Annotated in this window: 69 protein-coding genes (2 of these 69 cut by a window edge); 15 read left to right on the top strand and 54 right to left on the bottom strand. The window is 42.9% G+C overall.

Going from position 1 to position 55,826, the window contains the following annotated elements; translation table 11 throughout:
• The 12 genes from fliO to fliF form a co-directional block, all read right to left on the bottom strand.
• Positions 1–569, bottom strand: partial view of a flagellar biosynthetic protein FliO gene (gene fliO / locus ICN15_RS09520; RefSeq protein WP_216202506.1) — the 5' portion only. It extends 1 nt beyond the left edge of the window; the window shows 569 of its 570 coding nt (coding positions 1–569); its start codon is at positions 567–569; its stop codon straddles the left edge of the window (only 2 of its three bases are visible, at positions 1–2).
• Between the two features lie 24 nt (positions 570–593).
• Entirely contained in the window at positions 594–965 is a 372-nt protein-coding gene (gene fliN / locus ICN15_RS09515) for a flagellar motor switch protein FliN (RefSeq protein ID WP_304609512.1), read from the bottom strand.
• Complete coding sequence (fliM, locus tag ICN15_RS09510) at positions 952–1,968, bottom strand: flagellar motor switch protein FliM (protein WP_216202504.1); 1,017 nt, start codon at positions 1,966–1,968, stop codon at positions 952–954. The genes fliN and fliM overlap by 14 nt, the downstream gene beginning before the upstream one ends.
• A gap of 14 nt (positions 1,969–1,982) precedes the next feature.
• Positions 1,983–2,477 carry a flagellar basal body-associated protein FliL gene (gene fliL, locus ICN15_RS09505; RefSeq protein WP_216202503.1) on the bottom strand — a complete coding sequence of 165 codons (495 nt, stop codon included), beginning with the start codon at positions 2,475–2,477 and terminating at the stop codon, positions 1,983–1,985.
• Between the two features lie 168 nt (positions 2,478–2,645).
• Complete coding sequence (locus tag ICN15_RS09500; protein WP_216202502.1) at positions 2,646–3,056, bottom strand: hypothetical protein; 411 nt, start codon at positions 3,054–3,056, stop codon at positions 2,646–2,648.
• 78 nt (positions 3,057–3,134) lie between these two features.
• Complete coding sequence (locus ICN15_RS09495) at positions 3,135–3,479, bottom strand: BLUF domain-containing protein (protein WP_216202501.1); 345 nt, start codon at positions 3,477–3,479, stop codon at positions 3,135–3,137.
• A gap of 18 nt (positions 3,480–3,497) precedes the next feature.
• Positions 3,498–4,637: a flagellar hook-length control protein FliK gene (locus ICN15_RS09490; protein WP_216202500.1), complete on the bottom strand. Its 1,140-nt coding sequence runs from the start codon at positions 4,635–4,637 to the stop codon at positions 3,498–3,500.
• A 14-nt stretch (positions 4,638–4,651) separates the two neighbouring features.
• Positions 4,652–5,104: a flagellar export protein FliJ gene (gene fliJ, locus ICN15_RS09485; protein WP_216202499.1), complete on the bottom strand. Its 453-nt coding sequence runs from the start codon at positions 5,102–5,104 to the stop codon at positions 4,652–4,654.
• Positions 5,104–6,534, bottom strand: a complete 1,431-nt coding sequence (gene fliI, locus ICN15_RS09480; RefSeq protein ID WP_255532967.1) for a flagellar protein export ATPase FliI — start codon at positions 6,532–6,534, stop codon at positions 5,104–5,106. Before fliI ends, fliJ begins: the two co-directional genes overlap by 1 nt.
• Positions 6,535–6,563: 29 nt before the next feature.
• Positions 6,564–7,220, bottom strand: coding sequence for a FliH/SctL family protein (locus ICN15_RS09475; protein WP_216202498.1), 657 nt, complete (start codon positions 7,218–7,220; stop codon positions 6,564–6,566).
• Entirely contained in the window at positions 7,213–8,214 is a 1,002-nt protein-coding gene (fliG, locus tag ICN15_RS09470; protein WP_216202497.1) for a flagellar motor switch protein FliG, read from the bottom strand. The genes ICN15_RS09475 and fliG overlap by 8 nt, the downstream gene beginning before the upstream one ends.
• Positions 8,214–9,824 (bottom strand): flagellar basal-body MS-ring/collar protein FliF, encoded by a 1,611-nt coding sequence (gene fliF / locus ICN15_RS09465; RefSeq protein WP_216202496.1) that lies wholly within the window; start codon positions 9,822–9,824, stop codon positions 8,214–8,216. Before fliF ends, fliG begins: the two co-directional genes overlap by 1 nt.
• Positions 9,825–10,078: 254 nt before the next feature.
• On the opposite strand from fliF, the gene fliE reads away from it, so the two are divergent.
• The 3 genes from fliE to ICN15_RS09450 all read left to right on the top strand — a co-directional run bounded on the left by fliE (position 10,079) and on the right by ICN15_RS09450 (position 12,038).
• Positions 10,079–10,456, top strand: a complete 378-nt coding sequence (gene fliE, locus ICN15_RS09460; RefSeq protein WP_216202495.1) for a flagellar hook-basal body complex protein FliE — start codon at positions 10,079–10,081, stop codon at positions 10,454–10,456.
• A 227-nt stretch (positions 10,457–10,683) separates the two neighbouring features.
• Complete coding sequence (locus tag ICN15_RS09455; protein WP_216202494.1) at positions 10,684–11,088, top strand: hypothetical protein; 405 nt, start codon at positions 10,684–10,686, stop codon at positions 11,086–11,088.
• An 11-nt stretch (positions 11,089–11,099) separates the two neighbouring features.
• A complete protein-coding gene (locus ICN15_RS09450) occupies positions 11,100–12,038 on the top strand; it encodes a glycosyltransferase family 9 protein (protein ID WP_216202493.1) in 939 nt (312 codons plus the stop codon).
• 1,029 nt (positions 12,039–13,067) lie between these two features.
• On the opposite strand, the gene ICN15_RS09445 is transcribed toward ICN15_RS09450, so the two are convergent.
• From ICN15_RS09445 to ICN15_RS09410, 8 genes are read right to left on the bottom strand one after another with little or no spacing between them, the layout of a single operon-like run.
• A complete protein-coding gene (locus ICN15_RS09445; protein WP_216202492.1) occupies positions 13,068–13,661 on the bottom strand; it encodes a hypothetical protein in 594 nt (197 codons plus the stop codon).
• 15 nt (positions 13,662–13,676) lie between these two features.
• A complete protein-coding gene (locus ICN15_RS09440; RefSeq protein WP_216202491.1) occupies positions 13,677–14,273 on the bottom strand; it encodes an STELLO glycosyltransferase family protein in 597 nt (198 codons plus the stop codon).
• A 30-nt stretch (positions 14,274–14,303) separates the two neighbouring features.
• Positions 14,304–14,669, bottom strand: coding sequence for a hypothetical protein (locus ICN15_RS09435; protein WP_216202490.1), 366 nt, complete (start codon positions 14,667–14,669; stop codon positions 14,304–14,306).
• Positions 14,662–15,795, bottom strand: a complete 1,134-nt coding sequence (locus tag ICN15_RS09430; protein WP_216862834.1) for an SRPBCC family protein — start codon at positions 15,793–15,795, stop codon at positions 14,662–14,664. The genes ICN15_RS09435 and ICN15_RS09430 overlap by 8 nt, the downstream gene beginning before the upstream one ends.
• A gap of 8 nt (positions 15,796–15,803) precedes the next feature.
• Positions 15,804–16,442: an acetyltransferase gene (locus ICN15_RS09425; protein ID WP_216862837.1), complete on the bottom strand. Its 639-nt coding sequence runs from the start codon at positions 16,440–16,442 to the stop codon at positions 15,804–15,806.
• A 13-nt stretch (positions 16,443–16,455) separates the two neighbouring features.
• Positions 16,456–17,226 (bottom strand): SDR family NAD(P)-dependent oxidoreductase, encoded by a 771-nt coding sequence (locus ICN15_RS09420; protein ID WP_216202488.1) that lies wholly within the window; start codon positions 17,224–17,226, stop codon positions 16,456–16,458.
• Between the two features lie 9 nt (positions 17,227–17,235).
• On the bottom strand, positions 17,236–18,279 hold the full coding sequence (locus ICN15_RS09415) for a ketoacyl-ACP synthase III (RefSeq protein ID WP_216202487.1): 1,044 nt from the start codon (positions 18,277–18,279) through the stop codon (positions 17,236–17,238).
• A gap of 4 nt (positions 18,280–18,283) precedes the next feature.
• Positions 18,284–18,601 (bottom strand): hypothetical protein, encoded by a 318-nt coding sequence (locus ICN15_RS09410; protein ID WP_255532953.1) that lies wholly within the window; start codon positions 18,599–18,601, stop codon positions 18,284–18,286.
• 188 nt (positions 18,602–18,789) lie between these two features.
• Here ICN15_RS09410 and ICN15_RS09405 point away from each other — a divergent pair, with 188 nt between their 5' ends.
• Both ICN15_RS09405 and ICN15_RS09400 read left to right on the top strand, forming a co-directional pair.
• Positions 18,790–20,370, top strand: a complete 1,581-nt coding sequence (locus ICN15_RS09405; RefSeq protein ID WP_216202486.1) for a tetratricopeptide repeat protein — start codon at positions 18,790–18,792, stop codon at positions 20,368–20,370.
• A 28-nt stretch (positions 20,371–20,398) separates the two neighbouring features.
• Positions 20,399–21,520 (top strand): DegT/DnrJ/EryC1/StrS aminotransferase family protein, encoded by a 1,122-nt coding sequence (locus ICN15_RS09400; protein WP_216202485.1) that lies wholly within the window; start codon positions 20,399–20,401, stop codon positions 21,518–21,520.
• Between the two features lie 10 nt (positions 21,521–21,530).
• On the opposite strand, the gene ICN15_RS09395 is transcribed toward ICN15_RS09400, so the two are convergent.
• From ICN15_RS09395 to ICN15_RS09335, 13 genes are all read right to left on the bottom strand, one after another.
• A complete protein-coding gene (locus tag ICN15_RS09395; RefSeq protein WP_216202484.1) occupies positions 21,531–21,794 on the bottom strand; it encodes an EscU/YscU/HrcU family type III secretion system export apparatus switch protein in 264 nt (87 codons plus the stop codon).
• Positions 21,787–22,686 (bottom strand): flagellar hook-length control protein FliK, encoded by a 900-nt coding sequence (locus tag ICN15_RS10980; protein WP_216202483.1) that lies wholly within the window; start codon positions 22,684–22,686, stop codon positions 21,787–21,789. The genes ICN15_RS09395 and ICN15_RS10980 overlap by 8 nt, the downstream gene beginning before the upstream one ends.
• 24 nt (positions 22,687–22,710) lie before the next feature.
• Positions 22,711–23,010 carry a flagellar protein FliT gene (locus tag ICN15_RS09385; protein ID WP_216202482.1) on the bottom strand — a complete coding sequence of 100 codons (300 nt, stop codon included), beginning with the start codon at positions 23,008–23,010 and terminating at the stop codon, positions 22,711–22,713.
• 162 nt (positions 23,011–23,172) lie between these two features.
• Positions 23,173–23,823, bottom strand: coding sequence for a response regulator transcription factor (locus ICN15_RS09380; RefSeq protein ID WP_216202481.1), 651 nt, complete (start codon positions 23,821–23,823; stop codon positions 23,173–23,175).
• Positions 23,824–23,912: 89 nt separating this feature from the next.
• Positions 23,913–25,187, bottom strand: a complete 1,275-nt coding sequence (locus ICN15_RS09375; RefSeq protein WP_216202480.1) for an EAL and HDOD domain-containing protein — start codon at positions 25,185–25,187, stop codon at positions 23,913–23,915.
• Positions 25,188–25,395: 208 nt separating this feature from the next.
• Positions 25,396–25,776, bottom strand: a complete 381-nt coding sequence (locus tag ICN15_RS09370; RefSeq protein WP_216202479.1) for a hypothetical protein — start codon at positions 25,774–25,776, stop codon at positions 25,396–25,398.
• Between the two features lie 162 nt (positions 25,777–25,938).
• Positions 25,939–26,145 (bottom strand): hypothetical protein, encoded by a 207-nt coding sequence (locus ICN15_RS09365; protein WP_216202478.1) that lies wholly within the window; start codon positions 26,143–26,145, stop codon positions 25,939–25,941.
• A gap of 26 nt (positions 26,146–26,171) precedes the next feature.
• Entirely contained in the window at positions 26,172–26,513 is a 342-nt protein-coding gene (locus tag ICN15_RS09360) for a hypothetical protein (RefSeq protein ID WP_216202477.1), read from the bottom strand.
• A gap of 109 nt (positions 26,514–26,622) precedes the next feature.
• On the bottom strand, positions 26,623–27,669 hold the full coding sequence (locus ICN15_RS09355) for a fumarylacetoacetate hydrolase family protein (RefSeq protein WP_255532952.1): 1,047 nt from the start codon (positions 27,667–27,669) through the stop codon (positions 26,623–26,625).
• Positions 27,670–27,749: 80 nt separating this feature from the next.
• Positions 27,750–29,378 carry an EAL and HDOD domain-containing protein gene (locus ICN15_RS09350; RefSeq protein WP_216202476.1) on the bottom strand — a complete coding sequence of 543 codons (1,629 nt, stop codon included), beginning with the start codon at positions 29,376–29,378 and terminating at the stop codon, positions 27,750–27,752.
• A gap of 55 nt (positions 29,379–29,433) precedes the next feature.
• Positions 29,434–29,886, bottom strand: coding sequence for a CBS domain-containing protein (locus tag ICN15_RS09345; protein WP_216202475.1), 453 nt, complete (start codon positions 29,884–29,886; stop codon positions 29,434–29,436).
• 249 nt (positions 29,887–30,135) lie between these two features.
• On the bottom strand, positions 30,136–31,161 hold the full coding sequence (locus tag ICN15_RS09340) for a murein L,D-transpeptidase family protein (protein WP_216202474.1): 1,026 nt from the start codon (positions 31,159–31,161) through the stop codon (positions 30,136–30,138).
• Positions 31,162–31,189: 28 nt separating this feature from the next.
• Entirely contained in the window at positions 31,190–32,299 is a 1,110-nt protein-coding gene (locus ICN15_RS09335; protein WP_216202473.1) for a tetratricopeptide repeat protein, read from the bottom strand.
• 227 nt (positions 32,300–32,526) lie between these two features.
• Here ICN15_RS09335 and ICN15_RS09330 point away from each other — a divergent pair, with 227 nt between their 5' ends.
• Together ICN15_RS09330 and ICN15_RS09325 are read left to right on the top strand one after the other, a co-directional pair.
• Entirely contained in the window at positions 32,527–33,330 is an 804-nt protein-coding gene (locus ICN15_RS09330; RefSeq protein ID WP_216202472.1) for an SPOR domain-containing protein, read from the top strand.
• 103 nt (positions 33,331–33,433) lie between these two features.
• Positions 33,434–34,399 carry a M23 family metallopeptidase gene (locus ICN15_RS09325; protein WP_216202471.1) on the top strand — a complete coding sequence of 322 codons (966 nt, stop codon included), beginning with the start codon at positions 33,434–33,436 and terminating at the stop codon, positions 34,397–34,399.
• Here ICN15_RS09325 and ICN15_RS09320 read toward each other — a convergent pair.
• The 5 genes from ICN15_RS09320 to ICN15_RS09300 all read right to left on the bottom strand — a co-directional run bounded on the left by ICN15_RS09320 (position 34,396) and on the right by ICN15_RS09300 (position 37,106).
• Positions 34,396–34,857, bottom strand: coding sequence for a polymer-forming cytoskeletal protein (locus ICN15_RS09320; protein WP_216202470.1), 462 nt, complete (start codon positions 34,855–34,857; stop codon positions 34,396–34,398). The two genes, ICN15_RS09325 and ICN15_RS09320, sit on opposite strands and share 4 nt — an antisense overlap.
• A 12-nt stretch (positions 34,858–34,869) precedes the next feature.
• On the bottom strand, positions 34,870–35,739 hold the full coding sequence (locus ICN15_RS09315) for an AAA family ATPase (protein ID WP_216202469.1): 870 nt from the start codon (positions 35,737–35,739) through the stop codon (positions 34,870–34,872).
• A gap of 288 nt (positions 35,740–36,027) precedes the next feature.
• The gene (locus ICN15_RS09310) at positions 36,028–36,417 is read right to left on the bottom strand and encodes a hypothetical protein (protein ID WP_216202468.1); all 390 of its coding nucleotides are present in this window, start codon (positions 36,415–36,417) and stop codon (positions 36,028–36,030) included.
• Positions 36,418–36,494: 77 nt separating this feature from the next.
• Positions 36,495–36,671 (bottom strand): CsbD family protein, encoded by a 177-nt coding sequence (locus ICN15_RS09305; protein WP_216202467.1) that lies wholly within the window; start codon positions 36,669–36,671, stop codon positions 36,495–36,497.
• A 99-nt stretch (positions 36,672–36,770) separates the two neighbouring features.
• Positions 36,771–37,106, bottom strand: a complete 336-nt coding sequence (locus ICN15_RS09300; RefSeq protein WP_216202466.1) for a BON domain-containing protein — start codon at positions 37,104–37,106, stop codon at positions 36,771–36,773.
• A 238-nt stretch (positions 37,107–37,344) separates the two neighbouring features.
• Between ICN15_RS09300 and ICN15_RS09295 the strand changes: the two genes are divergently transcribed.
• The 3 genes from ICN15_RS09295 to ICN15_RS09285 all read left to right on the top strand — a co-directional run bounded on the left by ICN15_RS09295 (position 37,345) and on the right by ICN15_RS09285 (position 39,320).
• Positions 37,345–37,590, top strand: a complete 246-nt coding sequence (locus tag ICN15_RS09295; RefSeq protein WP_216202465.1) for a hypothetical protein — start codon at positions 37,345–37,347, stop codon at positions 37,588–37,590.
• Between the two features lie 201 nt (positions 37,591–37,791).
• A complete protein-coding gene (locus tag ICN15_RS09290; protein ID WP_216202464.1) occupies positions 37,792–38,511 on the top strand; it encodes a Crp/Fnr family transcriptional regulator in 720 nt (239 codons plus the stop codon).
• A gap of 122 nt (positions 38,512–38,633) precedes the next feature.
• Entirely contained in the window at positions 38,634–39,320 is a 687-nt protein-coding gene (locus ICN15_RS09285) for a Crp/Fnr family transcriptional regulator (protein WP_216202463.1), read from the top strand.
• 5 nt (positions 39,321–39,325) lie between these two features.
• On the opposite strand, the gene ICN15_RS09280 is transcribed toward ICN15_RS09285, so the two are convergent.
• Together ICN15_RS09280 and ICN15_RS09275 are read right to left on the bottom strand one after the other, a co-directional pair.
• Positions 39,326–39,829, bottom strand: a complete 504-nt coding sequence (locus ICN15_RS09280; RefSeq protein ID WP_216202462.1) for a hypothetical protein — start codon at positions 39,827–39,829, stop codon at positions 39,326–39,328.
• 88 nt (positions 39,830–39,917) lie between these two features.
• Positions 39,918–40,142 carry a CsbD family protein gene (locus tag ICN15_RS09275; RefSeq protein WP_216202461.1) on the bottom strand — a complete coding sequence of 75 codons (225 nt, stop codon included), beginning with the start codon at positions 40,140–40,142 and terminating at the stop codon, positions 39,918–39,920.
• A 175-nt stretch (positions 40,143–40,317) separates the two neighbouring features.
• Here ICN15_RS09275 and ICN15_RS09270 point away from each other — a divergent pair, with 175 nt between their 5' ends.
• Both ICN15_RS09270 and ICN15_RS09265 read left to right on the top strand, forming a co-directional pair.
• Positions 40,318–40,473 (top strand): DUF3309 family protein, encoded by a 156-nt coding sequence (locus ICN15_RS09270; protein WP_216202460.1) that lies wholly within the window; start codon positions 40,318–40,320, stop codon positions 40,471–40,473.
• 22 nt (positions 40,474–40,495) lie between these two features.
• Positions 40,496–40,912 carry a BON domain-containing protein gene (locus ICN15_RS09265; protein ID WP_216202459.1) on the top strand — a complete coding sequence of 139 codons (417 nt, stop codon included), beginning with the start codon at positions 40,496–40,498 and terminating at the stop codon, positions 40,910–40,912.
• A gap of 69 nt (positions 40,913–40,981) precedes the next feature.
• On the opposite strand, the gene ICN15_RS09260 is transcribed toward ICN15_RS09265, so the two are convergent.
• The 3 genes from ICN15_RS09260 to ICN15_RS09250 form a co-directional block, all read right to left on the bottom strand.
• Entirely contained in the window at positions 40,982–41,257 is a 276-nt protein-coding gene (locus ICN15_RS09260) for a YMGG-like glycine zipper-containing protein (protein WP_216862833.1), read from the bottom strand.
• A gap of 28 nt (positions 41,258–41,285) precedes the next feature.
• A complete protein-coding gene (locus ICN15_RS09255) occupies positions 41,286–41,690 on the bottom strand; it encodes a Rap1a/Tai family immunity protein (RefSeq protein ID WP_216202458.1) in 405 nt (134 codons plus the stop codon).
• A gap of 111 nt (positions 41,691–41,801) precedes the next feature.
• Positions 41,802–42,734: a pseudouridine synthase gene (locus ICN15_RS09250; protein ID WP_255532950.1), complete on the bottom strand. Its 933-nt coding sequence runs from the start codon at positions 42,732–42,734 to the stop codon at positions 41,802–41,804.
• A gap of 90 nt (positions 42,735–42,824) precedes the next feature.
• Here ICN15_RS09250 and ICN15_RS09245 point away from each other — a divergent pair, with 90 nt between their 5' ends.
• From ICN15_RS09245 to ICN15_RS09235, 3 genes are all read left to right on the top strand, one after another.
• Positions 42,825–43,598, top strand: coding sequence for a TSUP family transporter (locus tag ICN15_RS09245; protein ID WP_216202457.1), 774 nt, complete (start codon positions 42,825–42,827; stop codon positions 43,596–43,598).
• A gap of 122 nt (positions 43,599–43,720) precedes the next feature.
• A complete protein-coding gene (locus ICN15_RS09240) occupies positions 43,721–44,146 on the top strand; it encodes a universal stress protein (RefSeq protein WP_216202456.1) in 426 nt (141 codons plus the stop codon).
• A 43-nt stretch (positions 44,147–44,189) separates the two neighbouring features.
• Entirely contained in the window at positions 44,190–44,426 is a 237-nt protein-coding gene (locus ICN15_RS09235) for a hypothetical protein (RefSeq protein WP_216202455.1), read from the top strand.
• Here ICN15_RS09235 and arsB read toward each other — a convergent pair.
• The 11 genes from arsB to rluB all read right to left on the bottom strand — a co-directional run.
• Positions 44,423–45,481 (bottom strand): ACR3 family arsenite efflux transporter, encoded by a 1,059-nt coding sequence (gene arsB, locus ICN15_RS09230; RefSeq protein ID WP_216202454.1) that lies wholly within the window; start codon positions 45,479–45,481, stop codon positions 44,423–44,425. The two genes, ICN15_RS09235 and arsB, sit on opposite strands and share 4 nt — an antisense overlap.
• A 19-nt stretch (positions 45,482–45,500) precedes the next feature.
• On the bottom strand, positions 45,501–45,980 hold the full coding sequence (locus tag ICN15_RS09225) for an arsenate reductase ArsC (RefSeq protein WP_216202453.1): 480 nt from the start codon (positions 45,978–45,980) through the stop codon (positions 45,501–45,503).
• On the bottom strand, positions 45,977–46,246 hold the full coding sequence (locus tag ICN15_RS09220; protein ID WP_370625445.1) for an ArsR/SmtB family transcription factor: 270 nt from the start codon (positions 46,244–46,246) through the stop codon (positions 45,977–45,979). Before ICN15_RS09220 ends, ICN15_RS09225 begins: the two co-directional genes overlap by 4 nt.
• A 197-nt stretch (positions 46,247–46,443) precedes the next feature.
• Positions 46,444–46,710: a hypothetical protein gene (locus ICN15_RS09215; protein WP_216202452.1), complete on the bottom strand. Its 267-nt coding sequence runs from the start codon at positions 46,708–46,710 to the stop codon at positions 46,444–46,446.
• Between the two features lie 302 nt (positions 46,711–47,012).
• Positions 47,013–48,830: a translational GTPase TypA gene (typA, locus tag ICN15_RS09210; protein WP_216202451.1), complete on the bottom strand. Its 1,818-nt coding sequence runs from the start codon at positions 48,828–48,830 to the stop codon at positions 47,013–47,015.
• A gap of 63 nt (positions 48,831–48,893) precedes the next feature.
• Complete coding sequence (gene truB, locus ICN15_RS09205; RefSeq protein WP_216202450.1) at positions 48,894–49,805, bottom strand: tRNA pseudouridine(55) synthase TruB; 912 nt, start codon at positions 49,803–49,805, stop codon at positions 48,894–48,896.
• A gap of 2 nt (positions 49,806–49,807) precedes the next feature.
• On the bottom strand, positions 49,808–50,188 hold the full coding sequence (rbfA, locus tag ICN15_RS09200) for a 30S ribosome-binding factor RbfA (protein WP_216202449.1): 381 nt from the start codon (positions 50,186–50,188) through the stop codon (positions 49,808–49,810).
• A 14-nt stretch (positions 50,189–50,202) separates the two neighbouring features.
• Positions 50,203–52,980 carry a translation initiation factor IF-2 gene (gene infB, locus ICN15_RS09195; RefSeq protein ID WP_216202448.1) on the bottom strand — a complete coding sequence of 926 codons (2,778 nt, stop codon included), beginning with the start codon at positions 52,978–52,980 and terminating at the stop codon, positions 50,203–50,205.
• Between the two features lie 13 nt (positions 52,981–52,993).
• Entirely contained in the window at positions 52,994–54,475 is a 1,482-nt protein-coding gene (nusA, locus tag ICN15_RS09190) for a transcription termination factor NusA (RefSeq protein ID WP_216202447.1), read from the bottom strand.
• Positions 54,472–54,963, bottom strand: coding sequence for a ribosome maturation factor RimP (gene rimP, locus ICN15_RS09185; protein ID WP_216202446.1), 492 nt, complete (start codon positions 54,961–54,963; stop codon positions 54,472–54,474). Before rimP ends, nusA begins: the two co-directional genes overlap by 4 nt.
• 172 nt (positions 54,964–55,135) lie before the next feature.
• A protein-coding gene (gene rluB, locus ICN15_RS09180; protein ID WP_216202445.1) for a 23S rRNA pseudouridine(2605) synthase RluB crosses the window boundary here: on the bottom strand, positions 55,136–55,826 show its final stretch. 1,073 nt of this gene lie beyond the right edge of the window; 691 of the gene's 1,764 nt are visible here — the last part of the coding sequence; its start codon lies beyond the right edge, outside the window — the gene reads right to left on this strand; it ends in the stop codon at positions 55,136–55,138.

Here is a 55,826-nt window from a genome sequence, read left to right as displayed (position 1 = left end):
TAAAGTAACTTACGCAAGATGCGCTTAATATTCTCTTTATTAAACTTACTTTCCTTAGTAGAGCTAAGGGCGCTAGTGAATACCTGCTCCTCCCGTATTTGATTCTGATCAAACTCAGATCTAAATTCAAATCGGGGTTCGGAAGCACGCTTCTCTCTAGTAGAGCGACTTACGGAGGATCCAGAGTTTTCTTCATAAAACTCAGGCTCATTTTGGGCATTCTCGCCAAAATCTAAATCGGCGATATTGAAGTTGGCAAGACTAGTCACCTGTCCAGATGCTACTCCGACAACTACCCAATGCCCCCCAATTTCAACAACAACTACACGCTCACGCGAACCAACACTCACGCCGCCCACGATTTTGGCAACCGACTGATTACCAATTTTGGCATGATTAAATTTTTTCATTACCCAGGCCAAAATGGCAATCAGAGCCAATACCAAGATCAAGCCAAGAATTACCCTAAAAGGTCCACCCTCAGCCTCTGGTACACGGGTGATCTGAGCAATAGCCATTTCCGAAAAGAAAAGGCTAATGATCAAAAAGAGGTGGCGTAAATTGAACATAAGTAATTAAAGAATCTATTTGACTTATTTATTAAGTTTGCGAATACGTTCTACCGGGGTAATAATTTCAGTTAGTCGAATGCCAAATTTTTCATTGACAATCACAACCTCACCCTTTGCAATCATCGTTCCATTTACCAGGATATCCATTAAGTCTCCAGCAGCAGCATCAAGCTCGACAATAGACCCTTGAGCTAATTGCAACAGATTTTTAATTGAAATCTTGGTTCGACCCAACTCTACTGACAACTGGACCGGAATATCGCGAATAAAATCTAAGTCTTTTTCATGCTCCTGCGTCTTAGAGCCATCATCAAGCTCACGAAAAACTTCTGATCCCGCGGCTTGCACGGCTTCTTGCTCTAGGTTGCTAGATTCAATTTCATCTGCCATCATGGGCTCCTTTGGTGTATTCAGATGCATCTGGCCTTAAAAGCTTTTCCACGCGCAGTGCATATTGGTTATTAAAAATTCCATAACGACATGACAGTACTGGGACATTATTGACTGTCACTGGAATTTCTGAAGAAAAAATTAAGGGGATCGTATCTCCTGCCTTTAAAGCAATAATCTCTTCCATTAGTAGATTTTTCTTCCCTAAACTCGCTACCAGCTCTATATCTACAAGCTCTACTTGACTGGTTAATGCGTGCGACCAAGCATCGTCAAGCTCTTGAATAGCACCTTGCATTTGAGAGGTCAAAAGATCAATGATTGGCTCGAGCATCATATATGGCAAGCACAAATCAATCTCATAGGATTTATCGCTGATAGTAAGCGTAAATGTCGTTATTGACATCAACTCACTGGACATGGCGATGTTGACAAACGTCAAATTCATTTCGGAGCCGACATGCTCACATTCAATCGGATGTATGGGTGCCCAGGCTTCTTCGTAAGAAGTAAAGAAGAGTTTCAATATACGCTCAACAATTCTGAGCTCAGTACCAGTAAATTCTCGCCCCTCAATTGTTACTGGAAAACGACTACCACCACCAAACAGATTATCGACAACATAAAGAACCAAATCAGGATCCATCACAATCAAGCCTGTGCCGCGAAGGGGCTTGAACTTCACTGTATTGATATTGGTAGGCTGACTATGTTTGGATAAGATTTCACTATATTTACATGTAGTAGTTGGACTTACCTTAATTTCTGTTAGAGCCCCTAAAAGACTCGACATAGTAATTCGAAATAAACGAATAAATCTTTCATGGATAGTTTCAATTGCAGGCATACGCCCGCGAACGATGCGCTCTTGAGCCCCTACTCTGTAAGAGTGCACTTTCTCTTCACGACCTTGCTGCTGTGTTGAAGCTTTTTGCTGTTCTTCCGTTACTTCGACGTCCTTTAACAGTTCGTTCAGTTCAGTATCGGTGAGATTGTCATCTGCCATGATTTGCTCTGGAATTACTGAATAATGAAAGAGGTGAAATAGACGCCAGTAACTTTTTGCTCAGCCTCACTACCGCTGAAGGGCTTTTGTACTTGCTCGGTGATTTCTGTAATGAGGGCGTTTTTACCTTCTATAGAGGTAATTTCGGAAGCTTTTTTATTGGTCAAGATGAATAAGATACGATTTCGTAGCTCCGGCATGCGCCCCTTTAAGGCAACTGCAGCCTCTTCAGAAGATACTTGTAAATTGATCATTGTCTGGAGATACTGCTGAGGCTCGGTGGCTTCAGGACGTAAATTGACAGTAAAGATTTCCAATGGAACAAATATCTGAACCTCAGGAACCTTTGGTTTTGAGGCTTCTGTAGATTTATCACCTGCCTTGACTACCAAAAAATAGTAGGCTGCTCCGCCGCCTAATCCCAAGGCTAGAAGTGCTCCTAAAATGATGAAGAGCATTTTTTTAGATTTAGGTTTAACCGGCCTGTCTTCTGAAGGTGCAATTGCCATTTAGGGCTCCATAGTGAAATTATGAATAATTATGGAGCCTAATTATGACCGCAGATACTCAGAAAAGAGGGGGAAACACCCCCTAAACAAGGGTTTAGATTTTTACTGCTGTATACAAAAAAAGGATTTTGATAGCCTTAAACCTCTTTTGCTAAGAGGCTTGAGCTCTTAAGCGGTAGCGAGAAACCTAGCGCCCGGGGATGAAATCAATTGATTATATTGATAGACTTGTTGGGCCATCATTCGGAGACCGGAGTCGCCACTTACTGCGTCCAAAGGGGAACCCATCTCAGAAGCGGTATTCGGTGTTTTAGAGCTCATAAACCCATTTAATAATGACACGGCAGCAGCCTCACCCAATTTCGAGACGCCCGGGATAGCTAAGGAGCCCGCAACAGAGGCTACAGTTAAGCCGCCGGAAATAGCGTTACCTAAAAAACTACTCAAATCACCCAAAAAGCTTGACTGAGAAGCCTCCGGTGTGGATTTTTTTTGGTCCTCAAGCTTACTCAAACGAACACTAGAGTCGCTTGTGACCTGGCTTGAGGCGAGAGAATGGGATAAATTACTGATACTCATCGATTGATTTTATAGGTCAGAAAGGATTTCAATTAGGGGAATAAAGGGAGATTTTGCCCCCAATTCTTACAAATGGGCTCATGAATTGTCCTTCCACTGTATTGGAGAACCAACATGTTCATATTGCTCTGTTGCAGAATTATAAAAAGTCATGGCCCAACTGGAGTATTCACGGGCACTGATATCGCCCTCTTGAATGACACTAACTAAGGTGTGCCGAGGATCAACATGGATTTTGCTAAAGAGCTCTTTGACTGCAGATTCCTCCCCTTCCAAGACTTCCATAAAATTACCATCCTTAAATACCAACATTCCAGTAATGCCAATTTTGGTATTCTGGCTGCTCATTACGAAGGCTAAATCCAAGAACTTTTCCCGGGTAAAGGTCTCTGTAGAGGAGCTGACGTAGATGAGTTGATACATGTTTATATAAATATGGGCTTAAACAAAAACGTTTACCGTTCCATCAGAAAGCAATGTTCGGGCTTCCTGACTTTGATTACTGAGAGCCTGAGCAAGCTCAACTTGATCTTCAGGTAGCAAGGTTGCTAAAACCTGCTCTTGACTTTGCTGAAAACTCTTCCCGGAGCGAACATCTGCCTGAATCAGATCAAGACCAGATTCCTTCATCGAAGCACGAAGAGTTTCTACACCGTCCCGCAATACTTGACGGACTTCTTCATTATTAGAAATAAAGGTTGAATTTACCAAATGGTCTTGCACAGAAATAACAATTTTTAAGGGGCCAAGATTCTCAGGATTCAGGTTTAAAACTGCACTATGCATATTAGCATCAATCATCAATACTAACTTTTGACTGATTTCTTCGCTCCACTGAAGCGACCCAAAAGAGGCATGAATTTGTCCTTGCATGGTATTGGTGCGTAGTTGCGCAGACCCCAGGTCTGCCTCGGGATGATCTCCATGACCTTGCCCATTCTGCTCTTGACTTTGATGCTCTATCCCAGTAACTCCTACTGCAGTGATTACTTCTGAATCAGGATTAGGAGCAATTTTAGAATGATTCGCTTCTTTTTCTGAATCCCCCAAAAGTCCTGTTTTTCCTAATACCCCCATGGTATTTGGCAAGCGAGTATGAGGCATTGAAAACTCGGCCTTTACATCAGAATTTGAACTATTGGATAAAGCATCATTGGAAAATAAACGCATATTTTTTGCTTGTGCTTGCATTTCAGCCAACTTAGCAAAAGCAAACTCAGCATGCGAGCCAGGGTGAAGATTTTGAATGTTAACTGACAGTTGAGTCCTAGCGGTAAGATTTGATCCGCCAAGATTAACCCACTCACCTAAATGATGGGCCTGTCCCGGATGATTTGCGGCATGACTTTTAGCCTTTGCTTCTGTTTTACTAGCATGCTCGAATTTAGGCGATAAGAGTTGGGCAGTATCTACGGTATTTTTTGCATCTTGCACCTGTAAAACCTTGACCTGGGTAGAAAGCATTTGACCAAATATCGGTGCATTGGCGATCCCAGTAGATTGGCTTGAAGATAGCGTAGGCTCTTGTGCAACATTCATATTGAGCAAGGATTGGGCTTGGGCTTTAACATCAATATTCATATTCATCATCCTAATTAGGATTTTGCCATTAAGAACCGGCGCTGATTACTACTAAATTCATCCATGAGTTTTTGGTCGCGCCTGTTACTCAATTTTTGGATCTGCTGTGTATTTCTGTCAATAATGACTTCATAAGATCTTTTTTTTGTTTGGCAGGCTTGCCAATGCTTGGTATGGTGTTTAGCAATTTCTATATATTGATGAATAACGCTATCTTGACCCACAATTGCTTTATCAATACCCTTTAAGAACAACTCATAATTTTTTAAATCTGTTGCTGTAATTCCCTCTAAGGAAATTGATTTACGTTGCGTAATATATTCTTCACGAAACACTTGTAATCGCTTTTGCTGCTCTTGAGCGTCGGTAACATCCTGATTTGCTTTTCCCAAGGACTCGGCAGCTCTATCGAGATTGCGCTTTGCAATCCCTAAAAGCGTGTTCATGACGTTTAGAGAATTAGACATTATTCTTTAACACCAGATATAAGCTGACTTAATTGGCTAATAGTGGATTGAGCATTCACCTGATCAGAAAAGTCTTGCTGCAAGAAGGCTTCAATTAACTGCCGCTTATTAATTGCTTCATCTAATACAGCATCAGAACCAGTTACATAGGCGCCCACATTGATGAGATCTTGATTGCGAGTATATTTTGAGCTCAACTGTTTTAACTTACGAGCAGCTTGTTGATGCTCTTGGCCAACAATACTATTCATGACGCGGCTAATAGATTGCTCAATATCAATTGCAGGATAATGTCCCGCCTCTGCCAGTGTGCGATCAAGTACAATGTGGCCGTCTAAGATTGCTCTAGCGGCATCAGCTATTGGATCTTGCTGATCGTCACCTTCTGTTAATACAGTATAAAAAGCAGTAATGGAGCCGCCGCCAACGTCACTATTGCCAGCGCGCTCTACTAATTTTGGTAATTTTGCAAAGACCGAAGGTGGGTAACCTTTTGTAGCGGGAGGCTCACCCAATGCAAGTGCGATCTCACGTTGCGCCATCGCAAAACGTGTTAACGAATCCATGATCAGCAAAACATGCTTTCCTTGTTCGCGAAAGTGCTCTGCAATGGTTGCCGAATAATTAGCGCCTTGTAAACGCATCAAAGGTGAAGCATCAGCCGGTGCAGCCACAATGACTGAGCGGGCTAATCCAACGGGGCCAAGGATGTTTTCAATAAACTCTTTCACTTCACGACCACGCTCGCCAATCAGGCCAACCACAATCACGTCGGCATCAGTATAACGAGCCATCATTCCTAAAAGGACGCTTTTACCAACTCCAGAACCAGCAAACAAACCCATGCGCTGGCCGCGCCCTACGGTCAATAATCCATTGATAGCTTTAACACCTACATCCAAAATTGTATCAATCGGAGCGCGCTTCAATGGATTGATGGGTGGAGACTGTAGGGGAGAAAAGTGCTCGGTCTGAAGAGGGCCTAGATTATCTAAAGGCACTCCACTGGCATCTAGAACTCGACCCAAAAGGTGTTCACCAACCGGGAGCTGGGTAACTTTACCGATATTTTTATTCAATGCAGAAGTTTTTAGTTCAAAGGGTTGATGCAACTCTGAATGACGAACTGGAATCGATTTGAGAATGACCTTTGCCTCAGGAGCGATACCTTCAATATCACTTTGGGGCATTAAAAATAAACGCCCATGATCAAAGCCAACCACTTCTGCCTCAACCTGCTGACCATCGGCCATGGGTATTAGACAAATACTCCCAATGGGCAGATTAATTCCACCTGCTTCAATTACTAAACCAGTTACCTTATTTACATGCCCAGCTACTTCAAGATTATCTAGCGTCGACAGTACTCCTGAACAATTACGCAAATAGTTATCAAGATAGCCATCTAGATTCATTAAAGGCAAATTCATATCAGCAAGGTCAGCTTGTGAAGTGAGAGTCATGTCCCCTCCTCTAGCCATGCATTGTTTTGACCGAGCGCATCACAAAGCAAACGCCAACGATTCGCATTAGTAGCGTCTATAGTATTGCCGGATGTCTCGATTAAACAACCACCGCGCTCAATTTGGGCATCTTCTTGAATGCTCCAATCATGTAGTTTGGACTGTAAATACTGCCGCACAATATGGGCATCATCTGGATGTAAGCTCAAAGATATTGGGTCTTGGGCATCGATCAGACCATTGGTAGCGTGTTGTAAGATGGGCAATACAGTGGCTTGGTTAACCTTGAGTTGTTCTTTCAGCATTGCCTTAGCAATGTCTAACGCAAGTGCTAAAACATCATGACATAAAGTCTGACTTTTATCTTTAGCGCTAGTACTAAATCCATTCATTAAGCCAATTAATGCCGCTTGCTCTACCGCTAACTTTTCATTAGCTAACTTCATACCCGCTTCATGGCCACTCTTCATACCTCGGTCAAAGCCATCCAAATAGGCTTTATCTAAAATACCCTTAATCTTTTCCGGAGAAAAGCTAATCGATTGAGCGACAGTAGGCTCACGCTGTACTGGGGTCTTGGGGGGGTGTAAATCATTAAAAAAGGATTCGCCAAGTGTTTTTGGCCAAGGGCGAGAAAGCTCAGGATTAGACATAATCTTCGCCTCCACCCTTACCAGGCAACATTACAGAGCCATCCTCGATGAGCCCTCTCACAACCACAAGAATTTCTTTTTGCTGTGCCTCGACCTCGGAGAGTTTGACTGGGCCTTTATTCTCTAAATCCTCCCGCATCATATCTGCGGCACGGGTAGACATGTTTTTGAGAATCTTTTCACGTAATTCAGCGTTAGCGCCTTTCAGAGCAACGATCAAAGCATCAGACTGAATATCGCGCAAGATCGTCTGAATTCCACGATCGTCAATTCCAATAATGTCGTCAAAGGTGAACATTTCATCCGTTATTTTCTCTGCGATCTCAATGTCATATTCTTTAATCCGATCCATCAAAACTTGTTGCGGAGCTTGGCCAATATAATTCATGATTTCAGCAGCGGCCCTAATGCCTCCAATCTGTTTTTTCGCAGATGTTTGTGCGCCACTTAATAGTCTGGCAAGAACTACATTGAGCTCTTTGAGTGCTTGCGGCTTAATTTCCTCAAGGGTAGCAATTCGTAACATCGTATCTTTTCGTAGATCCTCATTAAATAAAGAGAGTATCTGTGAAGATTGTTCGGGCTCTAAATGCACTAAGATAGTTGCAACAATTTGAGGATGCTCATAACGAATTAAATCTGCAACTGCTGAAGCATCCATCCACTTTAAATTTTCAATACCTTCAGAGTCTTGATTTTCAAGGATGCGCTCAAATAAACCTGCAGCGGTCTCTTGACCTAAAGCCTGCGTCAACACATTACGCGTAAAGGAATCCGTATCAATATTAAGTGATGCTCCTTCACCAGCGTAGGCAAAGAAATCCCGCAGTGTTTCTGCAACAGCGGTCTGATCTACTTTTCTCAGGGTAGTCATCACCGTACTGAGCTTTTGTACGTCCCGAGGTGAAACGTGCTTCATGACCATCGAAGCACCTTCTTCACCAAGAGCTAGCATCAATATGGCGGCCTTAAGAACGCTATTTTCTTGGGCCATTAGCTATTCCCAACCCAACTACCTACTACGTCTGCGATCACCTTAGGATTTTCCTTAGCGAGGGCCTGAACATTTTTTAGATCTCTTTGGTATGGGGATAGCTTTGGCAAAGGTCTACCATTTTCATCGAGCTCTTCATTGGTTTCTAGCACTGGGTCAGGGGCCAACAAATTCGCTAACATAGGTTTAATAGCCTTACGGTAGATGAGGAAGAGCACAATCACTCCAAATAGAATTTGGCCCGTATTTTTAGCTAATTCAATATTGGCTGGATCTTTCCAGATCGGTAATTCAGGCAAGTCCTCTTCTTTTAGCGCTGTAAACGGAGTATTGACTACTGTCAAACTATCACCCCTAGCCTCATTAAAGCCCATTGCTTGCTTAGCCAAATCAGTAATTTGCTGTTTCTCTGCATCATTTAAAGGACGTGTAATTTCCTTACCTTCAGCATCTACATCCGGTTTATTGTTCACAACTACGGCTACCGATAAACGCTTAATACCACCCATCGATTTTTGCGTAAAAGAAATGGTTTTATCCACCTCATAGTTAGTCGTCGTATTTCTTTGAGTATTTTGGGGAGTTTGTGCAGGCGGGGTAGCAGCAGCACCAGTAGCCGCTCCCCCAGGAGCGTTATTGGTTGTTGTATTGAGTGGTGCAGTGCCATTGGCAGGCGGCTGATTACTGAGTGCGCCAGGCACCCCGCCAGTTGTTGAGCCCGCAGAGACGATCGATTCATTGCTTTGTAAGCTCCGAATGACCGTTACATCAGGCTTTTGATTGGGCTTATAAATTTCATTCGCTTCTTCAGTATTTGAAAAATCTACTTCTACGTTAGCCTCAGCACGTACATTTTTATCGCCCAACATAGGGGCAATGATGGATTGGACTCGTTTTGTAATATTTTTTTGAATATCATCAACATATTTGAGTTGATTGGCATCTAAAGTTTTAGCCCCACCCTTGCTAGTATCTGAAAGTAAATTACCATTTTGATCCACAACGTCTACATTTGATATCCCAAGATTAGGGACGCTACTAGCAATTAAATGTACTACAGCACTTACTTGATTTTGACCTAGAGTTCTACCCTGCAGGAGCTTAATCAAAACAGAGGCTGTTGGTTTTTGGGCGTCACGCACAAAAACCGATGACTTAGGAATCGCTAAATGCACCCTGGCACTTTCAACCCCAGAGATCGACTGAATGCTGCGCTCAAGCTCACCTTCTAGGCCGCGCTGGAAATTGACCTGTTCAACAAATTGAGAGACGCCAAATTTTTGATTCTCAAGCAATTCAAAGCCTACGTTACCCGCCTTTGGCAAGCCCATAGCAGCCAATTTGAGACGGGTTTGATAGACCAAATCAGCAGGAACCAAAATAGATCCGCCGCCATCTGCTAGCTTAAATGGAATATTTTGCTGCTCCAGTACAGCCACGATTGCTCCACCATCTTTATCGTTGAAGTTTGAAAATACAACTTTATATTTAGGGCTTTGGCTCCAAATCCAAAATACCACCATAACCGCTATAGCCATAGCAATACCTAAAGACAAGAACAGTTGCTTACTTTTACCCTGCAAATTTAGTCGCTCTAATATAGCTTCCATCACTTGCTCCTTGGCAAATTAGGGGAATACATAAGGGGATTGAGCACCGCCATCAATGCTGGTAAGATCATTTTTTTTAGCATAATCTGCACAAAAGCCCTAAAGAAAAGTAGTAGTTAGGCGTAATTATGATCAGGGCTAGGTTATTTCAATTCAAGGAATAAGGCCTTTTTTTCCTTCTTATTAGCAAAACTGCCAGCATTCAGAACTGATACATTACTTACATTACAAATGTATAGGTAAGGAGTTCCATCATGAGTGTCGGCGCTATTGATTCAGGGCGAATTCAGGCAATGTTGGCCCAACTAAAGGCTGCGTCTGCTGCTGCCCCAAGCCTTGCAGGTCCTATTAATGGCTTGGAAGGCATTAAAGGCATTACCGATGGGAAGGGGACTAAATCCAGTCCTTCCATTGACTTTGCCGCTGCCCTCAAGGCCTCCTTAGATCAGGTCAATGAAACCCATGATAAGGCGGTTGAGTTAGGCAAGAATTTTTCTCTGGGGGACGACAGTGTCCACTTATCCGATGTCATGATTGCAACTCAAAAAGCCAGCTTGTCCTTTCAGGCTACTGTCCAAGTGAGAAATAAGCTGGTGACGGCCTATCATGACATCATGAATATGCAGGTGTAGAGAGTAAAAAAGTAGGATCAATTAAATCATCCGTTCAACCACATTCTCATAACAAACCCACTTTTGAAACCTTGATAAATGATGCGCTTCGTTAAAGGTCTTGAATCGGTTTGCAATTACAAACTTAAGCCAAATCTTTTTGTTATATTTTAGATCTATAAGACATAGACCCATCTTAAAGGTTATGTCAATCCATTTAAATCAATTTAAAGGAAGTGATTACCTACATGAACACATATGAAAAAATTAAGGAAGGATCTATTATTCCAATCGGATGGGGTACAGGAAAAATATTTAAATATAGACATCTTATTCATGATTTTGATGTGCAATTCACAATAGATACTAATCAAACAGAAGAGTTTGTAGACAATGTAAAGATTTATGAACCAACTATTTTAGAAGAAATAGACTTATCTAACTACGTTCTAATAATTTACAGCATTGATTATATGAGCGCCGTTTACACATATTGTGAAAAATTTAAAAATTTAAAATGCATTCCTTTCAACGCATATGATCTTGGAATAACAATTAAGCTTAAAGAATCATCTGAGGTAATCAACGCATGTTTTAATCAAGGAGTTTTTTATGAAAATTTAAACTCTATAAATATTAACTATTTTAGATAATTTTATTTTTAATGTCCCGCTTAAAACCTTACATACGCCGGCTAATGGCAATAACAAAAACTGGACCTGATGACTTTCTTATAATTGAGCCGTATTCAATTGGGGATATTTTCCACACCTTATCGCTGATAAATGAATTCAGAAAATCAAAACCCGCAGGAGCAAAAATTAATTTAGCTTGCAAAAAAAGGGCTCTACCAATTGTTAAAATGTTTTCAAATATTGATAATGTCTGGTGTTATGACGATTTTGATGGCCAAGCGCTAGACTTTATTGCCAATTCAACATGGTACCAATCACAGTCAAATTTTTTTATTATGCCCCCAGATATGCATGATAGATTGATGGAAAATTTACCAATGCTAGAGGGCCATAACGCGATTAATTTTAAAAAAAATATTCTTGGTATTCCAGAAAAAACTCAGCCTGAGTTACCAGCCTTAAATCAGGAGCTCAAAGATAGGGCAGCTATTGGTGCCGCCAATATTGGATTGAGATCAAACTCCATTATTATCTTTAATCATGCCGTCACTATAAAACCTTTGGACAATGAAAGCTTTAAGTCTCTTGATAATTTATTTCATGGCCGTGTCTATTACGACTCAATGAACGGCAATGCTCCATCGTGGACTATTCCGATAAGAATACCTTTAGATGAAATTCCTTATTATGCAAACATTGCAGGGAATGTGATTACACTAAGGTCAGGAATAACTGATTTACTTTCACTCTCAAATGCTAATATTTATACGATCTACCCTGGGGGAAATTGGATGGCTGATTGGTTTCACCACAATAAACCTATAATTTCAGATCAATTTAGAACTTGGGGAATTAGAGATTTAGGCTTAAATTTAGAGTCATCTGAAAAAAAAATATTCGTTGAAAATGAAGATACGCATGAAATAATTTCGAATAAGATAGCTAGCCACATAAACGGAGTTAAATAATTAAACTGGCCTTCGAGATTTCCAAAAATACAAAAAATAACTATCGATAATAATTTGAGAAATAGTTTTAAGAAGTAAATTCAATTTACTCTAAGCAATCAATTCTCGAGAAAATTTTCTAATTATCTATTTTTTGCATACCAATCTATTTAAGCTTAGCGGGGACTCGTTGCAATAAATGCCAAGATGGTTACTCAAGAAGACTATCATTCTTCAGCCTGCCTTAGTTCTAAATAAAAAATCTTACTAGGAATGCTTAATATTTATTTGATACTGTGACTTTTACCTGCGCACATATCAATAAACCGGCCTTACAGCATCATGATGAGGAGTAGTCTTATACCCTTAATTCAATCAGTAACATCCATAAAGTCTCGAGAAATTGTAAGATTTACAATGGAAATAAAGGTTATTAATCTCTCCTTTAGCATCAGAGCAAAATGTTTATCAAAATAATGCATAGCAGCTAAATAAGGGTGACTAGTATCAATATGAGTAAACAGTCTAGGTAAATAAGAACACTTAGAGTTACAAGAAAATTATTGGAAAACCAAGACGTCTATTAAAGTATTTCTTACAAGATAGCGGGCTAACTGTAAGCAAAGCCATATCTTAAATAAACAGATAGTCAGAAATTTTGATATCACCGCTACGTGCTAATAGCACTTTACTCTTTTAAACGAACTTTATGCTGGCATGAATACATTAGGAGTAGCCATGTAATTGGCATAGTAAGTGTATTTTTTGGATTCCTATGAACACATTATTAAATGTCCATACCGCCATGTGAACAACAAGCTTAGATTGAACATTTTAGAAGATACTTTCTGAAAGATCACGCCTAATAACTGAAGCGAATGGAATAGTATCGATACGAATAGTAGAGCTATTACAAACCAGCCCAAAAGTTTCACAAGCCAATTTTTGGGTGAATTACAAAACGCAACCCAATCATTCGAATGAAGCAAGTAATTGTAATTTACATAATGAGAAATTTTATTTCGGTGAAATACCAATTAAATCTAAAAACTACCAATGGGATGCCAGTAGTGATATTAAGTGATTTCTCAAGACATTTTTTTCAGAAAAATAATTTATATAGTCCCTTAATTCATCTTTGGGTAGCGCTCCAGCGCCCCGAAGATATAGAACGTCTTGAGCAAGCCAAATTAATAAATTAACAAACGTTAAGTGCAAAATAATATCAACAGGGTGATCTAATGCGCTCTTTACTTCAATTGTTGTTACCTTGTTGAACATACTAGACTTACCAGACTGGCAGAAATTAATAGACTCAATCATCTCGACTATCTGTTGATTTAGTTCTTTATTTATAGAGGCTTTATTCTTCACTTTTTTGATAGCTAAAATTGATAGCCTATCAACTAACATGCCTATTGTATTTAAGCCAACCGGAATTTGTAGGCACTCTTTTGAAATTGATTCTTTAAGATGATTCCAATTATGTGAATTAAAATCCTCTTTACCCGATAGAATTACATGCTGCAAAATATCTTCACGAGAGCGTTCAAAGTCAAAAACTTGTGAAATTGTCATCGGTTCATATGGAATATCTAATGAAATCAGCAATCTCTGAATATAGTCGTATATCTTATTATCCATTTTGTAAAATTAAATTTATTTATTAAGTTTTAACATTTTTTGAGCATCTTTTATCCAGGCTTCAAGAGCTTGCATCTCATCATCCCTGACAATGCCAAAGTGCCTAAGCTTGTCATATGCATTGTATAAGTTAACTTCCATCGTATTACCTACACTAGTGACAGAAGATACTAAATCGACTATTTTTTCTGTGCATTGATACATCGAAATTTCAGATGAAAAATCTGACATTAAGTTATGCTCATTTCTCTTTTGTACAACAGTAGGACCAGTGAATCCAAGATAGTAGTCATGAGCCCACATAATTGGCTGCGCGACCAAACCCCTTAAAATATCTGTAAATCTGAAGGTAACAGTAATTGGAAGATACATCAGTAAAAAGAGATCTCTATGGAACATCGTATTCTGGCTATTAAAAGGTGAGATAAGGTTTTTTTGAAGAACTAGTGGTTCACCTTCCTCAAAATAACATGGCTCATTAATTGTGAGTCTATAGATAGCATCTACATCCGGATCCTCATCAGCAAGCCCCTGCCAAATACCAACTCTTAAGCCTTCTATTTCTGAACCAAAAGAATTTGTATAGTTATTTTTAATTAAATCTAAAGGCAATCCCCTTGGCCATATTTTCTGCCTTGTATATCATTGGTAAATATTAATAAAGCCCGCTCCCGTAAGGGATCTGTATCTCAAATTAGGATCAGGGAATGTCCAGCTATCCTTAGGAATATTATCGTCATCAGTGTCTACTATAATTTCGGCATCAGACATTGCCGCAAGGTATCCAATCATTTTCCGGCAATAATGATTTAAAGGTAATTTCTTCACAAGCTCAAAATCTAAAGCCTCTTGTCGGACCAGCGAAAAATAGTTCACATCTTGGAAGCGCCAATCTGAGGGGCTTTTTGCATCACCTACCACTATAAATTTGTAATTTGAGTTTTCTGAGAATTTTTTTACCGCCTCTGTAGGTGGAAATATTGATGTTACAACGATATATTTATTCATTATCCAAGTCTTTACTCTTATCAGTGTTAGCGCTCATCCTTGTATAGGCTTTTTGAAAATGCAGAACTCTTTCCTCTAAGCCATTCCCGAGGACCAATTGATTTTTCGCGTTTTTCAGTCCTCTTTGTACTTTTTCGCAAATAAAAGTATCCTCATCAAAAACCTTTGAGGTAAATTGACTGGAATCCTCATAAATTTTCTTAATTAATTTTGCACCAACCTCATTTTGATTTTTGAAAATTGTGCTGAAAGTTCTAGAATGCACCTTTGTCAAGTCATGACTTACATTCTTAAAATTCTGTACGTGAAAGCTGTAACCCAGAAAACTTGTTATCGTTAAATTAGGAAAAATATGATGGTGTGTATAGTAATTAGTTCTAAAAGGCCAATGCCCTATTTTTTTAGAAAATTTATTTTCAAAACTATTTAACCACCCTTGATTAGCAAGATGGTTCATTGATGAATGATAGTTAGAATCAAAATTAGTGGATATATCCTTTATTGACTCACCCATACCATCGGCAACCAAAAATGTATTTTGATGAACCATTGGTACGTGGTAGCCCTCAAGAGAATTTTCAATGAGCACCTTCCAATTTGCTTGTACAGATTTTGAAAATTCTAATATGACATTACTTAATCCCAGCGAAATACTCTCAAGAAAATCATACTCTTTTCCTAAAAATTCATTTAATAGGGTTGGCCTCTCTGCGAGGGAAACAAAAATAAAATTTCCAGCCTCCTTGCATGACACTTCGTTTAATTTAAAGCCTCTTGGATTTGCGACAACCTCTGGAAAACATGACTTACTTGGAATTCCAATAGGAATTCCCTCTGTGTCATAGACCCAGCCGTGATAAGGACATCTTACTCTTCCGCTGTGCCTTCCCTCTTCACATAAAAGACTTCCCCTGTGTGAGCAACTATTAATAAAGGCTCTTGGCGTATTACTTTCATCCAATTGAATCAAAATATCCTTAGTGCCAACTCGAAAACCGTAATGAGACTTAAGATCTAAGTCTTGTTTCATACAGGCAAAAATCCAAATATTTTCGAAAATTTTTATATTCTCTTCATCAAAAGAAAATTTTGATGTGTATTGCTCTGGTTTAATCAATGCTCGCATCTTTTATCTTAGGCCTTAAACGAAAATCGCCTAGCAGGATTTCCCAGAACGGTAATATTTGGCGGTATCTTACCAACGACTACACTACCAGGAGCAACCACTACTCCATCTCCAATAACCGCTTTTGAAGTAACGACGCAATTTGGGTGAATTGTCACAAAATTTCCAATTGTTGCGCCACCTGCTATTGTGCAATGGCTATTTATTTGGCACCATTTACCAATTTTCGCATCATGTCCAATCACCGTATATTCCTGAACATGTGTGAATTCGCCTATTGATACATCTACGGAAATACCGACGTGTGGGGCAATTATTGAACCGATACCCATATTTGCATATTGCGAAATATTTGCTCTAGGATGCACAACTGTTGCAAAATCGACATGAAATTCGTCTCTCAATCTTTTTGTATATTCAAAGCGCGTCCGTGGATTGCCAATTGCCGCAATAAATGCCTCGCCTTCTAAAGGAATATAAGTATGAGGACTATCAATAATCTTTACATCCCTAGGATAATCATTTAGAGCATTTTGATTGTCATCCAAAAAACCTTTAACAGTAAAAAGGGGGTTGTCTTGCTCTATGTATGTCAAGACCTCCCTACCATATCCTCTAGCACCAATTATCAGACAGCTTCTTTTCATGTTAGTCACAAGTTTATCCGATGGTTAAACCGCCATCCATTATTAACGTTGTTCCGGTTACCCATTTACTTGCATCAGATAAAAAATAAATGCATGCATTAGCAACATCCTCTGGAGTTCCAAAGCCCAATGGGTAGTTTGCCTCTTGTTCGCGCATTGAATCCGGACCTGTTAGAGCACTTGTAGCTGCAAGTAAGGGCGTATCAACTAATGCTGGGGATAAACAATTCACTCTAATTTTTCGCTTAATGACTTCAAGTGCTAAACATCTCATTACAGCAATTAAAAAGGCCTTACTACCCGAATAAATACCTACACCTGTCACCCCAATATGAGCCGCTATGGAGGATATAAATAAAATAGATCCACCTTTATTAATCAAATTTTTTGACAAAAGAGTTTGGGTGAGCAAAAGAGGTGCCTCTAAATTAATACTATTTACTTCTCTCAAATGCTTCAAACTAATTTGCCTAATGGGAGCCAATCTAGATATGCCGGCACAATGCACCACTCCATCGAGAGGTGCAGCCTCTAAAGCATCAGCAATTAAAGTCATAGCATCTGACAAAAGAAGGTCGGAATTGATGATTGCATGTTTTTTATCCGAAATTAATTGCACTGCTTCCAGCATCCCCTGAAGCCGTTTAGCATCCCTGCCAACTCCAACAACTTCTGCGCCCATACGAGCCGCGCCTATTGCAATTGCATACCCTAAACCGGAAGAAGCTCCGGTAACCAAAATTCTCTTTCCGTTCAGTGTAAAAGGATTCCAATCTAATTTCATATTGAATTATTAAAACTCCAATATAGGGGGGAATACGGCTTCAGAAAGGTCGGCTATGAAACCGCCCCACGACAAACCAACACCAAAGCCAAAGCACAAAGTTTTTTTAGATTGCTCTAAACCTTCCTTTTGTTGGCTCAGCTGAAGTGTCATGGTCAAGGGAATTGAAGCGCCGCTAGTATTGCCAAAATTGAGAAGGCTAGAGGGAGTCTTTTCAATTTCCAGTTCTAATTTTTTGCGAATAGTTTCATTGATCATTTTATTTGCTTGATGAAAGAAAAAATAATCTACTTCATCTTTCTTCACATCTGCAGAGTTTAGTAAATTCATTACAGCGGGTGGAATCACTGTAATTGAAAAATTCATAATTCCGGGACCATCCAACACCAACTCATCTGGCCATGACAAGACGCCGTCATCTCCTCTAGAAGGAACAGAATGTTGAGGACCATAAGGCTCTCGATGACCTCCAACTGGTTTATAAATTGCCTTGAAACCAGAGCCATCTGAGTTCAGGTCAAAGTAAATTGGAGAAGCATTCATATCAAATTCAAGGGCTGTTGCACTTGCGGCATCTGAAAATAAGGGGCTTTTGATGGTTGCTGATTTATCTCCAATAACCAGTATTGCCTTTTTAATACTTCCTGCTGCAATCATACTTCCGAGAACATGAATGCCAAAAGCATAGCCAGAGCATCCAAGATTGATGTCAAATGCAATTGTCTTTTTAGAAAGTCCTAGACGATCCTGTAGGATGATTGCAGTCGAGGGCAGTAAATAATCAGGCGATTGGGTGACAACGATAAAAGCATCAATCTCGTCCCTATGCCAATCCAAGGACTTGATAATTTCCTCGCTAGCTTTAAAAGCAAGATCTGAAAAGCATTCCCAATCCCTCAAAATTCTTCTATTTTGAATGCCAATATTTCGAATCAATCGCCCTCTTTCATTTGCCTGATTAGGAGGACAGTCATCGACATTTGAAATGACTCTTTTTGGGACTGCTGTGACTACTCCGGATATGCGTACGTTTTTTAATGCAAAAGTGGACATGGATTTAACTTTTCAAAGAAAAAATATCACCAATAGTGACACAGGTACTCAAATCATCACCAGTGATTGTCTTTGAGTATTCCATATCGAACATAACGATAACGCCAAGAGCCGCCAATGAATCCCATTCAGGGAGACTTTTTAACTCTGTTTCCAGGGTCATTGTTACCGGCTCCTGAAAATCCACTGCACTAGTAAATTTCTCTAAAAAAATTATTTCTTGACTCATTGATGTACGGGCTCCAATTTTTATATCATTTATAGCGTATTCCCCACGCAAAATAAGGTCGCCTACCCCTTTACCTACATCAGAATATATCATTAATAGAAAGTCTAATCGATGAACAAAGCTCTAATTGCCCTCTAAATCGACCAAATATCCGATCGCCTACTTAATTAGAATAAGAATTCTTCAACTCTTTAATAAGCTGTGGACGGAATGTTGATTTGAGTCTCATATTTGGTAAGCCTCATTTCCTGCTTTCTTGACTAACTTAACGCCTTGATGAAATGAATAAAGATCTTTTAAAAGCACTCGAGTTGGTTAAGACAAAACAGATCGATCAGGCTATCGAGAAGGTCTACCCGCTGGTTAAATCTTCAGCTAAAAGAGTGGATACCAATGCCGTTACTGTGCTCTTATACTGTCTTGAACAAAAACGTCGAAATTTAGAAGCTTTTCAGGTCTTGCAAGAACTGCTTCTAAAGGATCCCAAGAATCCAAAATATCATGGCTATCTTGCACAGCTCTATATGAATGCTGGAGAACTTGATAACGCTATTAAACACTCCAAAATATCAGTCGATCTAGACCCCAATGATGAGCCCAACTTTTTAGGTTTAGTAGTCCAGCAAGCTGCCCTCTCAAAAGACCCCTTGGAAATTAAAGCTTTATTTGAGTCGTGGGCGCAGCGTTTTATGGACCCCCTAACTCCTAAAGAACCAATCGCCCATAAAAATGATTTACAAGCTGATCGCGTATTAAAGATTGGCTACGTTTCAGGCGACTTTAAGGATCACTCCGTACAATTTTTCATTGCGCCTTATCTCAAGCTGCATGATAAATCCCAATTTGAGGTTCATGCCTTCATGACTATGGGGGAGGATGACGTAACTCAAGGTATGAAGTCCTTGGTTTCTCACTGGCACTCCGTAGAGTATATGAAACGTCAGGATCTCTTTAATCTTATCCAATCACTTGGAATTGATATTCTGATAGATCTTTCTGGTCCAACTGCCGGTCATCGATTAGATATTTTTGCGATGAAACCTGCTCCCATTCAGCTCACCTGGTTTGGCTTTATGCAAACCTTTGGTATGAAAGCGATTGACTATCGTATTACAGATTGGAGCACCTCTCCGCCTGGATCAGAAGCGTTTTATACCGAAAAACTCTTCCGCTTAAATGGCCCAATGAGTATCTACCAACCTCCAGCGATTCCAGAGAAGATTCATCCTGCGCCATACCAGAAAAATGGTTTCGTCACGTTTTTATGTATGAACCATTTTCGCAAAGTAAGCGATCAAAGCCTCAGGCTATGGCTCAAAATACTCGAAGACCACCCTACTGCAAAGTTGATGATTATTTCGCTCGAAAGCACTGCGGAGAACGCTCAAGCATCAGTATTTCCCCGTCTTCAAGAGATTGGCATTCCATTGCAGAGGGTTCACATCATGCCAAAACTACCTCTTCATTTTTTCTTAAATCTTGGCGCGTTTGCTGACTTTTCAGTAGATCCATTTCCGACTTCTGGGGGAACTACTACCTTGCATGCAATGTGGATGGGCCTTCCTATTTTAGCACTCAATAATCATAGTAATATCGGCACCGTATCGGCAACTGCCAATATTCTTTCTGGACTTGAGTTGTCAGATTGTATTGCCAACAGTGAGGAAGAATACCGAGCAATTGCCACAGAATGGATTTTAAATCCAGAAAAGCTCAACAGTCTTCGCTCAAAATGCCGAAAATCGCTTGCTGCAGTATGCACCACCGCTGATCATCAGAAGAGCGTAAGTGATCTTGAGAAAGCTTATCGCCACATGTGGTTAGAATACGTAGATAAGCAAAAAGAAAGAGCTGCCCTATAGAACGCTATATTGGGTCAATTAAATAAAGATGGCTAAAACTAAGGTTCCTTTACTAAGGCCGACCGTTCCCTCCTCCTCAGAGATATTGCCCTATTTGCAGAAAATAGATGCTGCGGCGGTCTACACCAACTTTGGCCCCCTCAATGAAAGTCTGATTGAGCGTATTAACGCCGAACAAAAAGTAAAATTTTCTAGAGATGTTCACAGCGTTACAACTAGTAGTGGAACCCTAGCGCTGGAATTACTCATTTCCTCGCTCAATCTCAAACCAGGGTCTCGTATTTTGTTGCCCGCCCTCACTTTCATTGCTACTGCCTCTGCCATTCTTCGCTGTGGACATATTCCTGTAGTGGCTGACGTAGACCCTCATTCTTGGTTGCTGACCACGAACTCTATTGACCACGCAATCAATTTGAAAAAAATTGGAGCTGTCATTCCGGTAACTACATTTGGGATGCCCATAGACATTGGTGCTTGGTCTTCATGGCAAAAAGAGACGGGGATTCCAGTGATCATTGACGCTGCCGGCGCCTTTGGAGGACAAAGCATCAGCAAAAATATCTCTGCCATCTTTAGCCTGCATGCCACTAAGTCCTTTAGTACTGGTGAAGGCGGCTTAATCATGACCGAGCATGCTGATTTAGCTAAAAATTTAAAGAAGATGAGTAACTTTGGGATCGGTGCTAAAGCTAGCGCTCAAGGCACTAACGCCAAGCTTTCTGAATATCACGCTGCCGTCGGTCATGCCAGCCTGAATAACTTCAATGCGATTGCCCAAAAAAGAAGAGATCTGTTTGACTCTTACCGAAAGCATATTCAAGAGAATTTTGGTGATGCTCTGAACTTTCAGGAAAATACGGGCGTATTTGCGCCATCCATTTTTAATGTGAGGTTTAAAAACCAAACCCAACGAGCGCGTGCTGAAAAAGAACTTGCCGCAGATCTCATTGAAACACGCCACTGGTATCAGCCGCTCATTCAACACCATCCTGATTTGTCGGGTATAGAAACTCCTGTATCAACTCCTCATGCAGTAGAGCTAGAAAAAACGGTACTTGGCCTACCCTTTTTTCTCGGGATGACCAAGCAAGATCATGAAAGAATTATTCAGTGCCTGCACAGATCCATTGGCAGCGCTATTGAAAAGTAAAAATAAGCCTTTATTGATGCTCTAGCTGATAGAGCCAGGCAAGAATTTCAGCAACAGCCTGATATAACGCGGGTGGGATATTTTCATCCAGATCGATCTGCATTAACAAGGCTACTAAATCCTTTGATTCATGAATAAAAATATTACTTTCCTTAGCACGGGCAATAATTTGTTCAGCAACTAAACCCTTGCCGCTCGCTAATACTTTGGGAGCAAATTCACCATGCTCATACGTTAGCGCTACTGCTTGTTGCAAGATCTTGGCTTTATCCATGAGGCACTACCTCGATTGCATCTAATTCCTGGCCCCGATCTATAAATGTCGACTTCAGTACAGGTACCCGCTCCTTTAACAGATCTTCTGTCTGGGCTTTCTCAGCTCGCATTGAAACACCGAGAACGTGATTAGTCAGCCTTAGGTTAATCCGAACCTTCCCTAGCCTTGGTAGGTCTAATTGGATCTCACTGACAATCGTATTAATAGCCTCGCCAGTGCTTTTCTTGGCCGACTCTTCCGAGTCATAACCCAATTGCCAAATTAGCTCTTGCCCAGGCCAAACTGTACCGGCCCAACGTACTGCTTGATTTTCCAAGGCATCCAATTGCTTATTGACAACTTGTGAAGCATTAAAATTCGGACGATTCTGTGGCTCCCTCATCAGCGAGCTTAATGCCCACTTCCCTTTAGTGAAATTAGCCAGATGAGATTCATAAAAAAGCCCGCTCATCACGATCGCATTTTGGAGTTGGGCAGCTGTCAGCGCAGGATTTTGCGGACTTTGTAGCAATGGAGACGTTAGGCCTTCCACCTGAGAGAGCCCGGTATGCATTTTTGCCTCATTAAGATACTGGGCAATTAACATGCTCGTAGCACTCAAGGCGACATTGTTATACAAGCCTAGATGAGAGCCTTCATTGAGTAGCAAAAATGTTGGATTAGGTTGATTGCCTAAGAAACGAAAATTCAGAACATCGCCCACAGCATGTTTACTTGGCAGCTTCATACCAAAAACTTGATCACCGATTTGTACTTCAGCTATGCCAGCAGGATCAAACGATAAAATCCTGCCAGGATACTCGGCTCCAACAGTCAAAACACCTTGGGCACTGGTTGCAGCCTGTGTCGATCCTATCGGCGATAGATTGTTAATAGGATTAATCGGCACAAATACCTCAAAGTGTTATTGGTATTACTTTTTTAAATTGTGGCCACTCATGATGTCGGATAGGCGCAGCATCCAAGGCTGCATTAGATCCATAATTTCTTTATCGTTTGATAGGATCGTTTTGAGGCAAGCAATCTTTCGCTCTAGAGCTTCAGGAGTTAGAGGGCTCTGTGCGCCGTGTACCGGAATTTGATGAATATAACCCTGACAGAGAATCTCCAGTTTACCGTAACCGTCCCAATCCTTTTGACGTGCGGCCTCTAACATCTGCTGACTAATTTCAGTCACTGCTTCATACAGAGAGAGCATATCGCTATTGGACATTTAAATTTTGACTTGTAAAAGCGATTGCAGCAATCGATTAGGTACCTTATTTATCTAGAATAGATAATACAAAACTTTAGGCTCAAACAATACTGATATAAGACCCCTAAAAGCCGTTTAACTAAGCTAATTATCTGTTTTTTAATACTTGAAAGATCTAAATTAAGCCAATAAATTGTTTTTAATCGCGTAATGGACTAATTCAGCATTCGTTTTCATGCCCATTTTTTTCAAGGTGCGAGTACGGTACATGCTGACGGTTTTAGGCGAAAGGCTCAGCTTGTCAGCAATCGCATTGACGGTTAATCCAGTAGCAACCATCATCATAAATTGATGCTCACGATCAGAGAGGCATTGGTGTGGATCTACGCCAGCCTGGGCGTCACCAAATCGTTCGGCCAAAATCTCCGCGACCATTGGGCTGATATATTTTGCTCCAGTAGCAACTCGGCGAATTGCCAAAACCAGCTCTTGAGTAGGCTCACTTTTGGTAATGTAGCCTAAAGCACCCGCAGATAGAATGCGGGCAGCATATTGAGAAGGTGGATGCATTGATAAAACCAAAATCGGCAACTTTTGATTATTTCGTCTAATCGCTTTAATCACCTCAACACCATTGCGATCCTGAAAATCAATATCGAGCACTAGACAGTCAAGCTCTAAGTCATCAGCTAACTTGATAGCCTCCTTACCTGAGGATGCCTGTCCCACCACGGTAATACCGGGATGAGTATTGAGTAATTGCACTAGCCCCTCGCGGATAATTGAATGATCATCTGCAATAGCAATCTGAAGGGGCTTCATTAACGTCATGCGAGGCTACACTTTACTTTCGGAGTCAGGCTAGATATTACCCAAAAAGTGGGCCAGTGTGACACTTTTGGTATTTTTAAATGAATTTCTTAGCGCTTAGCCATGCCAATTTGGCTATCGAGCTCATTGGTCCACTGTATTGCCTCTAGCTGTAATTCAGTCAACGCTTGCGCAGAGATACCCAAATGACTTCTTGAAACTTCCATACGCTTAAAGTCCACTGCCTCAATGGCATCTGTCAATACCAGCAATTGACCTAATATGCCCTCATGATGCAAGAGTGCGTTTTCTAGATGCTCTGCTAAATGAATTTGCTTAACCACCTCTGCAAGGCTTTGACCTGTCACCAGATGGGCTAATGAAAGCAAACCAACGACAAAAGCCTCATCGCTTAATCCAGGCTGGGTAATATCCTCATGTTGAGATAGCAGCTCTATCAAGCGGGCACGATTCACCACGCGGCGCTGCAATTCTGAAGCTGCCGTATTGCCAGCCTCGGTATAAATCAATAAGAGCATCCATTGCAAAAGCTGTTTTTGCCCTAAGGTGACTAATGCCTGCCTAACTGAGCTGATTTGCAAATGCCCGGCTACCCCAACAGAGTTCACTAGGCGAAAGAGTCCCAGGGTGAGATCTGGATTTAATTTAAAAATAGGCTCTAAGGTAGTAATCCCAGCATCCTTAAATAATAGGCCAACGATTTTCATTAAACTAATTTGCAGCGCTTTGGGTTTTTTGCTTCGCATTACTAAAGGCTGGGAAAAATAGGTGCCGCTAAAAAAACGGAAACCCTTGGCTTTACAAGCCGCAAGATCATCGGCTGATTTCACGTTAGTGGCCCAAAAAGTAGCATTTGTGAATTTCTTTACTTGAACAAAAACATCAGCAGAATTTTCTAAAGAAGTTGTCGCTAAATCGACTTTAATAAAATCCACTAAAGGAAGGATGGATTCATATTGCGGATCGAGAGAGGTGCATTCAAGGGCAATCCGAAAGCCCATATTTTTTAAGGTCTTAATGCGATCAATCAGATCAGCATTCAAGGAGAGCCCCTGCAAAATTTCCAGAGTAATTCTCTTTGGAGGCAATAACTCCAAAGTATTGCTCATTAATAGTTTTTCAGTAACATGAATAAATCCGTCTGATGACCCAAGGACCCCTTCGAGACCAAAATGGCTCATCAAGTTGACAATGACTTGGGTGCTCGCAGCTAAATCATCCGCACCTTCATCATCCAAACTCTCACGAGATTTGAAGAGCATTTCATAAGCAACCAATTTCCCTGCGGCATCAAATAATGGATTGCGCCCAAGAAAGATTTCGGGGGTACTTAAGTTAACACTAGATTCGGTTGTCGCAATCATTTGAGCCCTTTTGTGAGGCAAGCCCTGAACTTTTAAAAGACAGAGTTTGGCTAGCCTGATCAATAAGTTATCAATTTACTGCGCTAGAAAGGGGTTTAATTCGAAGAATAAGGGGTGATTTATGGTCTTATTTCTGAGAAACAAGCTAAATCTAGAAAATGAAGGCTTAACAGATGTAGCCTTTTTAAGCTCACACTGAGCCAAAAAACTAAACCTTGATGTTAATCAAGGACCCCATACCAGAGGCAACCATTAGCTTATCTTTATCTGATGGCTTTTCTATGTGCGGATCAAGTCCAAAGAATTTTTTATCGGAATATTCGCCCCCACCAGCCCTAAATTTGTCCAAAGCAGCAGAGGCATTTTTAATATCTTCAGCTCTTCCGCCGATAAGAGCCAAATCAATCGAGTTAAATAATGACGCAGGAGACATTCCACCCCCAGAGCCCTGCAAACCAAGAAGGGCTTTTTGGGCTGCTAGCACATTACCAGTGCGCAAAGCAGCCGCTAGAGCGCCCGCATAACTATTGCGCTCTTGTACATCGCTCACTGATAAACCCTCGCCAGGAGCATATGGTGTTATCTGCATATCCATAAACCCTACCCCAAAAAATTAAATAATTCTTACTCGAAGTCAAACCAAAAAAATCTCCTTAATTACTCTTACGACCACCACAATGCAAACTTAAGCTCGACTGCAAGAAATTATTAATTTAATGACTAATATTTATTAAGTAATTGATTTAATTGACTATTTTTTACTCTCTAAATCACCTAGCTGGGCAGCTATATCCATAGATTCTTGACTAGCTTGCAAAATAGCGTGGATTTTCTTCTTAACGGCATCAGAACCCGATTCACCAAGAGAGTGCATAAGTAGCTCAGCATTCAAGCGAATGGCCAGTAAAGGCTGGCCCAAGTCATGCAAAAGGGTTTCAATTTGGCTTCTTTGGTCCATTACTTACCCTTTTTTGATGCTAGAACCTAGTTACAGATCTTTTTATCACCCTGTACAACGCAATTGGTGCCATTCGAATAGATAGTTCGATTACCATTAGTCACCGAACTGCCCCCAGGCGAATAGTAGGTCGTGGTGCCAACCTGAGTTTGAGTAGAGCCATTCGGGCCATTCATGATCGTCACGGGTTGGCTGCTATTGGGGCCTCCCGGTACATTATTCACATCGTATGGAACAACGACGTAGTTGTTATTATTCCCCCCACGACCGATGTCGCGACTCCCCGCACCCCCGCCAATCTCAGCAGCAAAGCTATAAGAGGAAATCGTGATCAGGGCAAAAAGTGGTACTAATGATTTGAGTTTCATCGACTGCTTTCCTTTTTAGTGGGTTCTTCTATGGTCGAAATCCCTTTAGCGAGTTCCTTAAATAGATACGTCTCAAGCTATATCCTACCCTTAAACCGTACTTTGGTCTCTACCCCAAAGTAAATTTGAGTTCTCCCAGCTTTTCCACAACACTGGTGACAACATCGCCTTTTTTCAGCCAAACTTGCTGATCCTTAGGCATATTCGCAATGACACCCTGTGGGGTTCCAGTAAAAATGATGTCGCCTGGCTCAAGTGCCCAATAGGTGCTGATATAGGCAAGCAACTTTTGGACGTTATGAATAAAGTCAGAGGTATTGGAGTTCTGCCGCATCTCACCGTTTACAAAGGTCTGCACTTGCAAATTATTAGGGTCACCTACTAAATCAGCAGTCACAAAATGAGGTCCAATAGGGGCATATTGGTCTAGGGTTTTACCAACCATCCATTGACCACCAGGAAGATCGAGCTGGAGATCACGGGAGGTGAAGTCATTTGCGGTGCAATAGCCAGCAACATAATTGAGGGCTTCGGATTCAGGGATATTACGCCCTTTTTTTCCAACTACTACCAAGAGTTCGGTCTCGTAATCTAGCTTATAAGAAACATCTGGCGACGGAATTTCTAGAACGCTATTGTGAGCAGCCAAACTATTGTCATACTTATTAAACAATGCGGGGAAAGCTAACTTAGAGACGCCCACCTCTTCTGCGTACTGACGGTAATTAATACCAACGCAAATAATCTTTCCGGGATTCTTAAATAGCCTGCCATACCGAATTTTTGTTTCTGATAAATAAGCTACCCCAGACTTCTCTGCGCCAGCGACGACTTTATTAAATGCTGTGACATTACCCTCTTGCAACAATTGATCCAATGTATAGGGCGCAGCGATATTCAGTTTCTTGGCAACAGCACAAATGTCAATGACTCCCTTTGCACTCATGACGCCCATCGTCTCCGAACCATCCCCATTCTTAATGGAAAGGATCTTGGCGTTTTTGACCATCATGTGAGGACCGCTGAAGGCTTCTGGTTCTCTGAAAAACTTATACCTGCGCGCAGCAGCATCGGAAGCAAACCCTAAGGTAGAAGCGGCCACAATGCCGATTCCGGATAAGGAAAAGGCCTTGATAAAGTGGCGACGTTCGCTCATGTTTACTCCAGATTAATTAATGAGTAGTTAGTTTAATGGTTAATGTAATAAGGAATTCAATAACTCATTGAATAGCTAAATTACTCATCATCCGTAACTTCGGCCTGCTCCCAAACGTCATCATCCGGTGCAAGCTGAGTTTGGGCAACGAAAGTTTTAATGGCCAAAAGCGAGTCTAGAGCAACATCATCCAAAGTTAAGGATCCTAGTTCACCAGAGCATAGCTGCTGGCATTTTTCCAGATCGCCAAGCTCAGCAGCTTCAGCGAGAGAGAGTAGTTTTCCTAAAACACCACTTCGATCTGCAATCGCATCCACGACTACGCCAGGTAGATTAAATTTAGACAAGATATCTCGACTAGACTCATCAAAGAGGTTATCAATAAGCGATAAACCGCCGACTAGAAAGGCTAAATCGCTCGAGCCTAATCCGGCACCAGCAGGCAGTTTTTCTGATGCCAACTCCATAAAGAACGCCCTGACACAAACCAATTGCAGTAAAGGGGTAGATTCGAGGGATACCTTAGCCTTGCTATCCGCGTACAACAGCAATTGAGTCCAACGGGTAATACGCTTCACCCCAGAAATCACTGCAGCATCTCTAATATTCTCTGGCTTGGCTCGCTTTCTACCGGCATCCACCTCAGCAATCACCATTAAATGCTTGCCCACTACAGGGTTCGCCTCGATTTCATCAACGAGCTCATGTAGCTCAGGGGATGCAAGCAGCAAAGTCAGGAGCTTTAATATTTTGCGGTAGTCATCCCCGCGATGCAAAGAAAGCTCTGGATCAGGCTTAATAAAATAGAAACCCTCATAAGCATTGCAACCCAGATCTCGAGCAATATGAAAATCTTCTGGAGTCTCTACGTGGGTTGCAATAATTTGCATGACCGACCCATCACTGTCTGTCTTGGCTCCTTTTTTTGCGGGAGACTTAGTGTCTCTTGGCAAGGGTATGGCTTTACAAAACTCGATTAGACTGGCTGCGTTCCCCACTTTGTGAAGTTCGAGTTTGACATAACGAAATTTCGGCAGGATATCTTCGAGACCATCAAAGACTTCCGTTAAACCAGTCAGTACAAATTTGTAACCAATATTCGAGAGCTTCTCCAGCTTCACCAGAATCTCAGGTACTTTAGGCTCATCTACCGTATCAGGATTTTTTGCCGCGACCTTATTTTCTTTTTCTTCTTCTGCCGCTGCCGCCTCCTCGGAGGCTTCAGTTTGAATTGCCTCAAGGATCTCGGCTATGTCGACTTCCAAAGGAAATTTAGCGGCAGGAATACCCCGCAACTCATCCCCTAATTGATGAGGATGAATTTTGATGAAGCCTAAATGTGCACCAAGCGACTGAGCCACCCCTTTAGTCTTCAACGCATAAAGCATTTCACTGAGACTCACTTCTTTGACTTCATTACCGTCATCATCCCGCAAGTTTGCATCTGTAATTTCATCAGGATAAGTCACTTGCGCCTTTGGATCTGCCTCTAAGCGCTTGGCAATTTGCTCCAACACTGCATTACGCTCATTAATCCGCTTTGCTTTCAGCGTCGTTCCTGGGCGGAAGAAAAGCTTATACCCAATGATTGCTTGATCACGATCGATAATCGGCTCGCGTCCTAAATACGGATTTTCAGCCGCCACCTTTTCTGGGCCTCTAGCGGCTTGAACGGGAGCGGACTGCGTTTTTTTACCAAATAGTGCCATTTATTTTCTTGTTAAAAAGAATTCCTTTGTTATAAATTAAGTTTGAGCGAAGTGATCAATCTGGCTTTTGGGAACCATCCCACTCCTTGATATATCGCTCTAAAAATTTGATTTGGCCAGTTCTGTGCTCTAAAGTATCTTTCACCACATCCCCAACAGAAACCACCCCCACTACCTTGCCTTGATCCACTACAGGTAAGTGACGAATGCGTTTAGAAATCATCGTTTGCATACAGTCACGCAAATCATCTTCATACCCAACCGAGATTGGATTGGCAGTCATCACATCCTTAACCAATACTTCATGAGCACTCAAGCCAGGAAGTAACACTTTAATTGCACAGTCACCCTGGGAAATAATCCCCACCAGTTTTTCAGAATCCATGACCAATACTGAACGCACTAAATTGTCACGCATGAGCTCCAGTACTTTGAAAACATAATCAGAGGATTTAACTGAAACGAGGGCATTTGATTTGTTGGCTAAACAATTTTTTACCAATGGCATACGATGCTTATCCTTTTATATCTATAGAGCAATATCAGTCTTGAAAACTCCAACTAGCATGATCAATTGAACATTGATTGATTCTATCTAAACTAGCGACTGAATAAAACAAAAAACAAAAGCCCTATAGATTAATAAATCCATCTTGGGCCCATCAGGATGGTATTTGAGCTTTTTCCTAGGGAAAATCCTCAATAGATTAGGCAACATAGCCATGCAGCCAAGTAAGAGGCTGGTTTTTTTGAGGGCTTAGGTACGGCTCTTGAACTTTAAATTCCAGCTATTACCGTTTTTATCCCAATACTCTCGGTAGATAGGGGAACCATCATTTTGACCAATCGGCTGATCAATCACTAGCGTGGATGTAGATTCCGGGGCATAAATCGCTTCTGGGGGTCGAGCTGTTTTCATTTTTAGACTTTCAGCTCTAAATGCGGCAATCTCATTACTGACTTTAGTTGCACGCGCACTCCACTCAGCCTTCTTCAGCCACTGAACCGATGGCACAACAGTGACATTAATTTGGCGCTTACTAGCTAAGCCAATAATTTCTTTCACATCATCATTAGCAAAGGCAAGGCAACCATCAGAAGCTTTTGGAGCTCTACTGTAGGTGTCCTTAGGTACACCATGTAGCCAAATTCCTGAGCCACTGATATCGAGCTTCTTATCGAGCGCATTAGGAAAACTGAGTTCCAGCGCTCCAGCACCAAAAATAGATCTCAACTGTTGCTTAGGAATCTGCATCGTAACGGAGTAAACGCCAAGGGGTGATTTGAGATCGCCCTCTTTTTGCTTACCCACCCCTAATTTACCTATGGTAACGAAATAATCTTTCTCCCAAACTGGGTCACCATCCTTGTTCCGCAACAGATAGGCACGGGAAATAGAGGCGTCAATCAAGAGGACATCGGCATGTTTAGGCATCTTCAGCACCTGCGCTGGGCGCAGGTCAGCTAAATTAGGCATGACTGAATTTCTTAACTGCAACTCAGACAATAAATTTTGGGGAGCTTCCCCATCGCGCACTTCACTCTTCGCCTTATTAGCAATTGCTCCACCCGCCAAAGCAGTCAGCAACTCAGCTCGCATAAATGTTGCCAAACGAAAATTGGGATGCTCAGACTCGGACTTATTTAATAGGTCCATCGCTTTATCTAGATTGCCATTGCGAACCAACTCTTGAGTAGCCTGACGAACCGTAGCATCGCCATTAGCCTGACAAATCATGGGCGCTATACAAAAACTCGCAATGAATAAGTGCTTAAGACGCAATTTTTAGGCTCCGCTATCGAGAGGTAAGTTATTTATTAAATTCACGAACAATCAACCAGGTTCCCTTGTCATTTACCCATTCCAAAGCCTTCACGGAATTCGTATTGACGTTGGCGGAATTGTACTTCTGCCTAAAGGTAACAACAATCTTGCCCTTAGATTTGACTACTTTCATGACGCTAATTTCAACATTGATCGCACCTGGCTTAGCAACCCTCTGCTTCCTTTGCTCTAACCAATCTGAATAAGACAATCCCTTATCAGGCGAAAAACTGGGCGAGTAAAAGGCCAAATAGGACTTCACGTTTTTAGACGACCACGCTTTGACCCAGTCACTCATATTGGCATTAATGGTTTCAAGCTCTTGTGGAGAAGGTGTAGCGTCTTTTTCAACCGCCGCAACGGTTGCTGCTGGTGCTTCAACAACTGGCGTAGCTACAGGACTTGTTTTAGGTGCCTGAACATTAGCTACCTGAGTAGGGGCCGATGTTGAGGCTGGTGCTGGAGGAGGTGCTTTTGGAGCCTGCGCCACTACGACAGGCTTATCCACCAAGTCAGCGCCACTACTAGATGCGGCCAAAAGAATCGGTGCAGGGGCTGAATTTTTTTCGTTCAAGGCTTTCGCATAGGCTTCTGCAGCCTGTGCTGAGTAAATCTTGCGTAAGCTTCTGTAGGCTGGTGATGAAGTATTGAGTGCGGTTTCCAGGACCTTACGCGCTTGGTCTTTTTTATCCATTCCCCATAAGGCAACTGCGTAGTTATTGGCCACCAAAAGATTGGTACGGTCCTTTTCGTAGTAAGGCTCTAAGAGATTGGCAGCATCTTGCCAACGGCCTAACATCAGTAAGGCCGTAGCCTTAGTATTTGCATAGTCAATCGGTGACAAATCCTTCTTCATGGACTCGGTCTGCGCAAGCGCTGCTTTGGTGTCCCCTTTTAAAAGGAGGCTTTCCACTGGTTGCGGAGTCACATAAGCGGACGCAGGAGAAGCGCCCAAAAAACACAACAATACGGTGCCATGAAGCAATTGCAGGAGTTTGTACGTTAGGCAGTACTTACTACCTCTATTTAGGGGGACTTCAGTCAAATTGAGTGGCATTGGGTGGAAAAGGGCAATTAAACCCGTCGATTCTAGCATTTTCGTAATAATGAGCAATCTTGATGCCTATATAGAGCAATTCATTCCATTCTGACCCCCTAAAAACCACTAAAAAATTGACTATTGAGAAGGTCTATTTACCCATAGATTGTAAGCATTTATCTGTCTTTTCAAAAAACGCCAAGTCCAGCATCATCAACTCTCCACTAAAATAGTCAAAACAAGCAACCTTGCAAACAGACTCCTTTTTTAGGGCCAGTAAATACGTGAAATACCTTATCGCTATCCTCCTTTTATCCACCCAACTCGTTTTTGCTCAAAGCTCAGAAAGCGAGAAGCAAGGTGCTATTGGAGTTCGCTACAGCAGAAATGCCGAAGGGATGATTGTTGTTAAATATGTTGAGGATAAGTCACCAGCAGCTCAGGCTGGGATTCAGGTCAATGACGTCATGATTAGTATCGATGGGTCCAACCTGAAGGGGATGGATCCAGCCAAAGTTAAAAATGTTCTTCGCGGCAAAGTCGGCAGTACGGTTGAAATCAAGCTAGAGAACTCTCAAACCAAGGCTGAGTACTCGGCAAGCCTAGTCCGCAGGATTGTGCAATTTGGAGCGGGGGATGCCCCCAAAGATGCTGCCAAAAACAGTCCTCCAGCTGAAGTCAGTCCAAAATTAGATGCGCCAAAGATCAGCACGAAACCTTCTGAAAAAACGCCTGCTCCCCCTACTCCTATTGCACCCCCTAAAGCCGGGATCGAACAAACTGCTTCTGCAACTTCCACTGCTTCTTCTGCCTCCGCTGCCTCCGCCGCCACTAGCACCTCTAAATACTTTATTCAAACTGGCGCTTTTTTTACAAAAGAAATTGCAAATGATCAGGTAGCCGCCTTTAATCAAAAAGGGTATGTCAGCTTTGTTGATCCTGCAGTCATTAATGGCAGCAATGTGTATCGTGTTCGGATTGGGCCCTTGACGACACAGCAAAGTGTTGAAGCACTGTCAAAAAAATTAGCCAGTCAAGGCATTACAAACTCAATCATTGAGGCTGCGCCAACAACTTCAAAGAATTGATCTAGACCATATGAAACACACCCACCTCATTAAATTAATGACAGGCAACGATTTAGCAAGCTTAGCTAAATCCTGTTTTTCGCATCCAATATTGAATTAAATTATGCAAATTATCTGGATTTCGGGAGCAACCTCTCATTACCGAAAATTTAATATCACCAAAACCCAGTTGACACGATTCGCTGCAGTACTGAGCTTTCTGTTCATCATGATTGGGAGCGCCGTCTATTTCTTAGGTTTTAGAGTTGCGATTAAGTTCGATCCTGATATGGCGCGTGATATGGGCGGCGTAATCACCTCAGAAGAGCTTTACCACTTAGAAGATGAATATCGCGAGAGGCTAACAAAACTCCAGAACACTCTAAAATCAATGGATCAAAAAATTGAGACCTTGAGCAAGATTAACGAGCAATATGCTGCGCTAGCAACCCCGCTCCCGATGAAGGAAAAGCGCAAAGAGAAGGACTCTGGGGATAACGCAGGTCGAGGCGGTCCTTACATCCCCTTCTTTTCCCCTCATGTAAATTCTGAAGAAAATACTAGCTTAAGAGCAATGCTCAAAAAAACGCTGGATTCGACTGGAAGTTTGAACAAAAAAATACAGTCATTGGAAGAGGCTTGGCTTGAAAAATATGAGCGCTTAATTCCTTTGCCTACAAAACCACCCTTAGTTGCCGGCTATGGCTTGAGTAGCAATTTCGGTGCACGGATGGACCCCATTACCAATAATCCCGCCTTTCACCCTGGAATCGATTTCAATGCAAAACCTGGCACCCCCGTTTTAGCGGCGGGCAGCGGCACGGTCATCAAGGCTAAGCGCGACCCGGAACTAGGAAACGTGATTGAGATCAAACATACTGAGGGCTTTACTAGTCTGTATGCGCACTGCCAGAAACTATTAGTAGAACAGGGCGATACCGTTAGTCGTGGTCAACTCATTGCCGAGGTGGGTAATACAGGCCGATCAACAGGCCCCCATCTTCATTTCAGTGTGTATCGAAATGGCAACCTACTAAATCCAATGGATGTGTTGGCCTTTACTAAGTCTTCGGCAAACAAAGAAAACTAAGAAGAAATTCCTGAATCTTGCTTAATCCTGTCGATAGTACTTTGTAGTTGCGAAGCCGAATCAGGATTAGTGTTTGGCTCAGCTCTCTTGGAAATCATCTGACCGTTGAGTGTGGCGCCAGGCTCAATCCCGATGGTGTCGTAAGTAACGTCTCCATGGACATTAGCAGTCGTGTGTAATTCAACTCTCTCATGAGCGTAAGTATTGCCGTTAACCATACCCGCAATCAGAATTCTGAAGGCATAAATATCGCCATGCACCTCCCCGCCTTTACCAATTGCGATGGTGATTCTTTGACCAGCGCGCTCCTCAATATTGCCAAAAATCTTCCCATCCACTCTGACACTTTCAGAAACGATCATTGCACCATGAAATTCGGTAGCGCTTCCGATAATGGTTCCAAAAGATTCGATTTGAGGCTCAGAAAACTTGTTCTCATTATTTTTTTTACCAAACATAATCGCACCTCATTAATTTTGCTTGCTCAGAAAAGAAGGAATTGATGAGGAGTCATCCCCTATGAACTCGCTAGACTTCATCGACTGCATTTGTGAGCGAGCCTGCATACCAGCTAGTTTTTTATTGCTCCGATATCGATCTAGTATCAAAATACCTTTACCTAGACCAGAATAAATAGAGCTTAATTTAGATACGGGAATTGCACGCTCGCGCTTTTTATCGAGGATTTGTTTTGCGACAAAAGCTCCAAATCGGCAAAAGTAAGTGGAAATTGCAGCATTGCTAGAGACACAGAAAAAGTCTTCATAGACAAAGTGATCAATATCATTAGCACGCAAGACAGGAGGAGTGATATGACACATCCCCAATGAACCAAGATTGGTAGAGATGCTGGTTTCTAAAAAATTGGCCTCGACTCTACTCGGTACCGCCATGATGGATTGCTTGTTTTTAGAAATCAATGGGGAATTTCGTAATACATATTCCAGTATAAAAATTTCAGTGCTGGCCAATTCAAATTTAGAGGTCGAGGTTGGAACTAAAATGATATCGAAATCATGCATGAAATTTTCGGCCATATTTGGCGTCCAGGTGAGATCAGAAATACTGACATCAAAGCCTGTTGAAAATTTACGTAAAGAAGATCGCGCACTCAATAAAGTCATGCCAGCACTTTGATAGGACATTTCTGCGCGAAAAGTTTCAATTCCAATATTAGGGGCTTTTTTGACCCATGCTGAAGAGGAACTTTGCTCATCGTAATCAATCAATGAAACCTTCAAATTTTCTTGAAGCGCTAGGTACGCAGCAAGATTGGCGGCAATAGTGCTCTTGCCAACCCCACCCTTGCGGTTTGTTACTAGGACTTTTATGGTTTCCATGATGATTCTTTAATTTTGCTTTACTGAAATAGGACAATAATCCTATTGCCATGCATCACAATTTGCAACCATTTTCTTATATAAATGAAGAAGTTGCGAAGTGTAATTGTAGAAATGTCATGATTTGTCTTACAGAATCTTTTGTAACAGAGTGCTGACACGTAATAAACCCCTGATCTCAGAGCTAGGAAGGAGTGGGGCTATGGCTTAATCAAATATGAATTGATGGCGTCTCGGTCCTCGAATATAAAAAACCCGCCGAGGCGGGTCTTCACATGGCAAACATGTTTACATTCTCACAACATGCCACATCCCATTGGGGGATGGATCGCCTTTACGGTCATCCGCTTTCTTATCCATGAGGAAGAAGTACAGAGGCTTACCCTTAAAAGCGAACTGTTTTTTACCGTCATCGCGAGTAATGATTGAGTAGTCGCCGTAGGATGTTGCATTCGCATCAACCAATAATGGTGGCCAATTATTTGCACAATCGCCATTGCAGGTTGATTTTCCAGAACCAGCCTGGTCGCCATCAAAAGTGTAGAGTGTCATGTTAGTCATACTGACTAAAATCCCATCATTTGTTTTAACAATACTTCGATTCTCTGATAACGGAACACAAGCAGCTAAAGAGATGCTGGCCAGTAATGCTATGCTGAGTTTTTGAATCGTATTCATATTGATCCTTTTTTGTAGAGCCCCGAAATTGATTCAATATCAATCCGGGGTCATGTACATACTGTAGTAAGCAAACCTTAAAGCTTGCTTTTTAAATTAGACTTAGCATCACCTAAGCCTGCCTGTATCTTTCCAACCGTTTTTTGAGCCATTCCCTCTGCCGCGAGAGATTTATTGCCAACCATATTGCCGGCAACTTCTTTAACCTTGCCCTTCACTTCCTCTACACGGCCTTTAACTTGATCTTTATTCATAGTGAACTCCTTAGTATTTCGTTAAACAACGGAACAACTGATGTCTTGGAATAAAAGGACCAAAACACCAAAAATACGAGTATTTATCTCGCACAATCTTTATTTAGTAAAAGGGTTGTTACTACCCTTCACTCGCATATCGTTCTTTACCGCGGTAACACCAGGAATACTTTTGGCAATCTCCACGGCTTTCTTGGTTTGATCAGTAGTGCTGACAAAGCCACTCAGCTGAACTTCGCCTTTAAAGGTCTCGACGGTGATTTCTGAAGACTTCAAAGTAGGTTCATTAAAGATTGCTGTTTTGACTTTGGCAGTGAGCACGCTGTTATCTACATACTGACCAGCACTTTCTTTTGCATCTGAAGCTGCATAGGCTGATAGGGAGATTAAAAGACTTGAAAAGATTAAAGCGGAGAATTTTTTAATGGGACTCATGGAGTTCTTTCGGATAGTGATAATTGACTAAATTCAGGTGTCAATAATTCCTGAGGTACAACTTGAGACTAAGCCTCAAATTCGAATTTGCTTGTTCGATATCAGACATAGGAAAATATTTTTATCTATGTGTCCTGACAGACTTAAAAATGCATCTACAAACTCTATAGTGATTTGTGAGTTATTTTTTAACTCACCTGAATAGAGGATCCTCTATTCACACCCTCAGGAGAAATATATGACAATCGATCCAAAATCAAGTAATTCCGGACACGCCACGCCACAAGAAACCCATACCAAGGCAGCTCAACATTGTGATGCAGCCTCTTCGGCTCACAAAGAAGCTGCCAAGCATTGCGCATCTGGTGATGTGAAGCAAGCGGGGTATCATGCTGCCGTAGCTCAAGGTCATACTGTTCAGGCACATGAGCATAGCGAAATGGCTTGCAAAAATGCAGCTAATTCAGCCCCAGCAATGAAATAAAGTAGCCTAGTAATGCTGCCTTGAGGGGCTTATAAACCCGTTTAAGCTGGTTTACCCAAGAGAATTCAACCCCACCAGATATTTTGGTGGGGTTTTTAATTACATGAAATTTTTCTATGTACGATACCGAACATAGTAATTATCATTCTAAGAAGTATATTCTGAAGGTCTCTAACCGAGAAATAACATCTAGGGGACCGTATGTCACTGTTGGCCATGAAGGATCAAAATGATCTTTTTAAATCAATTCCAGCTCTGGAATGGGAGAGGCTTTTACCCCATATAGAAACGTCTGTTTTGCTACTTGGCAAGGTTTTATACGAGCCAAATATGAAAATGAGTCACGTCTACTTTCCCTCTACTGCCATTGTTTCCCTGCTCTATGCACTAGAAAATGGCTCCTCAGCAGAGATTGCTGTTGTAGGGCGTGAAGGCCTTGTCGGTATTTCCATCTTTATGGGGGGTGAATCTACCTCCAGTAGAGCCGTTGTCCAAAGTGCTGGACTCGGTTACAAAATCAAATCCAGCATCATATTGAAAGAATTTAATAATGCAGGTCCATTAATGCACCTGCTCTTGCGGTATACCCAAGCGCTAATCACTCAAATGACGCAAACGGCAGTCTGCAATCGCCATCACACACTCGATCAGCAATTTTGTCGCTGGCTATTATTAAGCTTGGATCGACTGCCAAGTAATGAGCTCATCATGACCCAAGAACTCATTGCCAATATGTTGGGAGTGCGTAGGGAGGGTGTGAGTGAAGCGGCACTCAAGGTACAAAAAGCAGGCCTGATTAAATATGCTCGTGGACACATTTCTATTCTGGATAGAGCTGGCCTAGAACATCGCACTTGTGAGTGCTATCAGGTAGTCAAGAGTGAGTACGACCGTCTGCTTCCAAATAAATTGGCTGTTTAGTTCGATATCGGACAGACCAAATCCATTTGTAGATTGATAGTAGAGGCGGGATAAGAAGTAGTAATGTCATTTGTGCCCTGTTGCCCAAGCAAGGTTATTCACTCAACACGAAGGCATAACAAATGAATCGGAACTTCCTACTCAATTTATTACCAAAAATTAATCAAGAGCTTATTTTTTCCAAGGCCACACTCACTGAATTTAAGCTCTCTCAAATTATCTGTATAGCTGATAAACAGACTGATTACATCTATTTTCCAATAGATGGCTTTATTTCCATTACCCAAAGCATTGATGAACACCCCCCTCTCGAAGTAGGCATGATTGGCAGAGAGGGCATGCTAGGCGCTGAGCATATCCTTGGTATCAACACTAACCCTTTTGGTGCCCTTGTTCAGGGTATAGGAAGCGCCTGGAAAATAGCAGCACAGGATTTCTTACTTGAAATTCAAAACAGTATTGAACTTAAAGATACAGTGAGCTCCTATCTTGCGGTGCGAAATAAGCAACTGGGATTATCAGTTGCCTGTGAGCACTTTCATGAAATCGGTCCACGCTTTGCAAAGTGGCTTCTCATGAGTCAGGACCGAGCGCAGTCCCCTGCTTTCTTAATGACACATGAATTTATCGCTCTCATGCTGGGAGTAAGGCGAGTAGGCATTACAACCATCGCAGCAGATTTCAGAAGAAGAGGTCTGATTGAGTACCATCGCGGAGAAATGAAAGTGCTGAATCGAGTTGCACTGAAGGCTGAGGCTTGCAGTTGCTACTTAAAGAATCGGAAGATCTTTACCTCCATGATTGGCTAGAAACTCTATTCAAATACCTTAAATTTCACTTGAAAAGAGAGTGAACCAGATACATGATCACCAATAGTCGGTATCACCAACAAGTTTAGTCCGACCCAGTCGCCTTCTATTGTAAAAGCAGGTAATACTGCGGGAAACCAGCCGCCATTATTATTGCTAGAGTAGCCGTTGAAGCCGCCTGCTACTATACCAACCTTAACTGGACCAATCGCAATTGGCTGCCAATATATCCCAATATAGTTTGATTGATGATAGTGGCTATTACGAAAGGCACCCGCTGTAATGGATGCTACCGATGAAAATTGGTATTCACCACCAAAGCCATAGTTGACTGCATTGAAGTTCTGACTTTGATCAAAATGGTATGACAGTAGCCCAGGATTTATCCAAACCGCACTTTTGCTACTGGGTGTGATGACATCAATGGGCCCATATGAATCAGCTGAATAGGACTGATTTGCGCCAATGAAAAAACTGAGGAATAGCAGTGTTTTAAATAACTTGATCATGTTTTACAGCTCAACATTCATAAAAAGACGCTGGTCGATGGAGAAATCGCTAAAAAACTCCATCAAGCACAGCGCCGGTACAGCAAAATTACTTCAACACTTCAGACTTATAGTCTTTCATTTGTTTTTCAAAAATCTGAATCTGCTGCTCAACCTCATCTTTAGTAATCCCATAAGCTTCTTGAATTTTCCCCGCCAACTCCACTCTCTTACCAGCAATGAGGTCTAGTTGATCATCAGTGAGCTTGCCCCATCGAACACGAACCTTACCCTTAAATTGCTTCCAGTTGCCTTCCACGATATCCCAATTCATATAAAACCCTCCCTTGTATGAAAGATCATCCTAGATCACAAACATGCTAGTAGTTAGTACGATGCCGAACACAAAAAATATATTTTTAATATGCGATTTATGTCTGATGCCGAACAGTGACATGCCTACTCGAAACGTATATTGGTGAGTAGAAACTTTCTGAAAGGAATTTCAAATGCTAGGAACCATTGTTTTAGTACTCTTAATTTTGATGTTGCTGGGCGCCATTCCTGCGTGGCCGCACAGTAGAAATTGGGGCTATGCACCAAGCGGAGGATTGGGTCTGGTGATATTGGTTCTAATCATCCTCCTAGTGATGGGCAGAATTTAAACTAACGAACGAAAGATATAAGATGAAAATTGACAATAAATTTAAAGCCGTATTTGCTTCAATGATGATTGTTTCTGGACTAGCGGCCTGCGACAAGCCAGGACCGGCGGAAACAGCGGGCAAGAAAGTTGATCAAGTCGCTGAAAATGTCACAACGGCAGTATCTAATTCTGCTGACAAGGCAGACAAAGCCATGTCAGAACAAGGAAAGGCTACAGGTCAAGCTTTAGATGACACCCAAATTACTGCTAAGGTGAAAACAGCCCTACTAAACGCGCCTGGATTACAGTCTATGAAAATCACCGTGGATACTGAAAAAGGGAAAGTGACTCTATCTGGATCTGCTGACAGTCAAGCTAATGTAGATAAAGCAGTGAAGGTCACTGAGGCAGTTGAAGGTGTTCAGTCAGTCAAGAATAAACTGATGATTTCAAAATAAGATTGTTGTACTAGTAAAAAAGCCGCTATCATTAGCGGCTTTTTTATTGACCCACCCTGCAGCACTTCATCAATTGACTGTTGACTTTGTTGAATTCGATTTTGGGGGATTTTTGGTTTTATCTTTTTGATACTGGTCATAGATATATCCTCCAGCGGCGCCTACTGCAGCACCACCAGCAGCACCCCATAAGAGGCCGCCACCAGTCAGGGCGCCTATACCAACGCCAGCCGCAGTACCAATCGCTGCACCCGATAAGGTGCGTTGCTGAGTATCACTCATGTTGGTGCAGGCAGATAATGCCAATATAGATGAGGCAGATAAAACTAAAATGGTTGTTTTCATAATATTTTCCTATTCACTGAATGAATTATTAACGAACAATTTTGTTCACAGCATTTGCAGGTGACATGCTTGAGGCATCGCAAGGAAAGCGTACTGCTAAAAAGCGAAGCAATGCATCTGCTGCAGGCACAGTATTCATGGCAGGGTTTTGCTTGACCCAATCCATAAATTGACTCATGACTTCTCTACGAGACGGAGCCGGCTGAACAACACAAATAAATCCTGGGCCCATTTTGGGGTGACGGGTTACCAAATAGCTGTCATATACCCCTTGACCATAGATATCGCAGTAAGTTTGATGTGTAGAACTGGACTGGTCAGTGCAGACACCTACTAACTCCTGGGTACTAATTGCCATGGGACTGCCCGTAGCGGCGATAGCCACCCCTGTGGACATCAGTAATGAAACCAAAATAATGGATAACTTTTTCATAAGCACCTTCTCTTTCTTATTTAGACTGATAAGTAATTAGTCTAGAAAGTACCTACGTTTTGGTCTGTCTGCTATCAGACATACGGGCAATGAGTCATCTCAGTGCTTAGACTAAAACTCGAGAATTTCCCTTTGACTCTGAAACATCTTATCTTCGCCTGTTAATGGATCTCTGAATGAAATCTCTTTCGCCAATAGCTGAAGGGGTTTTGAAAAATCCAAGTGGAATTCTTGATACGGCGTTAGGATTGGGTAGATCTGATCATGCCGGATGGGAATACCGAGGGCATTAAGATGGCAACGTAATTGGTGCTTCTTCCCACTGCCGGGCGTTAATCGATATTTTGCCCATGGCTGCGACACCGCCAGCAACTCGATTAAGGTATCGGTATTTGACTCACCCTGCACCTCCTGCATCTGCAGAAAATGCTCTGACTCTTCTATCCTACTTTGATAAGTCATTGGTAATTTACGGATTAGCACTTCTGAGTGAGGCGCAATCGCCTCATAGACTTTTTTAACGACACGATCCCTAAATAGATTCTGGTATTGACCCCGTTCCTGTGGGTTCACTGAAAAAATCACTAGCCCAGCAGTATCCCGATCGATCCGATGAATGGGGCTCAGAGTCTGTATTCCCGTTTTTTTCTTGAGCCGATTCAGCAGCGTTTGGTGCAAGTAAAGACCGCTAGGTGTGACTGGTAAAAAATGGGGTTTATCAGCCACCAGAATATGCTCATCCTGAAAAAGAATCTGTTCCTCAAAGGGAATTTCTGGTTCTTGGGCTAAACGGCGAAAATACAGTAAGTGGGTATCAGAAATATAAGCATGATTGGCTTGGACTGGTTCTCCATCAGCAGTCATCACTAGACCCTCGCTAAAGCGGGCCCTCCATTCTGCAGGATCAATATGCGGAAAATGGGCAATGAAGAAATCAAGCAAGCAAGGATAATTCTGTCCTACAGGCAGATACACTCGAGAAGAAGAAACTCCCTCAGAATTGACTTTCATACGCTTTAGATTGAACTCTGGACAAGAATGCATGAGATTATCGCCTTCTCAAGCACCCCTCTTCAGAAACCCCTCTAAAATGCACTGGCACCTTATTAAAGAATCACTAAATCAATAAGAACTATGATTGAACTCTCCGTTTTCGACCTGAGCTTATTGTTCGCTTGCGCCCTATTTGCCGGCCTAGTCGATTCCATCATTGGTGGCGGTGGAATGATCCAGGTACCAGCCCTCTTTGCGGTATTACCGGGCTTCCCGCCAGCCACCCTACTTTCTGTAAATAAATTTGGCTCAATTGTAGGAACCATTGGCTCTGCCATTCAGTACAGCCGAGTAAACAAGAGCCCTTGGGGCTTAGTGATTATTTCTTCTGGGTTCGCCTTCTTTGCCTCTGTTGCTGGAGCCTATCTCGTCACCCAATTACCAACGCAATGGCTGAGAAGTGCTTTGCCATTTTTGCTACTTGCACTCCTGATTTTTAATATGAAGTCGGGTGCCGGCCTCATTCATGCACCTAAACATCAGCCCCGCCAACAAAAAGTAATCGCCTCTTCTGGCGCTGGAATCATTGGCTTTTATGATGGCTTTCTGGGTCCTGGAGCAGGTGCTTTTTACAAGTTGCTCTACACCCGTATTTTGGGATTTGATTTTTTACGCACCGCAGCTCCGGCAAAGTGCCTCAACATCGCCTCTAACTTAGGAGCGCTTTGCGTGTTCTTCTACCTGGGTTATTTTGACTGGAAGCTCGGCTTACTAATGGCCAGTGCCAATCTTGTAGGCGGTCAAATTGGCACCCAGATTGCGATTAAGCAGGGTAATGCTTTTATCCGCAAAGGCTTTTTTATCCTAGTGACTATCTTGATCATCAAAACCTTCTATGATGCTTTTCTAAAGTAAGGTACAACAGTAATAAGTAAGTAAATTACTAAGGTATTCATTATTGTTCATAGATTTATCGTGATTAGGAGAGTACATTGAATTAATGCAGTTTTAATGTAGTCACTAAAAATAGAGAAAAAATGAAAATACTATTGCCAATTGACGGTTCTAAATCCGCACTCAATGCAGCCAAGTATGTCGGTAAGTTGGCTAAAGAGTTGCGAAGCAAGTGCGCAGTGACTCTCATTAGCGTTCATGATGATATCGGGCTCGGTCACGTGAAGCAGTTTGTTGCCACTAACGTCATTAATGATTATCTCTGTGAAGTCAGCGAAAAAGAGTTGAAGCCAGCCCAAAAGGCGCTTGATACTGCTGGTGTCAAACACACTACGGTTATCAGGCGCGGCAATGTAGCGCAAGAAATACTGATGCTTGCTAATAAAGAAAAATTTGATCTGATCGTGATGGGTTCAAAAGGAAGGACTGGCATCATGGATGCCATTATGGGCTCGATTGCGCAGAAAATTAGCAACGCAGCCAAGCAGCCTGTTTTGCTAATTAAGTAAATATTGAATTCATCACCTGAAGAACCAGTACAAGGCTGTCTAGATGAGCATCTTGCTGTTGATATTCGCACCCACCCTTTTTGCCTTGTATTGGCTCATTCGCCTGCAAATGAGGCTAAGCAAGGTGCGCTATTTGGTTGATGCCTACGGCTTAGACCCAAAAAAGCTGCAAAGGCTCAAATACAATGACATCAAAGAATTGCGCCACTCAATCGATGCATTGCGTCGTGCAAATGACGCATACGGCTTAGAGGATCTTGTGAAGCCTTACCAGCGTTAAGGCTTAGCCTTCTCTTTTGCAAAATAACGCTCTTTAAACCACAAGGCTACCGCAACCAAACCAATCATAATGGGCACTTCAACGAGAGGACCAATGACCGCTGCAAATGCAGCTCCAGAGTTAATGCCGAATACAGCAATCGCTACCGCGATAGCCAGCTCAAAGTTATTGCTCGAAGCCGTAAAGGAGAGCGTGCAGCAACGTTTGTAATCAATTCCCATCTTGCTGGTTACAAAGAATGTCAGCAAGAACATGATTAGGAAAAAGATGAGCAGAGGATTGGCAATGGTCAGCACATCCATTGGTAGGCTCACAATGAGCTTTCCTTTAAGACTGAACATCACCACGATAGTAAATAGCAGAGCAATTAAGGTCAACTTGCCAATGCGTGGCACAAACTGCTGGTGATAATCTTCCTTAGACATGAACTTGAGCATCACCACTCGAGTCAGAATGCCGGCAATACATGGGACTCCAAGGTAAATAAAGACGCTCTCTGCGATTTGCCCCACGCTGACGCTGACATCAGATGCTGCTAAGCCAAAATAGGGCGGCAGAACAGTCAGAAAGACATAGGCGTAGACACTAAAGAACAAGACTTGAAAGATCGCATTAAATGCCACCAGCCCAGCAGCATATTCTGTTGAGCCCTTAGCAATATCGTTCCACACAATGACCATCGCAATGCAGGGTGCAATGCCGATCAGAATCAAGCCTGCCATATATTCCGGTTGATTGGGGACAAAGAGAATCGCCAAAAAGAACATTAATAAGGGGGCAATGATCCAATTCATTAATAATGAAATAAGAAAAATACGCTTATCTTTGAAGACATCAGGCAAATCTTCGTAACGCACTTTTGCAAATGGTGGATACATCATCAATATCAAGCCAATAGCGATGGGGATATTGGTTGCACCCACCTGAAAGGAGTTAATCAACCCCTCTACTCCTGGGAATACAAAACCAAGCGCGATGCCGCAAGCCATAGCCGCAAAGATCCATACCGTGAGGTAGCGATCAAGAAAAGAGAGTTTTTTAGTTAAGGTGCTCATGTTTCAGTCTGGCTTAAATTTAAATTGATGTATGGATTGCTTTGAGGGTCATCGAGTCTAATTTTTCTAGAGGCATGCTGGCCAAAAGATCAATCCGCTGCTTAAGGCCATTCATCACCGTATTAAAGGCTGTTCGCTTTTCTAGATCAGTACCCTGCACTTGTGATGGATCTGGAAAGCCCCAATGGGCAGTAGCGGGTTGACCTGGCCAGAATGGGCAAACTTCACCGGCTGCGTTATCACAAACCGTGATGATGAAATCCATCTTTGGTGCATTGGGCTCTGCGTAAACATCCCAACTTTTGGATATTAAGAGCGTGCGATCCATCCCCAATTCCGCAGCAATGTCTGCAGCAATTGGATTGACCGTTGTTCCCGGTGTAGATCCTGCTGAATAGCCGACAAACTTGCCGCTGGGATGGGTTGAAGCCAAGGCCTCACCTAGGATAGATCTTGCAGAATTGTGTGTACAGAGAAAGAGGATGTTATAGGTTTTCATAGCGCTTTCGTTTTCTTGGGAATTTTTACAGAGGTACAGGACTTACCGCCGCAGCAGTTATCCAATAAAAATGCGCTGAGGGCTTGCACTAGAGAAGCATTAGGACGATAGATCAGGTTGCGACTTTGGCGCTCAACGAGCAGCAAATCAGCTTGCACTAATTCTTTTAAATGAAAGCTCAGGGTAGCATTCGGAATGCCCAGCTTTTCAATTATTTCACCAGGCGTTAAACCAAGGTCTCCGCGCTGAACGATCAGCCGGAATATATTGAGTCGCGATTCCTATCCTAGTGCTAAAAAAGCAGAAATAGCATTGTTGTTTTTCATATTTCCAATTATATGGAAATAGATGACAGGTTTATGACAAGATCCTTCCACTCATATTCAATGGGCTGATCAACATAAAATGTGCTGACCTTGCGCAACCGTAATTGCCCTTGATTTGGCGAACAGGCTAGGTGAGTCTACTTACTTAACTTGGACTCTAAATCCACCGCAAGATCGAGCGCCCCCATATAGCCCGACTTAAGATGTGCCGGCAAATCAGGATCGCCCACCATGGTACCCAGCGTTTCGACCAGGCTGTAAATTAACCCTTTCGCCGCTCCTGCTGCAATGGAATTATTGGCTACTGCCTCATCAATATGCTTGACGGCATCCAAGAAGTAATCATGTCCTGGGAGACCATCTGACCCCAACTCTTCTTCAGCTTTTTTACCTTCATTTGTCATACGCTTGCTCCCTTATTGTGTATTAGAGTATTTACTCTACTTTATAGAAAAACCTGTGGGCATGGGTATCTATTTCTATCTCGGTCGAATCTCCAGTGGTTTCTACACGAATACTCTCTTCTGAAATCCTGACTTCATCAGGATTGCCTTAAACCCATTAATCGCGCGACCCATTGAATATGAAAATCTTTTTAAAAGGGCCTATGACTCTTTATTTTTTAACTTCCCAGAAAAAAATAAGAGCCACCCTAAGGTGACTCTTATTTTGCTAAAACATGACTTCTAAAAACAACTTAGTGCAATTACTCGCGAGAAGCCTTCTTACGATCATGCTCTTTTAAGTGGCGTTTACGGATACGCACGCTTTTTGGAGTGACTTCAACTAACTCATCATCACTAATAAATTCAACCGCGTATTCCAAGGTTAAGTCGATTGGTGTCACCAAGCGCACTGCTTCGTCAGTACCTGAAGAACGCACGTTTGTTAATTGCTTACCCTTAATCGGGTTAACAACTAAGTCATTGTCACGGCTATGGATACCAATTACCATGCCTTCGTATACGGGATCACCGTGACTCACAAACATGCGACCACGATCTTGTAATTTCCAAATAGCGTAAGCAACTGCTTCGCCATCATCCTGGCTAATCAATACACCGTTATGACGCTCGCCCAAAATGCCATCTTTAGCTGGGGCATACGAATCAAATGTGTGACTCATTAGTCCATTGCCGCGCGTCATAGTCATGAAATCACCCTGGAAACCGATCAGACCTCGCGCAGGAATACGGTACTCAAGACGGGTACGGCCTTTGCCATCACTCACCATATCTTGTAGCTCACCCTTACGCTTACCTAGGTCTTCCATTACGGAACCTTGAGTCGCATCTTCTACGTCCACCGTTAAGTTTTCATATGGCTCCATCTTGACGCCATTCTCTTCGTGGAACACGACTCGTGGACGGGAAACCGCCATCTCGTAACCTTCACGTCGCATAGTCTCTACTAAGATAGTCAGGTGCAACTCACCACGACCTGACACCTCAAATACGGTGTCGTCATCTGTTTCTTTGACACGCAAAGCCATGTTGGCTTTTAATTCACGATCAAGACGTTCACGAATTTGGCGACTAGTAACAAACTTTCCTTCGCGTCCAGCCAATGGGCTAGTGTTCACCATAAAGTTCATCGTCAATGTAGGCTCATCAATCTTGAGCATTGGCAATGGATCTGGTTTATCAACCGCACAAACAGTCGTACCAATCGCTAACTCTTCAATACCATTGATCAGAGCGATATCGCCAGCAACTGCCTCGTCAACGATTTCACGTTCGAGACCCTTAAATTTCAACACCTGATTAATACGACCTTTAAATGGTGTGCCATCAGGGCCGTTCATGCAAACCACTTCCATGCCTGACTTCACACGACCACGGCTGATGCGGCCAACACCAATCTTGCCGACATAGCTGTTGTAATCAATTGAAGAAATCTGAAATTGCAAAGGACCATCTGGATCATCATCGCGCACGGGAACATATTTCAGTACAGCATCAAATAATGGGCGCATATTACCTTCGCGCACATCTTCTGATTCTCCTGCATAACCATTTAAACCAGAGGCGTAGATGACCGGGAAATCAAGCTGCTCTTCAGTAGCGCCTAACTTATCAAACAACTCAAAGGTTGCATTAATGACATAGTCACAACGTGCGCCTGGACGATCCACTTTATTAATTACGACAATGGGCTTTAATCCAAGGGCCAAGGCTTTTTTAGTAACGAAGCGAGTTTGTGGCATTGGGCCTTCTACCGCATCAACCAAGAGTAATACACCGTCAACCATAGAGAGCACACGCTCTACTTCACCGCCGAAGTCGGCGTGTCCCGGTGTGTCAACAATGTTGATATGGGTGCCGTCATATTCCACTGCACAGTTCTTAGACAAAATAGTGATGCCACGCTCTTTTTCCAAGTCGTTTGAGTCCATGACGCGTTCGGTCATTTTTTCATTAGAGCGGAATGTGCCAGATTGGCGCAAGAGTTGGTCAACCAAAGTAGTTTTACCGTGGTCAACGTGGGCAATGATGGCGATGTTACGAAGTGCGCGTTTAGTCATGTGAAGCTTCTAAAGTTAAGGATAAGGTTAATTAAGGTTAATGAATGAATAAGTCAAAAATATTTAATGTGCAGAAGAAATTAGGCGCTTAGGGTGTAATACACCCGAGCGCCAGTCACCGGTGCCAATAAAGTTATGGGGAGCAGCCGTAGCGCGATAGATACGGACAAGTGCTTCAATGGACGGAATATTGAGTGGGACACGCTGCCCCATCTCTAGACGCTTTGCTTGCTGCTCATCCACTGTTAAGTGTGGCAGGGTTTGCAAGAGCGCATCAACCGGCAAAATATAGTGAGAGCTATCTTGCAGGCCTTTTTGAATACTGACCAACTCAAAAGATTGGTCTAGAGTCAAATGGCCTACTTCGGTGCGGCGCAAGCCAACCAAATGAGCACCACATCCCAAAGCTTTCCCAATATCCTCCGCTAAAACGCGAATGTAAGTTCCCTTGCTGCAGCTCACCTCGAGGGTTGCCACAGGCCAACTGATGTCAAGCCAACGAATCGCATGAATCGTAATATCGCGGGGCGCACGCTCTAATTCAACGCCTGCACGAGCATATTCATATAAAGGTTTACCATCACGCTTGAGCGCTGAATACATTGGCGGAACCTGGCTAATGGGTCCAGTAAACGCTGGTAATAATGATTCTAGAGCCAACTTCATGGCCACCGAATCAGCAAATATCGGCAGTGGTAATTCTTCTACGATGTGACCTTCAGCATCACCCGTGTCGGTACGCTGACCAAATTTCACCTGAGCAATATAAGTCTTATCGGCTTCTAATAAATCCTGAGAATACTTAGTTGCCTCACCCAAACAAATCGGGAGCAAACCAGTCGCCATCGGATCTAAAGTGCCGGTATGCCCTGCTTTTTCAGCATTCAATGCCCGCTTGACAGCAGTGACTGCGCCTTGCGAGCTCATACCAGCAGGTTTATCAAGCAAGACAACGCCATCGATCCGTAAAGACATAACTATGACGCGTTCTCTTCTTTACGATCGGTACGATCGCTATCCACTGCTTGATCAATTAAGCGGGACATCTCAATACCATGCTCAACAGAACTGTCGTAGTGGAAATGCAGGGTTGGCACAGTATGAATATGCAAACGCTTAAATAATAAAGAATGTAAATAACCCGCTTTGTCTTGGAGCGCCTTCAATGCGACCGCAGGCTCAGCACCCAGGACCGTAAAGAATACTTTTGCATGCGCCAAGTCCGGCGTCAGCTCAATACTTTGTAAAGTAATTAAGCCTAAACTAGGACTGCGCAACTCACGAGGGATCAGCTCGGCCAGGTCTCGCTGAATTTGATCGGCGAGACGCTGGTTACGATGTGGGCTAGTTTTATGCATGTGCTCAGTAGCTCTTAAAGTGTTCTGGCAACTTCAGTCACTTCAAACGCTTCCAGTTGATCGCCTTCTTTAATATCGTTATAGCCTTTTAATGACAAGCCACACTCAACGCCGGCACGAACTTCTTTTGCATCATCTTTAAAGCGCTTCAGAGAGTCCAACTCACCTGTCCAGATCACTACGTTTTCACGCAAGAGACGAACACTTGAATTACGTTTCACAACACCCTCGAGCACCAGGCAACCGGCAATTGCGCCCACTTTAGACACCAAGAAGACTTGACGAATCTCCACCATACCGGTGATTTCTTCTTTCTTATCTGGAGTCAACATACCACTCAAGGCGGCTTTGACTTCATCAACAGCGTCATAAATAATGTTGTGATAACGAATATCTACACCATTGTTTTCAGCCAACTTACGCGCCGCACCATCTGCACGAGAGTTGAATCCAATAATGACTGCCTTGGAGGCGACCGCTAAATTGACGTCCGTTTCTGTAATACCACCTACTGCTGCGTGAACGATTTGAACCTTCACTTCTGCGGTAGAGAGTTTTTGCAATGACTGTGACAACGCTTCTTGAGAACCTTGTACGTCGGCCTTAATAATGAGTGGTAGCAACTTAGCCTCAATAGCACCCTCTTCCATGTTTTCCATCATGGTTTCGAGTTTGAATGCTTGCTGTTTCGCCAACTTCACATCACGGAACTTCCCTTGACGGAAGAGTGCAATTTCACGAGCCTTACGCTCATCCGGCACCACCTGTACTGACTCGCCAGCTGCTGGAACTTCAGATAAACCCTGGATCTCCACCGGAATAGAGGGACCCGCTTCATTACAAGGTTTGCCGTTTTCATCCAACATCGCACGAACACGACCGTAGGTTGAACCTGCTAACAACATGTCGCCACGCTTGAGCGTACCGGACTGAACGAGTACGGTTGCAACAGGGCCACGACCCTTATCTAAACGCGCCTCGATTACCAGACCTTGAGCTGGAGCATCTTTAGCTGCTTTGAGCTCCAAAATCTCTGCTTGCAGAAGTACGTTCTCGAGCAGTGCATCAATACCATCACCGGTTTTTGCAGACACTCCGATAAAGGGCACATCACCACCGTATTCTTCTGGAACAACTTGCTCGGCAACCAATTCTGTTTTGACACGCTCTAAATTAGCTTCCGGTTTATCAATTTTATTGATTGCCACAACGATTGGTACGCCTGCTGCTTGAGCATGGTTAATCGCCTCTTTGGTCTGCGGCATCACACCGTCATCAGCAGCAACCACCAAGATCACAATATCCGTTGCCTTAGCGCCACGAGCACGCATTGCCGTAAAGGCTTCGTGACCTGGAGTATCTAAGAAAGTAATCATGCCTCGAGGAGTTTCAACGTGATAAGCACCGATATGCTGGGTAATACCACCGGCTTCGCCAGTAGCTACCTTGGCAGCACGAATCTTATCGAGCAGGGAAGTCTTACCGTGGTCAACGTGACCCATTACTGTCACTACTGGTGGACGTGATAGCAACTCCGCATCATGGCCAGCAATACCGAGATCTAAATCAGGATCATCTAACTTGGCGGCATGGGCTGTGTGACCCATTTCTTCCACGATGATCATTGCGGTATCTTGATCTAAGATTTGGTTAATTGTCACCATCTGACCCATACCCATCAAGAGCTTAATGACTTCAGCACTCTTCACGGCCATAGCGTGAGCGAGCTCAGCAACGGTAATCGTTTCAGGGACATTGACGTCTCGCACAATAGCTTCGGTAGGTACTTGGAAGTTGGTATCGACGTTCGCTTCAGCAATTTGACGCTGTTTTCTTCTGCCGCCACCGGAGCGCCAACCACCTACGCCACCAGAACTATCGCCACGAGTCTTTAAACCACCTGGCTTCTTAGCGCCTTCTTCTTGCCAAGTAGATGAAGTCTCTGCAGACTTAATTGTCTTACCGCCAACTTTGGCAACTACTTTTTTCTTATCATCAGCACCTTCAGCCTTGGCAGGTTTGTGTAAGGTGCCTTTTTTAGCTTCTTCAGCAGCAATTTCGCTTGGCGCCTTCAGGACACGTGCAGGCGTACTCATCATGTCACGAATAGCCAAAGCTTCCGCTTCAGCAGCAGCACGACGTTTTGTGATGTCTGCTAACTGCGCTTTGTTGGCATCAGCAATCTCTTTGGCAGCTTTGTCCGCTTGCGCTTTCTTTTCGGCAGCTTTAGCAGCTGCTGCTCCACTGGCCGACTTAGTCTCTTTTTCAAGCGCTGGCTCAGCCGAATTTGCAGCAGCTAATGCAGCCTCTTTTTCGCGAGCGTCTTCTGCCGCTTTCATTTCAGCTTCTTGTCGAGCTAATAGCTCGGCTTGGCGGGTCACTTCGGCCGCACGCTTTTCTAACTCTTCAGTAGAAAGAATGGGCTTTACGGAAACAGCAGGTGCTACTGCAGCCGGGGCTTCTTCTGGCTCTGGAGCTTGAGAAGTTTCATCGCCACGCTTAACCAAGACGCGCTTTTTGCGCACCTCAACCTGAACGGTACGAGTTCGTCCAGCAGAATCTGCCTGACGAATCTCCGAGTTTTCGCGCTTGATTAAAGTAATCTTTTTACGATTACCCGTGTCGGCACTACCATGCTCTTTTTGCAAATACTCAAGCAGGACAGTTTTGTCCTTTTCGGTAATGCTATCGTCCTCAGAACCTTTTTCGACACCGGCCGCCTTCAATTGCTCCAGAAGGTCGGGTGCGGTACGTTTTAATTCTTTAGCGAGTACTTTTACTGTTGTTGCCATGTACTACTTCCTCTCATGAAGTAAACCAATGTTCGCGCGCTTTCATGATGAGCGTTTTCGCGGTTTCTTCGTCAATTTGTGTCGCCTCAACTAGCTCATCAACAGCCAGTTCAGCTAAGTCGTCACGGGTATGAACTTGATTGTCAGCAAGCTTTGCAATCAATTCAGTAGTCATTCCCTCTAGGGAGCGTAAATCTTGTGAGACTTCGCCAACGCGCTCTTCTTTTGCCAATTCCATAGTCAAGAGAGAGTCACGCGCACGAGTACGCAATTCATTTACCGTGTCTTCGTCGAAAGAGTCGATTTCTAGCATTTCAGAAAGGGGTACATAAGCAACTTCTTCCAAAGTGTTGAAGCCCTCTTCGATCAAGATGTCAGCAACTTCTTGGTCAACGTCTAATTTATCCATGAACAACTGACGCACAGAAGCAGCTTCTTTTTCTGTTTTCTCAGCAGACTCTTCTGGAGTCATGATGTTGATTTGCCAGCCAGTTAGCTCACTTGCCAAACGCACATTCTGTCCACTGCGACCAATCGCAATTGCCAAATTCTCTTCATCAACCACCACATCCATGGCATGACGCTCTTCATCAACTACGATCGATGAGACTTGAGCTGGAGCCAAAGCACCAATCACAAACTGTGCTGGATCTTCAGACCATAAGACAATATCCACTGCTTCGCCAGCGACTTCGTTACGAACCGCTGTAACGCGTGTGCCACGCACACCAACGCAAGTGCCGATTGGATCAATACGCTTGTCGTAAGTAATGACAGCAATCTTGGCACGGATACCAGGATCACGAGCCGCGCCCTTAATCTCTAATAAACCCTGCTCCATCTCTGGAACTTCGTTCTCAAACAACTTAATTAAGAACTCAGGGCAAGTACGTGAGAGCTCAATCTGCGGACCGCGTACTTCACGATCTACTTTCATGATGTAAGCACGGACACGATCGCCAGAACGGAGGTTCTCTTTTGGAATCATTTGATCGCGACGCAGTAAAGCTTCAACGCGGCCGGACTCAATAATCAAACCATTCTTATCGGCACGCTTGACGGTACCGGTCATGACTTTTTCGCCACGCTCTAGGTAGTCGTTCAAGATTTGCTCACGCTCAGCATCGCGAATCCGTTGCAAAATCACCTGTTTCGCTGCTTGGGCGCCAATACGACCAAAAGCTAAAGATTCAATTTGCTCTTCGATGTATTCGCCAACTTCCATATCAGCGAATTGCTCAAGCGCTTCAAAATGCAGAATTTCTTTATCGGGCTCTTGCAGACCAGCTTCATCTGGTACCACCAACCAACGGCGGAAGGTTTCATACTCACCAGACTCACGATCAATCGATACACGAATATCTACATCTTCTGTCGGGTAACGCTTTTTAGTGGCTGATGCCAACGCCATTTCCAGCGCCTCAAACACAATTGCTTGATCTACGTTCTTTTCACGCGCTAAGGCGTCTGCCAACATGAGAACTTCTCGGCTCATGACTTTCTTCCTTTGAAATCAATAACAGGGACCAACCGAGTCTTATCGACCTCGGCTAAAGAAAACTCCAATTGAGACTCAGCACCATCAGTGCCTTCAAACAACAAACCAAATTTCGCATCAGGCGAATCCAACTCACCACTCAGCAAACCTTGCAACACACCACGAAAACTCTTGCGATTGCCAACGGCAACGCGTAGCTTCAGATCTACCTCGATCCCGGAGAAGCGCTCAAAATCCGCTGCGGATTTTACGGGACGGTCTAGACCTGGAGACGAAATCTCTAAACGCTCAAAAGGGATGTTTTCTACTGGCAATGTATAGCTCAGTTGATGACTCACTTTTTCACAATCTAAAACAGTAATCAAACGCTCGTAATCTGGGTTTTCAATCGTGACACGCAGCAAACCTCCGGCTTCACGCTCGATATCTACTAGCGTATAACCTAAGTTTTCTACCTCTGCAGAAATAATCCGCTGATCTTTCAAAACAACCCTTCAACCCAAAACGGCAAAAAAAAATGGGCCTTAAAGCCCATATTCTCGAAAATCAGAACAGGCCGACTTACGTTGATCGCAACATCAGTCGGTAACCACTAAAACAGCAGCAAACTGCTGTAAGTCCGAAATTATAGCTGATTTAGAAGAAAACTCATCAAAATCAGAAGCTTTCGCTTGGATTCCGAGGCTTTCGAGGTCCCTTATTAAATGGTTTGCGTCCTTTTGGTGCACCCCGTTTAGGGCCATTTCCAGGGTTTTGAGGGCTTGCAGTCACAAAAGCGGACTGCCCGTGATGCACTTTCTTGCCCTTATTGCGATCCTGACCCTGGGCTCCCTGACCACCCTGCCCGCCTTGACCAGAACCCTGCCCTGGTCTACCAGCGTTAGTGCGGCCTCGGAAAGGTCCACGCCCTTCGCCCGAACCACCGCGACCGCCAGCAGGTTTATCGCCCCGACTTTGGTGGGTAAGTCCATTGTGACCGCTAGCTAAGGTCAAAGCATCTCGCGAACCCCAATATGAAACTGAAGTTTGCATCGGATCTGGTTGAAAGTCTTCACTAGTAGGGGAGCGGCGATCGCGACTCTGCGCATTCGGATTACGACCCTTGTCTTGCGGCTGTGGCATTTTTAAGCCTACAAACTTCATCAAGTTATATATTCCGCCGGCCTCAATCTCCTCCCACTTACCCCGTCTCAAGCGTGGAGGAAGTAAGAATATGCCGTAACGGGTGCGGAGCAAACGAGAAACCGTATGACCCACCGCCTCGAACATGCGACGTACCTCACGGTTACGACCTTCAGTCAAAGCAACGTGATACCAACGGTTTGCACCATCGCCACCACCCATGGAT

Source organism: Polynucleobacter sp. CS-Odin-A6, assembly GCF_018882095.1.
Taxonomy (GTDB): Bacteria; Pseudomonadota; Gammaproteobacteria; order Burkholderiales; family Burkholderiaceae; genus Polynucleobacter.
Note: the sequence above shows the minus strand (reverse complement) of the source record. Positions and strands in the feature narration are given on the sequence as shown.

Coding starts and splice junctions, on each gene's coding strand:
- fliN (WP_304609512.1), bottom strand. CDS start 965: ATGATGGCAGATGAAATTGAATCTAGCAACCTAGAGCAAGAAGCCGTG.
- fliM (WP_216202504.1), bottom strand. CDS start 1,968: ATGGCAGATGACAATCTCACCGATACTGAACTGAACGAACTGTTAAAG.
- fliL (WP_216202503.1), bottom strand. CDS start 2,477: ATGGCAATTGCACCTTCAGAAGACAGGCCGGTTAAACCTAAATCTAAA.
- ICN15_RS09500 (WP_216202502.1), bottom strand. CDS start 3,056: ATGAGTATCAGTAATTTATCCCATTCTCTCGCCTCAAGCCAGGTCACA.
- ICN15_RS09495 (WP_216202501.1), bottom strand. CDS start 3,479: ATGTATCAACTCATCTACGTCAGCTCCTCTACAGAGACCTTTACCCGG.
- ICN15_RS09490 (WP_216202500.1), bottom strand. CDS start 4,637: ATGAATATTGATGTTAAAGCCCAAGCCCAATCCTTGCTCAATATGAAT.
- fliJ (WP_216202499.1), bottom strand. CDS start 5,104: ATGTCTAATTCTCTAAACGTCATGAACACGCTTTTAGGGATTGCAAAG.
- fliI (WP_255532967.1), bottom strand. CDS start 6,534: ATGAATTTGCCTTTAATGAATCTAGATGGCTATCTTGATAACTATTTG.
- ICN15_RS09475 (WP_216202498.1), bottom strand. CDS start 7,220: ATGTCTAATCCTGAGCTTTCTCGCCCTTGGCCAAAAACACTTGGCGAA.
- fliG (WP_216202497.1), bottom strand. CDS start 8,214: ATGGCCCAAGAAAATAGCGTTCTTAAGGCCGCCATATTGATGCTAGCT.
- fliF (WP_216202496.1), bottom strand. CDS start 9,824: ATGGAAGCTATATTAGAGCGACTAAATTTGCAGGGTAAAAGTAAGCAA.
- fliE (WP_216202495.1), top strand. CDS start 10,079: ATGAGTGTCGGCGCTATTGATTCAGGGCGAATTCAGGCAATGTTGGCC.
- ICN15_RS09455 (WP_216202494.1), top strand. CDS start 10,684: ATGAACACATATGAAAAAATTAAGGAAGGATCTATTATTCCAATCGGA.
- ICN15_RS09450 (WP_216202493.1), top strand. CDS start 11,100: ATGTCCCGCTTAAAACCTTACATACGCCGGCTAATGGCAATAACAAAA.
- ICN15_RS09445 (WP_216202492.1), bottom strand. CDS start 13,661: ATGGATAATAAGATATACGACTATATTCAGAGATTGCTGATTTCATTA.
- ICN15_RS09435 (WP_216202490.1), bottom strand. CDS start 14,669: ATGAATAAATATATCGTTGTAACATCAATATTTCCACCTACAGAGGCG.
- ICN15_RS09430 (WP_216862834.1), bottom strand. CDS start 15,795: ATGCGAGCATTGATTAAACCAGAGCAATACACATCAAAATTTTCTTTT.
- ICN15_RS09425 (WP_216862837.1), bottom strand. CDS start 16,442: ATGAAAAGAAGCTGTCTGATAATTGGTGCTAGAGGATATGGTAGGGAG.
- ICN15_RS09420 (WP_216202488.1), bottom strand. CDS start 17,226: ATGAAATTAGATTGGAATCCTTTTACACTGAACGGAAAGAGAATTTTG.
- ICN15_RS09415 (WP_216202487.1), bottom strand. CDS start 18,279: ATGTCCACTTTTGCATTAAAAAACGTACGCATATCCGGAGTAGTCACA.
- ICN15_RS09410 (WP_255532953.1), bottom strand. CDS start 18,601: ATGATATATTCTGATGTAGGTAAAGGGGTAGGCGACCTTATTTTGCGT.
- ICN15_RS09405 (WP_216202486.1), top strand. CDS start 18,790: ATGAATAAAGATCTTTTAAAAGCACTCGAGTTGGTTAAGACAAAACAG.
- ICN15_RS09400 (WP_216202485.1), top strand. CDS start 20,399: ATGGCTAAAACTAAGGTTCCTTTACTAAGGCCGACCGTTCCCTCCTCC.
- ICN15_RS09395 (WP_216202484.1), bottom strand. CDS start 21,794: ATGGATAAAGCCAAGATCTTGCAACAAGCAGTAGCGCTAACGTATGAG.
- ICN15_RS09385 (WP_216202482.1), bottom strand. CDS start 23,010: ATGTCCAATAGCGATATGCTCTCTCTGTATGAAGCAGTGACTGAAATT.
- ICN15_RS09380 (WP_216202481.1), bottom strand. CDS start 23,823: ATGACGTTAATGAAGCCCCTTCAGATTGCTATTGCAGATGATCATTCA.
- ICN15_RS09375 (WP_216202480.1), bottom strand. CDS start 25,187: ATGATTGCGACAACCGAATCTAGTGTTAACTTAAGTACCCCCGAAATC.
- ICN15_RS09370 (WP_216202479.1), bottom strand. CDS start 25,776: ATGCAGATAACACCATATGCTCCTGGCGAGGGTTTATCAGTGAGCGAT.
- ICN15_RS09365 (WP_216202478.1), bottom strand. CDS start 26,145: ATGGACCAAAGAAGCCAAATTGAAACCCTTTTGCATGACTTGGGCCAG.
- ICN15_RS09360 (WP_216202477.1), bottom strand. CDS start 26,513: ATGAAACTCAAATCATTAGTACCACTTTTTGCCCTGATCACGATTTCC.
- ICN15_RS09355 (WP_255532952.1), bottom strand. CDS start 27,669: ATGAGCGAACGTCGCCACTTTATCAAGGCCTTTTCCTTATCCGGAATC.
- ICN15_RS09350 (WP_216202476.1), bottom strand. CDS start 29,378: ATGGCACTATTTGGTAAAAAAACGCAGTCCGCTCCCGTTCAAGCCGCT.
- ICN15_RS09345 (WP_216202475.1), bottom strand. CDS start 29,886: ATGCCATTGGTAAAAAATTGTTTAGCCAACAAATCAAATGCCCTCGTT.
- ICN15_RS09335 (WP_216202473.1), bottom strand. CDS start 32,299: ATGCTAGAATCGACGGGTTTAATTGCCCTTTTCCACCCAATGCCACTC.
- ICN15_RS09325 (WP_216202471.1), top strand. CDS start 33,434: ATGCAAATTATCTGGATTTCGGGAGCAACCTCTCATTACCGAAAATTT.
- ICN15_RS09320 (WP_216202470.1), bottom strand. CDS start 34,857: ATGTTTGGTAAAAAAAATAATGAGAACAAGTTTTCTGAGCCTCAAATC.
- ICN15_RS09315 (WP_216202469.1), bottom strand. CDS start 35,739: ATGGAAACCATAAAAGTCCTAGTAACAAACCGCAAGGGTGGGGTTGGC.
- ICN15_RS09310 (WP_216202468.1), bottom strand. CDS start 36,417: ATGAATACGATTCAAAAACTCAGCATAGCATTACTGGCCAGCATCTCT.
- ICN15_RS09305 (WP_216202467.1), bottom strand. CDS start 36,671: ATGAATAAAGATCAAGTTAAAGGCCGTGTAGAGGAAGTGAAGGGCAAG.
- ICN15_RS09300 (WP_216202466.1), bottom strand. CDS start 37,106: ATGAGTCCCATTAAAAAATTCTCCGCTTTAATCTTTTCAAGTCTTTTA.
- ICN15_RS09295 (WP_216202465.1), top strand. CDS start 37,345: ATGACAATCGATCCAAAATCAAGTAATTCCGGACACGCCACGCCACAA.
- ICN15_RS09290 (WP_216202464.1), top strand. CDS start 37,792: ATGTCACTGTTGGCCATGAAGGATCAAAATGATCTTTTTAAATCAATT.
- ICN15_RS09285 (WP_216202463.1), top strand. CDS start 38,634: ATGAATCGGAACTTCCTACTCAATTTATTACCAAAAATTAATCAAGAG.
- ICN15_RS09280 (WP_216202462.1), bottom strand. CDS start 39,829: ATGATCAAGTTATTTAAAACACTGCTATTCCTCAGTTTTTTCATTGGC.
- ICN15_RS09275 (WP_216202461.1), bottom strand. CDS start 40,142: ATGAATTGGGATATCGTGGAAGGCAACTGGAAGCAATTTAAGGGTAAG.
- ICN15_RS09270 (WP_216202460.1), top strand. CDS start 40,318: ATGCTAGGAACCATTGTTTTAGTACTCTTAATTTTGATGTTGCTGGGC.
- ICN15_RS09265 (WP_216202459.1), top strand. CDS start 40,496: ATGAAAATTGACAATAAATTTAAAGCCGTATTTGCTTCAATGATGATT.
- ICN15_RS09260 (WP_216862833.1), bottom strand. CDS start 41,257: ATGAAAACAACCATTTTAGTTTTATCTGCCTCATCTATATTGGCATTA.
- ICN15_RS09255 (WP_216202458.1), bottom strand. CDS start 41,690: ATGAAAAAGTTATCCATTATTTTGGTTTCATTACTGATGTCCACAGGG.
- ICN15_RS09250 (WP_255532950.1), bottom strand. CDS start 42,734: ATGCATTCTTGTCCAGAGTTCAATCTAAAGCGTATGAAAGTCAATTCT.
- ICN15_RS09245 (WP_216202457.1), top strand. CDS start 42,825: ATGATTGAACTCTCCGTTTTCGACCTGAGCTTATTGTTCGCTTGCGCC.
- ICN15_RS09240 (WP_216202456.1), top strand. CDS start 43,721: ATGAAAATACTATTGCCAATTGACGGTTCTAAATCCGCACTCAATGCA.
- ICN15_RS09235 (WP_216202455.1), top strand. CDS start 44,190: ATGAGCATCTTGCTGTTGATATTCGCACCCACCCTTTTTGCCTTGTAT.
- arsB (WP_216202454.1), bottom strand. CDS start 45,481: ATGAGCACCTTAACTAAAAAACTCTCTTTTCTTGATCGCTACCTCACG.
- ICN15_RS09225 (WP_216202453.1), bottom strand. CDS start 45,980: ATGAAAACCTATAACATCCTCTTTCTCTGTACACACAATTCTGCAAGA.
- ICN15_RS09215 (WP_216202452.1), bottom strand. CDS start 46,710: ATGACAAATGAAGGTAAAAAAGCTGAAGAAGAGTTGGGGTCAGATGGT.
- typA (WP_216202451.1), bottom strand. CDS start 48,830: ATGACTAAACGCGCACTTCGTAACATCGCCATCATTGCCCACGTTGAC.
- truB (WP_216202450.1), bottom strand. CDS start 49,805: ATGTCTTTACGGATCGATGGCGTTGTCTTGCTTGATAAACCTGCTGGT.
- rbfA (WP_216202449.1), bottom strand. CDS start 50,188: ATGCATAAAACTAGCCCACATCGTAACCAGCGTCTCGCCGATCAAATT.
- infB (WP_216202448.1), bottom strand. CDS start 52,980: ATGGCAACAACAGTAAAAGTACTCGCTAAAGAATTAAAACGTACCGCA.
- nusA (WP_216202447.1), bottom strand. CDS start 54,475: ATGAGCCGAGAAGTTCTCATGTTGGCAGACGCCTTAGCGCGTGAAAAG.